The following is a 55,688-nucleotide window of genomic DNA, read 5'->3' on the forward strand; positions in this document are numbered from 1 at the left end:
TGTTCATGACGCTCTGGTCGCTGATCGTCTATGTGCCGATCGCGCACATGGTGTGGGAGCCGACCGGCTGGCTGTCGGCCGACGGCGTGCTCGACTTCGCGGGCGGCACGGTGGTGCACATCAACGCCGGTATCGCGGGCCTCGTGTCGTGCCTCGTGCTCGGCAAGCGCGTCGGCTACGGCCGCGAATCGATGGCGCCGCACAACCTGGTGCTGACGATGATCGGCGGCTCGATGCTGTGGGTCGGCTGGTTCGGCTTCAACGCGGGCTCCGCGGTCGCGGCCGACGGCCGTGCCGGCTTCGCGATGCTGACCACGCAAGTGGCGACCGCCTGCGCGGCGCTCGGCTGGATGTTTGCGGAATGGGTCGCGAAGGGCAAGCCGTCGGTGCTCGGCATCGTGTCGGGCGCGGTCGCGGGTCTCGTGGCGATCACGCCGGCTGCCGGCTTCGTCGGCGTCGCCGGTGCGCTCGTGATCGGCATCGCGGCGGGCGTGATCTGCTTCTGGTCGGCCACGTGGCTCAAGTCGAAGCTCGGCTACGACGATTCGCTCGACGCGTTCGGCGTGCACGGCATTGGCGGGATTCTCGGCGCGCTGCTGACGGGCGTGTTCGCGGTCAAGGACATCGGCGGCGCCGACGGCAGCCTGCTGCTGCAGGCGAAGGGCGTGCTGATCACGCTGGTCTACAGCGGCGTGCTGAGCTTCGTGCTGCTGAAGCTGATCGACCTGACGATTGGCCTGCGCGTGTCCGAAGAGGAAGAGCGCGAGGGCCTCGACGTGATCCTGCACGGCGAACATGTCGAATAAGTCACAAGGATGACGGCGGGCCGCCGCGCAGACGGCGCCCGCCACGAATGAGCGCAGCGACTTCGGCCCGCCACCCGGCGGGCTTTTTTTCTCCTGCCGCGTGCTGCCGTAGCGCATAACCCTTCAGGCTATCGGGTCAATAGCCGAAAACTTCCTCCATATCCTTGTGAAGCCGGGAACAATCCCCAAATGGGCAAGGCAATTGCTCTACAATCTTCATTCTCCCGCTCGCGAGTGATTCATGGTTCCCCACCTCGTTACCGCGTTGAACGGTCCGCTGCTCGAGCTCGAGCAGAAGATCCTCGACGCGACGCCTGCGATCGAACGCTGGTTCAGGCTCGAATGGCAGGAACACACCCCGCCGTTCTATTGTTCGGTGGACCTGCGCAACGCCGGTTTCAAGCTGGCGCCCGTCGACGCGAACCTGTTCCCCGGCGCGTTCAATAATCTGCCGTCCGAAGTGCTGCCGCTCGCCGTCCAGGCCGCGATGGCCGCGATCGAGAAGATCTGCCCGGACGCGAAGAATCTGCTCGTGATTCCGGAGCTGCCGACCCGCAACGCGTTCTACCTGGAAAACGTCGCGCGGCTCGCGACGATCATGCGCCAGGCCGGCCTGAACGTGCGCTTCGGCTCGCTCGACCCGAGCATCACCGACATGACGCCGATCACGCTGGCCGACGGCCAGAAGATCGTGCTCGAACCGCTCGAGCGTTCGCAGCGCCGCCTCGGCCTGAAGAATTTCGATCCGTGCTCGATCCTGCTGAACAACGACCTGTCGGCCGGGATTCCCGCCGTGCTGGAGAACCTGCACGAGCAGTACCTGCTGCCGCCGTTGCACGCGGGCTGGGCCGTGCGCCGCAAGTCGACGCACTTCTCGTGCTACGACGACGTCGCGAAGAAGTTCGCGAAGATGGTCGGCGTCGATCCGTGGATGGTGAATCCGTATTTCGCGCACGTCGAAGGCGTCGACTGGCAGGCGCATGAAGGCGAGCAGGCGCTCGCCGACGCGATCGACGGCGTGCTGAAGAAGATCGCGCGCAAGTATCGCGAATACGGCATCAGCGAAAAGCCGTACGTCGTCGTGAAGGCCGACGCGGGCACCGCCGGGCGCGGCGTGATGACCGTGCACGACGCGGCCGAGATCGGCCGCATGTCGAAGGCCGAGCGCGCGCAGATGGCCGAGTCGAAGGCCGGCCTCGCGGTGCGCGACGTGATCGTCCAGGAAGGCGTGTACACGTTCGAGCGCGTCGGCGACGAAGTGGCCGAGCCGGTCGTGTACATGATCGACCGCTACGTGGTCGGCGGTTTCTACCGCACGCACGGCGGCCGCGAGCGCGACCAGAACCTGAACGCGCCCGGCATGCACTACGTGCCGCTCGGCTTCGAGCACACCGCGCTGCCGGATGCCGGCGCGAAGCCGGGCGCCGCGCCGCCGAACCGTTTCTACATGTACGGCGTCGTCGCGCGCCTGTCGCTGATCGCGTCGTCGATCGAACTGGAAAAGACCGATCCCGAAGCCATCCAGGTGTAACGGCTTCGCTACGTACAGGACCCGCATGGACATTCTCTTTATCGCCGACCCGCTCGAGCGCTTCAAGATCTACAAGGATTCGACCTACGCGATGATGGCGGAGGCCGCGCGGCGCGGGCATGCGGTGTACGCGTGCCAGCCGCACCAGCTCGCATGGACGGGCTCGGGCGTCGAGGCTGACGTGCAGCGCGTGACGATCGTCGGCGACACGGCCGACCTGCATCGCCAGCCGTGGTTCGAGGCGGCCGCGCACGAATCGCGTCAGCTGACGTCGTTCGGCGCGGTGCTGATGCGCAAGGATCCGCCGTTCGACATGGAATACGTGACGGCCACCTGGATGCTCGAGCTTGCCGAACGGGCGGGCGCGCGCGTGTTCAACAAGCCCCAGTCGATCCGCGATCACTCGGAGAAGCTCGCGATCGGCGAGTTTCCGCAGTTCGTCGCGCCGACGCTCGTCACGCGCGACGCCGCGCGCCTGCGAGCGTTCCATGCCGAGCATGGCGACGTGATCGTGAAGCCGCTCGACGGCATGGGCGGGATGGGCGTGTTCCGCGTGAAGGCCGACGGGATGAATCTCGGCGCGATCATCGAGATGCTCGGCCACGACGGCACGCGCTCGCTGATGATCCAGAAGTTCATTCCCGAGATCAAGGCGGGCGACAAGCGCATTCTGCTGATCGCCGGCGAGCCGGTGCCGTATTCGCTCGCGCGGATTCCGCAGGGCAGCGAGGTGCGCGGCAATCTCGCCGCGGGCGGGCTCGGCGTCGCGCAGCCGCTGACGCCGCGCGACCGCGAGATCGCCGCGACGCTCGGGCCGGTGCTCGCCGCGCGCGGGCTGCTGCTGGTCGGGCTCGACGCGATCGGCGACTGGCTGACCGAGGTGAACGTGACGAGCCCGACGTGCTTCCGCGAAATCATGGAGCAGACGGGTTTCGACGTCGCCGCGATGTTCATCGACGCGCTGGAGCGGGCGGCCGCGTAGCCCGCTTTCCGCGCAAGCCCGGCGGCGGCCGCGCAGGCCCCCCGTCGCCGGAGCGGTTCGACCGGCCTGCTACAATGCCCGCTTGCCCGGTGCCGCGACCAGCGCGCCGAAGGCCCGGCGGTCGGGCCGAAACCGTTGCAAGGCTGAACATGAAACGTTTCCCATACTCGCTATGCTCGTTGCCCCGCTGCGGGGCGTCGGCCCGCCAAGGGCGGCCGGGGGCAGTCTGACATGGCCGGGATTCTGATCATCGCGCACGCGCCGCTCGCCACCGCGCTGCGGGACTGCATCGCGCACATCTACGGCGGCGTGCCCGCGCGCATCGGCTGCATCGACGTGCTGGCGGACAGCGACCCGACCCAGGTGATGGCGTTCGCACACGCGGAGCTCGCGCGGCTCAGGGAAGAGAACGGCGTCGTCGTGCTGACCGACATGTACGGCGCGACGCCCGCGAACATCGCGGGCCAGCTCGCGAAGCTCGACAACGTGCGCGTGCTGGCGGGCGTGAACCTGCCGATGCTGGTGCGCGCCGTCTGCTACCGTACCGTGCCGCTCGACAAGCTCGTCGACAAGGCGCTGTCCGGCGGCGCGAAGGGCGTCCACGAGGTGTCTGCCGGCACGCCGCCGCCGCCTTCGGAAACCGGCTGCGGCCAGTGCGCGCCGATTCCGCCCGAGCCGCAACCGCGCACCGAATCGCACTGACCGTCCCGTTTTCCGTTTTAGACCGACCCGCCGACGCACGTCGCCGGCGGCCTCGACCGACCCGACCGAGAACCATGCTTCAACAAGAAACCACCATCGTCAACAAATTGGGGCTCCATGCGCGCGCATCGGCCAAGCTTACGCAACTGGCCGGCAACTTCCAGTCGGAAGTCTGGATGACGCGCAACGGACGCAAGATCAACGCGAAAAGCATCATGGGCGTGATGATGCTCGCGGCGGGCATCGGCAGCAGCGTGACGATCGAGACCGAAGGTCCGGACGAGCGCGAGGCGATGGACGCGTTGCTCAAGCTGATCGCGGACAAGTTCGGCGAAGGTCAGTGATCCGGGGCCTGCCCCGCGATCGTTGCCGTTTCGAAGCAGAATGCCGCGTATGTCGCGGCATTTTTTTTGTCCGTAGCATTGATGCGGAAATCGCAATGCTGCGCTGCATGCAGCCAGCACGGAGGTGCGGAATTTATAATCGCTAACCGGGGTCATAAGCGCATCGCAGCAGTGTGCCGCGGCTTTACATGTACAGAGGAGGTGCGCGTGTCCTTCACGCTGCATGGCATTCCCGTCTCACGTGGTATCGCGATCGGGCGAGCGTATCTGATCGCGCCGGCGGCGCTCGACGTCGCCCATTACCTGGTCGAGGCGAACCAGATCGACGCCGAGGTCGAGCGTTTCAGCACGGCGCGCGAGGTCGTGCATCGCGAACTCGAGGCGCTGCGCGCCGACCTGACCGACGACACCCCGACCGAAGTGGGTGCGTTCATCGACGTCCACGCGATGATCCTGAGCGATGCGATGCTCGTGCAGGAAACCATCGACCTGGTCCGCACGCGACGCTACAACGTCGAATGGGCGCTGACGGAGCAGCTCGAGCTGCTCACGCGCCACTTCGACGATATCGAGGATGAATACCTGCGCGAGCGCAAGGCCGACATCGAGCAGGTGGTCGAGCGCGTGCTGAAGGCGCTCGCCGGTGCGCCGTCGGCGTCGCAGGCGCTCGATCGCGCGGCCAAGAACGGTACGAACGAGATGATCGTCGTCGCGCACGACATCGCGCCGGCCGACATGATGCAGTTCAAGACGCAGTCGTTCCAGGCGTTCGTCACCGACCTCGGCGGCCGCACGTCGCACACGGCGATCGTCGCGCGCAGCCTCGGCATTCCGGCCGCGGTCGGCGTCCAGCATGCGAGTTCGCTGATCCGCCAGGACGACCTGATCATCGTCGACGGCGACCAGGGGATCGTGATCGTCGATCCCGCGCCGATCGTCCTCGAGGAATATTCGTACCGCCAGTCCGAGAAGCTGCTCGAACAGCGCAAGCTGCAGCGCCTGAAGTTCTCGCCGACGCAAACCCTGTGCGGCACGAAGATCGACCTCTACGCGAACATCGAGCTGCCCGACGACGCGAAGGCGGCGGTCGAGGCCGGCGCGGTCGGCGTCGGGCTGTTCCGCTCCGAGTTCCTGTTCATGCATCAGAAGGAGATGCCCGAGGAGGAGGAGCAGTTCGCCGCGTACAAGCGCGCGGTCGAGTGGATGAAGGGCATGCCGGTGACGATCCGCACGATCGACGTCGGCGCGGACAAGCCGCTCGAGGCGCTCGACGAAGGCTACGAGACGGCGCCGAACCCGGCGCTCGGCCTGCGTGCGATCCGCTGGAGCCTGTCCGAGCCGCAGATGTTCCTCACGCAGCTGCGCGCGATCCTGCGCGCGTCCGCGTTCGGGCAGGTGAAGATACTGATCCCGATGCTCGCGCACGCGCAGGAGATCGACCAGACGCTCGACCTGATCCGCGAGGCGAAGCGCCAGCTCGACGACGCGGGGCTCGCATACGATCCGAACGTGCGCGTCGGCGCGATGATCGAGATCCCGGCCGCGGCGATCGCGCTGCCGCTGTTCCTGAAGCGCTTCGATTTCCTGTCGATCGGCACGAACGACCTGATCCAGTACACGCTCGCGATCGACCGCGCGGACAACGCGGTCGCCCACCTGTACGACCCGCTGCATCCGGCGGTGCTGCACCTGATCGCCTATACGCTGCGCGAAGCGAAGCGTGCAGGCGTGTCGGTGTCGGTGTGCGGGGAGATGGCGGGCGATCCGGCGCTCACGCGCCTGCTGCTCGGGATGGGGCTCACCGAGTTCTCGATGCACCCGAGCCAGTTGCTGGTCGTGAAGCAGGAGATCCTGCGCGCGCACCTGAAGGCGCTCGAGAAGCCGACGGCCGACGTGCTGGCCGCGTTCGAGCCGGAGGAAGTGCAGGCGGCGCTCAAGCGCCTGTCGGTCGCGGAACCGCGCGCGGACGCGGCCGCCTAGGCGGCGCGGACTGCGCGGCGAAACCGTCGCGCGCGTCGCGAAGGTAGCGAAACGTCGCGCATGCGCCGCCCGGCGCATGCGTTCATGCATCCCGCGCGCGTCAGTGCCGGCCCTGGCACACGGGGCAGTCGGCCTGGCGCGCGATCTTCATCGTCGTCCATTCCATCCGCAGCGAATCGAGCATCATCAGCCGCCCGTTGAGCGTCGTGCCGATCGCGCCGATCACGCGCAGCGCTTCGGCGGCCTGCATCGCGCCGATGATCCCGACCGTCGGCGCGAACACGCCCATCGTCGCGCACGCGACTTCCTCGAACGGCTGGTCCTCCGGAAACACGCACGCGTAACAGGGCGCGGCCGGGTCGCGGAAGTCGAAGGTGCTGATCTGGCCGTCGAAGCGCAGCGCGGCGCCCGACACGAGCGGCACGCCGTGCGCGACGCACGCGCGGTTGATCGCATGCCGCGTCGCGAAGTTGTCGGTGCAGTCGAGCACGACGGTCGCCTGCGGCACGTGCGCGTCGAGCCATGCATCGTCGACGCGCGCCGCGACCGCATGCACGGTCACTTCCGGGTTCAGCTGCGCGAGCGCGTCGCGCCCCGATTCGACCTTGCTGCGGCCGACCGAGGCCGTCACGTGCAGGATCTGTCGCTGCAGGTTCGTGAGGTCGACCGTGTCGGCGTCGACGAGCGTGATCGTGCCGACCCCGGACGCCGCGAGATACATCGCGGCCGGCGAGCCGAGACCGCCGGCACCGACGACGATCGCATGCGCGTCGAGGAAGCGCTGCTGCGCCTCGATGCCGATTTCGTCGACGAGGATGTGGCGGGAGTAGCGGAGGAGTTGATCGTCGTTCATGGGAGAGGTCGGGTGAGGCATGCCGCCGGCGGCGGCGCGGACGCCTCTGCGTCCATCTGCGTATTCTAGGCGCACATGAAAAACGGGCCATCGCGGTCTTCCCGCGATGGCCCGTCGGATGCCGGCCGGCGCTTACTGCGGCGCCGACGCGGGCTTCGGTGCGGCGGCCTTCGTGCCCGACGCCTTCGCGGGGGACGCGGCCTTGGTCGCAGGGCTCTTCGTCGTGCTCTCGGCGAGCAGCGACTTCGATTCCTGCACCGCCTTGCCCTCGAGCTTGTTGAGCGCCTGCTGCATCATGAAGTCGTCGGCGCTGCCGAACTCGATCGGCTTGCGATCGCGGTCCTTCTGGCGTTGCTCCGGCGTCTTCTTGTCGTTCTGCTCCTCGAGGACGCGCAGCTGATCCATCCGGCGCTGCTCGCGCTCTTCCTGTTCCTTCTTCTCGTTCGGATCCTGCGTGTTCGCGAGGTGGTTCGTGTAGTCGACCTCGCGCGTCACGAGCACGTCGTCCGGATCGCCGTCCGCATACTGATCGACCGGCACGTCGGGCGTGATGCCCTTGTTCTGGATCGAACGGCCGCTCGGCGTGTAGTAGTAGGCGGTCGTCAGGCGCAGCGCGGTGTCGGCCGTCATCGGACGGACCGTCTGCACCGAGCCCTTGCCGAACGTCGTCTTGCCCATGATCTGCGCGCGCTTCGAATCCTGCAGCGCGCCGGCGACGATCTCCGACGCGGACGCCGAGTAAGCGTTCGTCAGCACGACCATCGGCACGGTCTTGAAGATCGGCGGCAGGCTCTTCAGCGGATCGCCGTCGAAGGACGGCAGGCGGTAGTTGTCGTAGGTGTCGCGGTAGACCTGCTTCGAATCCGGGATCTGGCCGTTGGTCGACACGACGACGGAGTCGGGCGGCAGGAACGCGCCGGCGACGCCGACCGCGCTCTGCAGCAGGCCGCCGCCGTTGTTGCGCAGGTCGACGATCAGGCCCTTCAGGTTCGGCTGCTGGCGCGCGATGTCCTGCAGCTTCGCGGCGAGATCGGGCGTCGTGCGCTCCTGGAAGCTCGTGATCCGGATATACGCGTAGCCCGGGTCGAGCAGCTTCATCTTCACGCTCTGGACCCTGATGATCGCGCGCGTGACCGTGATCGGGAACGTGCGGTCGTCGCTCTTGCGGAAGATCGTCAGCGTGACCTTGGTGCCCGGCTCGCCGCGCATCTGCTTGACGGCCTTGTCGAGCGTCATGCCGCGCACCGGCTTGTCGTTGATGCGCGTGATCAGGTCGCCCGGACGGATGCCGGCGCGGAACGCGGGCGTATCTTCGATCGGCGAGATCACCTTGACGAGGCCGTCTTCCTGCGAGATCTCGATGCCGAGACCCGCGAAGCGGCCCTTGGTCTGCTCCTGCAGCTCGTCGTAGTCGGTCTTGTCGAGGAACGACGAGTGCGGGTCGAGGCTCGACACCATGCCCTTGATCGCCGCCGTCAGCAGCTTCTTGTCGTCGACCGGCTCGACGTACTCGCGCTTGATCTGGCCGAACACTTCCGCGAACAGGCGGAGCTGGTCGAGGGGAAGCGGTGCCGTGGCGGTCTGCTCGGCCGATGCCGAAACCTGCAGCGTGGCGAATACGCCCGTGGCGAGGCCCGCGGCAATCAGGCCGATGTTCTTCAATTTCATTCGCATAGAGAGTCTGGTGCGGTCGGGAAGCGCGTGGCGGTAGCGGGGATGTAGCGGACAAGTATAACTGTTCGCCCGATTGCTCAGTGGACCGGTGCGAAATGGTCCGGGAGCCCGGTCCCGGCGGGGGCGCCGGATGCGCAGCGGATTCGAAAGCGGGTTCGACAGCACCGGGGCCGCGAAGGTTCGCGCCCGCGCGCCGGAGCAGCCGGGCAGGCCGCGCGCGAGGCGGCCCGCCCGGCACGACGGGTATCAGCCCGCCTTGCCCTGCTTCGCGACGGCGGCCTGCGCCTTCGCGATCGCGTCCTGGTCGCCCAGGTAGTAGTGCGTGATCGGCTTCAGGGTCTCGTCGAGTTCATACACGAGCGGCACGCCGTTCGGGATGTTCAGGCCGACGATGTCGCTGTCCGAGATGCCGTCGAGGTACTTGATCAGCGCGCGCAGCGAGTTGCCGTGCGCGGCGATCAGCACCTGCTTGCCCGCACGGACGGCCGGCGCGATCGACTCGTTCCACAGCGGCAGCACGCGCGCGACCGTGTCCTTCAGGCATTCGGTGAGCGGCAGCTGCTCGCGCGGCACCTTCGCGTAGCGCGGGTCGTCGAACGGCGCGCGCGCGTCGGTCGGCTCGAGCGCCGGCGGCGGCGTGTCGTAGCTGCGGCGCCACACGAGCACCTGCTCGTCGCCGAACTTGGCGGCCGTTTCCGCCTTGTTCAGGCCCGACAGCGCGCCGTAGTGGCGCTCGTTCAGGCGCCACGAGTGGACGACCGGCAGGTACATCAGGTCCATCTTGTCCTGCACGTGCCACAGCGTGCGGATCGCGCGCTTGAGCACCGACGTGTAGGCGATGTCGAACGTGTAGCCGGCCTCCTTGAGCAATTCGCCGGCCTGGTAGGCCTCGTTGCGACCCTGTTCGGTCAGGTCGACGTCGACCCAGCCGGTGAAGCGGTTTTCCTTGTTCCACGTCGATTCGCCGTGGCGGATGAGAACGAGTTTGTACATGGATCTTGCGGTCGGTAGTGATAGGGAAGCGGGGCGCGTCGCGCGGTACCCGGCCCGGGTCCGCCATCGCGCAAGGCGGTTATTTTATAATGGCGCGATTGTCCTCATCCGATTTCTCTTTTTCCGGCGGCATTCCGTGACGTTCTTTACCAATTACACGAACCTGGCCCTTATCGCGATCCTTCTGGTTTCCGGCGGCCTGCTCGCATGGCCGGCCCTGCGCCGCGGCCGCGGCGGCCTGTCGGCCGCGGAGGCGACGCAGCTCATCAATCGCCGCAACGCGGTCGTGATCGACCTGCGTACCGCGTCCGACTTCGCCGCCGGCCACCTGCCGTCGGCGCGCCAGGTCGCCGCCGGCGAGATCGGCGCGAAAATTGCGCAGGTCGCGAAAAACAAGAGCACCCCCGTGCTGCTCGTCTGCCAGAACGGCCAGCAGTCGCAGAAGGCGGCGCGCGAGGTCGAGGCGGCAGGCTATGCCGAGGTACACGTGCTCGAGGGCGGCGTCGCCGCCTGGCAGCAGGCCGGGATGCCGGTCGTCAAACAAGGAGTGGCGAAGTGAGCAAGGTTTTGATGTACAGCACGCAGGTGTGTCCGTATTGCATTCAGGCCGAGCGCCTGCTGAAGCTGCGCGGCGTGGAGCAGATCGAAAAGGTGCTGATCGACCGCGATCCGGCCCGCCGTGAGGAAATGATGACGCGCACCGGCCGTCGCACGGTCCCGCAAATCTACATAGGCGACACGCACGTCGGCGGCTACGACGATCTGTCGAAGCTCGACCGCGAAGGCGGGCTCGTGCCGCTTCTGCAAGCGGCCTGATTAGGGCAGAATGGCCGCCGGCCGCGCCGCGGCATGAGCGCGCAGGATTCAACCGAGGCGGCCGGCGTGAAGCCGGGCCGCCGCGTCACCACTTTTAGGGAAACACCATGTCCGACGTCGAAAACCAACCGTTCTTCAACATCCAGCGCGTCTACCTGAAGGATATGTCGCTCGAGCAGCCGAATTCGCCGGCGATCTTCCTCGAGCAGGACATGCCGTCGGTTGAAGTCGAAGTCGACGTCAAGGCCGAACGTCTCGCGGAAAGCGTCTTCGAAGTCGTCGTGTCGGGCACCGTCACCGCGAAGGTGAAGGACAAGGTCGCATTCCTGATCGAAGCGAAGCAGGCCGGCATTTTCGACATTCGCAACATTCCCGACGAACAGCTCGACCCGCTCGTCGGCATCGCCTGCCCGACGATCCTGTTCCCGTACCTGCGCTCGAACATCGCCGACGCGATCACGCGTGCGGGCTTCCCGCCGATCCACCTGGCGGAAATCAACTTCCAGGCGCTGTACGAGCAGCGTCTCGCGCAGCTTCAGCAGCAGCAGGCCGGTGCGGCAGGCGCGCCGAACGGCACGACGCTGAACTGACGTTTCACTCCGGACCGGTGCTGGGTATGAAAGTAGCCGTTCTCGGCGCCGGTGCCTGGGGCACCGCGCTCGCGGGCCATCTGGCCGCGCGGCACGATACGCTTCTCTGGGCGCGCGACGCCGCGCTGATCGCCGGGCTGCAGGCCCGGCACGAAAATTCCCGCTATCTGGACGGCATCGCGCTGCCCGATGCGCTGCGCTACGACGCCGATCTCGGCGCGGCGCTCGCGCACGGCGCCGCGGACGACGCACTGTGCGTGATCGCAGCACCCGTGGCCGGGCTGCGCACGCTGTTCGGCGCGATGCGCGACGCGGGCTGCGTGCCCGCGCATGTCGTGTGGGTCTGCAAGGGCTTCGAGGCCGACACGCATCTGCTGCCGCACCAGGTGATCGCGGCCGAGCTGCCGGGGCAGCACAGCAACGGCGTGCTGTCGGGGCCGAGCTTCGCCCGCGAGGTCGGGCTCGCGCTGCCCGTCGCGCTGACGGTCGCGAGCACGTCCGCCGAATGCCGCGAGCGCACGCTGGCCGCGTTCCATCACGGCGCGATGCGGATCTATACGGGTGACGACGTGGTCGGCGTCGAGGTCGGCGGCGCGGTGAAGAACGTGCTGGCGATCGCGACCGGCATCGCCGACGGCCTCGGCCTCGGGCTGAACGCGCGCGCCGCGCTGGTCACGCGCGGTCTCGCCGAAATGTCGCGGCTCGGCGTCGCGCTCGGCGGCCGCGCGGAGACCTTCACGGGCCTCACGGGCCTCGGCGACCTGATCCTCACCGCGACGGGCGACCTGTCGCGCAATCGCACGGTCGGCCTGCAGCTGGCGGCCGGCCGCTCGCTGAACGACATCCTCGGCGCGCTCGGCCATGTGGCCGAAGGCGTGCGCTGCGCACAGGCCGTGCTCGCGCTCGCGCGCGCGCAGGCGATCGAAATGCCGATCACCGAAGCCGTGTGCGGTGTGCTGTTCGACGGCGTCGCACCGCGCGATGCGGTCAGCGGCCTGCTGCGGCGCGACGCGCGCGCCGAATAACGCCGACGAATCACACCGATTTTTTGCGGCCGGGCCCGCTCGCGCAAAGCGGGCGGCGCCAAAGCGCACTACGCTTGAACCGTCTCCGGCGTTTCGGGAGGGTGTCATGCTGCAGATCGGTTCCACCACGCTCGACGCGCAACGCGTCGACATCACGACGCTCGACGTCGACGTGATCGTCAATGCTGCGAACGGTTCACTGCTCGGCGGCGGCGGGGTCGACGGCGCGATCCATCGCGCGGCCGGCCCGGGCCTGCTCGCCGAGTGCCGCACGCTCGGCGGCTGCGAGACCGGCGACGCGAAGCTCACGCGCGGCCACGGGCTGCCGGCCCGGTACGTGATTCACGCGGTCGGCCCGGTGTGGCACGGCGGCGGGCGCGGCGAGCCCGAGCTGCTCGCGGCATGCTACCGGCGTGCGATCGAGCTGGCCGAGGAGGTTGCGGCGACCTCGATCGCATTCCCGGCGATCAGCTGCGGCGTGTACCGCTATCCGGCCGAGGAGGCCGTCGACATCGCGGTCGGCACGGTCGCCGAAATGCTGCCGCAGGCGCCGAACCTCGCACGCGTGGTGTTCGCGTGCTTTTCATCCGACATCTACGACCTGTATCGCGCGCGGCTCGCGCGTATCTAGCGCGTGAGCGGATCCGGCCGCGCGGCGTGGCCCGCGGGCGCGTCAGGCGCCGCCTTCGAAGCCGGCCTGGCGCCACGCCTCGAACACGACCACCGCCACCGTGTTCGACAGGTTCAGGCTGCGGTTGCCCGGCCGCATCGGCAGGCGTACGCGCTGTTCGTTCGCGAAGCGTTCGAGCACCTCGGTCGGCAGGCCGCGTGTTTCCGAGCCGAACACGAACCAGTCGCCCGGCACGAATGCATGGTCATGGAAGCGGCCCGAGCCACGGGTCGTGAACGCGAACATCCGCGCGGGATCGGGTGCTTCGGTCGCGACGAACGCGTCCCAGTCGCGATGCACGCGCATTTCCGCGTACTCGTGATAGTCGAGGCCCGCGCGGCGCATCTTCGCGTCGTCGAGCGGAAAGCCGAGCGGCTCGATCAAATGCAGGCGCGCGCCGGTATTGGCACACAGGCGGATCACGTTGCCGGTGTTCGGCGGAATTTCGGGGGCGACGAGGACGACGTTGAACATGGTTGGGTCTGGCTGGGCCGGCCGGGACGGAGCGACGTGCACTCGTCCCGGCCGGCCGGTTCGTGACGGCCGGCGCCGCGCGCGGGCGGCCGGCCTCTCTATCTAATTAATCCCTGGCGGTGCGCAGCGCAACCAGATTCGTCACGCGTGCGGCGCCCGCCGCCTTCAATGCCTGCGCGGCCGCCGCGAGCGTCGCGCCGGACGTCATCACGTCGTCGACGAGTGCCACGTGGCGGCCGGTGAGGTCGCCCGCCACCGCGAACGCCGCGCGCACGTTGTCGCGCCGCGCGCGCCGGTCGAGCCGCGACTGCGGCGCGGTTTCGGCCACGCGTGCCAGCAGCGCCGCGTCGGCGCGCACGCCGAGCCGGCGCGCGAGCGGCCGCGCGATCGCCCACGCCTGGTTGTAGCCGCGCGCGACGAGCCGACCGTGCGACAACGGCACCGGTGCGATCACGTCGAAGCCGCCGGTGGCGCGCAGCGCGTCCGTGTCGTCGATCCGCTGTGCGAGCCGGGCCGCGAATTCCGCGCCGAGCGCGAGCCGCGCATGAAACTTCAGGCCGCGCGCGAGCCCGTCGAGCGGGGCGCGGTAATCGGCGAGCGCGAGCGTCGCATCGAACGGCGGCGGCGTCGCGCGGCATGCTTCGCACCGGTACGCGGACGCGGAACCGGCGCCGCCGTGCCCGCCGCGGGCTGCGCGCGGCCGCGGCCGCCCGACGCCCAGCGGCACCGCGCAGACGTCGCAGCGCAGCCGCGCTTCGTTCCAGTACGCGGCGTCGCAGGCGCTGCAAATCACCGGATGTGACAAATTGCCGCACAGCGCGCACCGATTCGGCAAGGCGAGTGCGACGACGCGCACGGCCAGCGCGCGAACCTGCGACAAAACGACGCGCATCGGGCGCGGGGCGGAACTGCGATCCATCGCGAACACTCCTGGCGGCCCCGCCTCGATGAAGGCTGCGAGGCGAGCGAGTATACTTCGGGCTCTTCGCCAGTGTGCCCGACATGTCCCCAGCTTCGACTTCAACCGGCCGTCCGGCCAATGACGCCCGGCGTCTGCGGCGGATCTTCGATCGCCGCGCCGCCACGTTCGACGCGGTCGCGTTCCTGCCGCGCGAGATCGCGCAGCGGATGAACGAGCGCCTCGAATACATCAAGGTGAGCCCCGCGGCCGTGCTCGACGCAGGCTGCGGCCCGGGCGACGACCTGCCGGCGCTGCGCGCGCGCTTTCCCGAAGCCCCGGTGTTCGGCGTCGACCTGTCCGGCGCGATGCTCGCACGGGCGGGCCAGCGCGAGGTCGAGCAGGCGAGCTGGCGCCGCTGGCTGCCTGCGTCGCTCGGCCGGGCGCTGGGCCAGCGCGGCCCGCGCGTCGCGCAGGCCGACTTCTCGGTGCTGCCGTTCGCGGCCGGCGCGTTCGACCTGATCTGGTCGAATCTCGCGCTGCACTGGCATTCGCGTCCCGATACGGTGTTCCCTGAATGGCAGCGCGTGCTGCGCGTGAACGGCCTGCTGATGTTCAGCACGCTCGGCCCCGACACGCTGCGCGAGCTGCGCGCGGCCTGCGCGGACGCCGAAGCGGCGCTCGCCATCGCGCCGCCGGCCGCGCGCGTCGTCGATTTCGTCGACATGCACGACCTCGGCGACATGCTCGTCGAGAGCGGCTTCGAGATTCCGGTGATGGACCAGGAAGTGCTGACCGTCACGTACAAGACCCCCGATTCCCTGCTGGCCGACGTGCGCCGCTGGGGCGCCTATCCGTTCGACCGCGCGGTGCCGCAGCATGCGGCGCGGCGCTTTCGCGCGGCGCTCGGCGACGCGCTGGAAGCGCGCCGGCGCGCGGACGGCACGATTGCCCTGACGTTCGAGGTGATCTACGGCCACGCATGGAAGGCCGTGCCGCGCACGACCCCCGAGGGGCACGGCATCGTGCGCATCGAAGATATCGGCAAGGGGCGTCCGAAGAATCGGTAAAGCGGTAAAGAGGGGTTTTGTTATGTCTGAAATTAGCGGCGCAAAGCGGGGTCGAATAGACGCCAAAAACGGCCGGGAAGCTTGTGGCGCTTGGCTCGCGGGCCGATAGCCGCTTGCTTGTGGATGCCATTGAACCCGCCTATAATGCGTCAGCTTGTCGTCCCGGGGTCCCCGCAATACGGGCCGACGAGTCCGATGCAGGCATGCATCGCATGCCATTCGCGTGAGGCGGCGATGGAAGCAGCAAGGGTGTCGGCGGAGACGAACGATGAACCGGTCCTCGAAGACTGGCTCATGAAACGCAACTGTTCGGTGTCGCCGCGCCAGTTCGTGCTGTTTTACGCGTCGCTCGCGGGCTTCTCGCTGGTGATCGCGGCAGTGCTGATGTGGCGGGGGGCCTGGCTCGTCATGCCCTTCACGGGAATCGAATTGCTGGCGGTCGGCGTCGCGTTTGCGATCCATGCCCGTCATGCGGTCGATTACGAGCGCATCAGGCTGTTTCCGCACCGGCTCGTGATCGAGCGGATGGATGCGGAGCGGCTCACGCAGATCGAATTCAATCCGCGCTGGGTGCGGGTCGAGCCGGGTGCGACGCCACGCGATCCGATTCGACTGGTATCGCGCGGGCAGACCGTCGTAATCGGGCAGCATCTCGCGCAGCACAAGCGTGCGCAGTTCGCCGACGAACTGCGCGTGTCGCTCAGGCGCTGCGGCTGACGAGGCGCGGGCACCGGCCGGAACAGGCCGGCGCCTTGCGACGGGGGAGGGTTTGAATGGAAATTTTGGGTAAGGATGCTATGAAAACAATCAAGCGAGCCCTCACGGGCGTGCTGGCATGCAGCGGATTGCTCTTTGCCGGCGCGGCTCTGGCGGTCGGTGATAGCCCGGGCGGCCCCCGCGTCAACGAGATCAACTTTCAGCCGCCTGTCACGAAGATCGCCGAGGAGCTCTACGATCTCCACACGATGATGCTGATCCTGTGTACGGTGATCTTCGTCGGCGTGTTCGGCGTGATGTTCTATTCGATCTTCGCGCACCGCAAATCCAAAGGCCACAAGGCCGCCAATTTCCATGAAAGCACGACCGTCGAAATCATCTGGACGATCGTGCCGTTCATCATCGTCGTGCTGATGGCGCTGCCGGCCACGAAGGCCGTCGTCGCGATGAAGGACACGACCAACGCCGATCTCACGATCAAGGTCACCGGCTACCAGTGGAAGTGGGGCTACGACTACGTGAAGGGTCCGGGCGAGGGCATCAGCTTCCTGTCGACGCTCAGCACCCCGCGTGACGAAGTGATGGGCAAGAAGCCGATCACCGAGACCTACCTGCAGGAAGTCGACAACCCGCTCGTCGTGCCGGTCAACAAGAAGATCCGCATCATCACGACCGCGAACGACGTCGTTCACTCGTGGTACGTGCCGGCGTTCGGCGTGAAGCAGGATGCGATCCCCGGCTTCGTGCGCGATACGTGGTTCAAGGCCGACAAGGTCGGCACGTTCCGCGGCTTCTGTACCGAACTGTGCGGCAAGGAACACGCGTTCATGCCGGTCGTGGTCGTGGTGCTGTCGGACGACGACTACGCGAAGTGGGTGAGCGCGCAGAAGGCCAAGCTGGCCAGCGCGTCGGTCGATCCGAACAAGGTTTACACGATGGCCGAACTCGTCGCGCACGGCGAGGAAGTCTACAAGGCGAACTGCGCGGCCTGCCACCAGGTGAACGGCAAGGGCCTCGGCGCCTTCCCGGCGATGGACGGCAGCCCGATCGTGAACGGCCCGATCGCCGGCCACGTCGAGCGCGTGCTGCACGGCAAGGGTGCGATGCCGTCGTGGGCGTCGCTGTCGGACCTCGACATCGCATCGGTCATCACGTACGAGCGCAACTCGTGGGGCAACCACAAGAACGACCTGCTGCAGCCGAAGCAAGTGACCGACGCGCGCAACGGCAAGATGCCGGAAGACGTGGCGGGCGCCGCGGCGCCGGCCGAAGCGGCCTCGGCACCGGCGCAAGCCGCGTCGGGTGCGGCCGAGCAACCGGCGGCAGCGTCGGCATCGGCGGCTGTGTCGACGATCTACTTCGAAACGGGCAAGAGCGTGCTGCCGGCCGACGCGAAGGCGGCGATCGCCGCAGCGGCCGACTATGCGAAGGCACATCCGGACGCGAAGCTCGCGCTGTCGGGTTTCACCGACAAGACGGGCTCGGCCGACGCGAACGCCGAACTGGCCAAGCATCGTGCACAGGCCGTGCGCGACGCGCTGAAGGCAGCAGGCGTGGCGGAAGACCACATTATTCTCAAAAAGCCGGAAACGATCACGGGCGGGGCTGACGCGAAGGAAGCCCGGCGGGTCGAGATCGGGCCGGCGGCTTGACGTGTCGCTGAGTTAGTCGACGTATTCGCATTAGGAGATTCTCATGTCTAGCATCGGGCACGACGTAGCCGCGGACCACGCGCACGACGACCACGCGCACGAAATGCCGCACGGCTGGCGGCGCTGGCTGTTCGCCACCAACCACAAGGACATCGGTACGCTGTACCTGCTGTTCTCGTTCATCATGTTCCTGTCGGGCGGCGTGATGGCACTCGGCATCCGTGCCGAGCTGTTCGAGCCGGGCCTGCAGATCATGCGTCCGGAGTTCTTCAACGAACTCACGACGATGCACGGCCTGATCATGGTGTTCGGCGCGATCATGCCGGCGTTCGTCGGCTTCGCGAACTGGATGATTCCGCTGCAGATCGGCGCGTCCGACATGGCGTTCGCGCGGATGAACAACTTCAGCTTCTGGCTGCTGCCGGTCGCGGCCGTGCTGCTGGTCGGTTCGTTCTTCGCGCCGGGCGGCGCGACGGCCGCCGGCTGGACGCTGTACGCACCGCTGTCGACGCAGATGGGCCCGGGCATGGACTTCGCGATCTTCGCGGTCCACATCATGGGCGCGTCGTCGATCATGGGCGGGATCAACATCGTCGTGACGATCCTGAACATGCGCGCACCGGGCATGACGCTGATGAAGATGCCGATGTTCGCATGGACCTGGCTGATCACCGCGTACCTGCTGATCGCCGTGATGCCGGTTCTGGCAGGCGCGATCACGATGGTGCTGTTCGACCGCCACTTCGGCACGTCGTTCTTCAACGCGGCAGGCGGCGGCGACCCGGTGATGTACCAGCACATCTTCTGGTTCTTCGGCCACCCCGAGGTGTACATCATGATTCTGCCGGCGTTCGGGATCGTGTCGCAGGTGATCCCGGCGTTCGCACGCAAGACGCTGTTCGGCTATAGCTCGATGGTGTATGCGACGGCGTCGATCGCGATCCTGTCGTTCATGGTCTGGGCGCACCACATGTTCGCGACGGGCATGCCGGTCACCGGTCAGCTGTTCTTCATGTACGCGACGATGCTGATCGCGGTGCCGACGGGCGTGAAGGTGTTCAACTGGCTCGCGACGATGTGGCGCGGCTCGATGACGTTCGAGACCCCGATGCTGTTCGCGATCGGCTTCCTGTTCGTGTTCACGTTCGGCGGCCTGACGGGCCTGATGCTGGCGATGGCGCCGCTCGACATCCAGTACCACGGCACCTACTTCGTGGTGGCGCACTTCCACTACGTGCTGGTGGCAGGCTCCCTGTTCGCGCTGTTCTCGGGCTGGTACTACTGGGCGCCGAAGTGGACGGGCTGGATGTACAACGAGACGCGCGGCAAGATCCACTTCTGGTCGTCGATGATCTTCTTCAACCTGACGTTCTTCCCGATGCACTTCGTCGGTCTCGCGGGCATGCCGCGTCGTTATGCGGACTACCCGGCGCAGTTCACGGACTTCAACCAGGTGGCGACGATCGGCGCATTCGGCTTCGGCCTCGCGCAGGTGTACTTCCTGTTCGCGGTCGCGCTGCCGGCCTACCGTGGCGGCGGCGACCTGGAAAAGGCGTCGGACAAGCCGTGGGATGGCGCGACGGGCCTCGAGTGGACGGTGCCGAGCCCGGCTCCCTTCCACACGTTCGAGCAACCGCCGCACGTCGAATAAGTTTCACCCGGCGTTCCGCCGCTGCCTGCCGCGCAGGCAGGCGCGGCGGGCGCCGAATCGATGTTTCAGCGAAGTTTCAGCGAAGTTTCAGATGAACCGGAATCCACAACAAAGACGAACGCCCGAGCAGATTCGCGCGGGCAACAAGCGGCTCGGCCTCATCCTGCTCGTCATCGCCGCCGTTTTTTTTGTGGGTGTCGTGATCAAGCAGTGGTGGCTGTCCACTCACTGATATGCAGTAACTGACGCAGTAGCGAGGAAGTCGTCGTATGTCGAAGCCGGAAGAGGGCGCCGTCGATCGCGCATTCAATCGTTCGATGCTGGTGAAGCTCTTCGTCGTGGCCGGACTGATGTTCGGCTTCGGCTTCGCGCTGATTCCGATGTATCGCGCGATCTGCCAGATCACCGGCATCAACAACCTGGTGCAGCGCGATGTCAGTGAACGCGAGGTGAAGAACTCGCAGGTCGACATGAGCCGCACGGTGTCGGTCGAGTTCGATGCGAATGCGCGCGGCCCGCTCGGTTTCAAGCCGGAGCGCAACAGCCTCGACGTGCATCCGGGCGAGCTGACGACGATCGTGTACGACGTGACCAACGGGCAGGGCCGGCCGGTGGTGGCGCAGGCGATTCCGAGCTACGCGCCGAAGCAGGCGACGGAGTTCTTCAAGAAGATCGAGTGTTTTTGCTTCACGCAGCAGACGCTGGCTGCGAACGAGTCGCGCAAGATGCAGGTGGTGTTCGTGATCGATCCGAAGCTGCCGAAGGACGTGAAGACGATCACGCTGTCGTACACGTTCTTCGAGCTGAACACGCCGGCCGCGCCGGCGCCGGCACCGCGCAAGACGGCGGCGCAGGGCGACGCGAAGCCGGACGCATGACGACGGAGACGGGGCAGTGACAGAGACCAAGCGGAGCGGGTCGTTCGGCCAGGCGTTGCGAGCGGTGTTGTGGTCGTTCTTCGGGGTGCGCAAGCGGCGCGACCTGGAGGCCGACGCGACGCAGCTCAATCCGCTGCACGTGCTGATCGTCGCGTTGATCGCGGCCGGTGTGTTCATCGGCGTGCTGATCCTGATCGTGCGGGCGGTCGTGGGCTGAGGCTCGCGGCCACGAAAGAATGCAGTGCGTAGCGCCCGGGCGCTGCGTGCGGGAAAGAGCGGCGGCGGTCGTGCCGTGCAAGAAATAAAGCCGGAGCGGTTTCCGGTACACAAATTGGACTGAAGTGGAGAATCAAGCATGAGCGGTCAAAACCAGACCCCGTACTATTTCGTGCCGCATCCGTCGCAGCATCCGATCAGCGCGGCCTGCGGCCTGCTGGTCATGCTCGCGTCGGTGGCGCTGTGGATCAACGGTCACGACTGGGCTCCGTACACGGCGCTGCTTGGCCTGCTGTGGTTGCTCTTCACGCTGTACCACTGGTTCGGCGATTCGATCGCCGAGTCGGAAGGCGGTCATTACGGCAAGAACGTCGACAAGTCGTACCGCTGGAGCATGAGCTGGTTCATCTTCTCCGAAGTCATGTTCTTCGGCGCATTCTTCGGCGCGCTGTTCTACGCGCGCGAAATCGCGCTGCACCAGCTCGGCAGCCTCGACTACAAGCTGATCTGGCCGGATTTCTCCGCCGTGTGGCCGAACGAAGGCCCGGCCGCGCTCGCCGGTCACTTCAAGACGATGGGCCCGTGGCCGATCCCGACGCTGAACACGGCGCTGCTGCTGTCGTCGGGCGCGACGCTGACGGTGTCGCACCACGCGCTGCGCGACAATCATCGCAACAAGGCGATCGCGTGGCTGGCCGCGACGCTCGTGCTCGGCGTCTGCTTCCTGTTCACGCAGGGCTTCGAGTACTACCACGCGTACAACGAACTGAACCTGACGCTGAACTCGGGCGTGTACGGCTCGACGTTCTTCCTGCTGACGGGCTTCCACGGCTTCCACGTGTTCCTCGGCGGCACGATGCTCGCGGTGGTGCTGGTGCGGATGATCCGCGGCCACTTCAAGCCTGATCACCACTTCGCATTCGAAGGCGCCGCGTGGTACTGGCACTTCGTCGACGTCGTCTGGCTCGGCCTGTACGTCGTCGTCTACTGGCTGTAAATGCAACAACGGCCCGCGCAGCGATGCGCGGGCCGTTTTCATTGGCGGGGACGGGGCAGCGGCCGGCTGCTTGCGCTCAACGCCAATCCGGCGCCGCCGCGACTCAGTCAGGCGGCGCTTTTGCTTGGTAGCGCCGCTGTGCGGCGAAATGTCACAGCGATTACAGAGGCCGGCGCGGTGAAGGCATCAACGCCCGATCGGCAGGCCGGTCGAATGGATCCAGCCCATCCAGTTCGCGAACAGGATGAACAGGAACAGCGAGATCGACAGCCCGACACGGGTGGCAAGCGACCACACCATGCGTTTCGTATGGCCGCGGTCTTGCATCATGAAGTAGAGCGCCGAGCCCATGCTGGCGACGATGAGGGCGAAGGCGATGGGAACGAGGATGTGCATGACACGAACCGGACGACGGCAATTCGAAAGGAAGAGGATAATTATCGCACTTCGCTTTCGCGAATGCGCCTCGCGGGTGGCCCGATGAAGATCCGCTGGCTGCCTGCGCTGCTGATTCTCGTCGTCGTCGCGGTCACGATTCGCCTCGGGTTCTGGCAGCGCGACCGCGCGCACCAGAAGGAAGCGCTGCAGGCGAACGTCGTGCGTTACGAGCACGCGGTGCCCGTCGACGTCGGTGCGCAGCCGATTCCGCTCGCGTCGATCGAGTTCCACCGCGTGCGGGCGAAGGGCCGCTTCCTGCCGGAGCAGGCGGTGTTCCTCGACAATCGGCCGTATAACGACCAGCCGGGTTTTTACGTCGTGATGCCGTTTAAACTCACGGGCGGCGGCGTCGTGCTGGTGAACCGCGGCTGGCTGCCGCGCAACATCGCCGATCGCACGGCGATCGAGCCGTTCCCGACGCCCGGCGGCGAGATCGAGATCGAAGGCATCGCGCGCGCCGACGCGTCGCGCGCGTTCGAACTCGGCGAAGGCGGCTCGGCCGCGCACCAGAAGATCCGGCAGAACCTGGACGTCGCCGCGTATGCGAAGGAAACGGGGCTGCCGCTGCAGCCGTTCGTGATCCAGCAGACGAGCGACGACGGCGACAAGCTCGTGCGCGACTGGCCGGCGGCGACGACCGGCGTCGAGCGCAATTACGGTTACATGTTTCAGTGGTGGGCTATGGCGGCGGTCGCGCTCGGCTTTGGCCTGTACGCCGCGCGGCGTGCGGCGAAGAAGTCGGCCGGCGCGTGAGCGCCATGGCAGGACGCGGCGCACGCGCGCCGCGGGTTCGTTTCGAGAGGTCTGATTTGTCCATGCAATCTTCCCGTCAGGGTCCGGCCGCCGCGCCGATCTCGCCCGCGGCCCGCAAGCGCGGCCGCTGGATGCTCGTGCTGCTGGGTCTCGTGTGCGCGGCGCCGATCATCGCGTCGTACTTCACCTATTACGTGATCAAGCCGAAGGGTGGCTCGACCAACTACGGCACGCTGATCGAGCCGCAGCGGCCGATCCCGGCCGACCTGCAGGTCACCGACGAAACCGGCAAGACGGTGCCGCTGTCGTCGCTGCGCGGCGTGTGGCTGTTCGTGATGACCGACCGCAGCGCGTGCGACGATGCATGCGCGCAAAAGCTCTACTTCATGCGCCAGATCCGCGTCACGCAGGCGGGCGAGCGGCACCGGATCACGATGGTGTGGCTGCGCAGCGATGCGGGCGCGATTCCGCAGAAGGTTCTGGAAGCCTATCCGGACACGCGCCGGCTGGTCGCCGATCCGGCCGCGGTGGCTGCATGGCTGCCGGCCGACGCCGGCACGAAGGACAGCGACCACCTCTACATGGTCGATCCGAACGGCAACCTGATGATGCGTTTCCCGAAGGACCCGAATCCCAGCAAGATCAAGTCGGACGTGACCAAGCTGCTGAAGTGGTCGAGCATCGGCTAAGGCGAGACGACGAGGCAACCATTCGATGTTGTATCTACTGCAACTCGGCCTGATCGGCCTCTGCATCGCGCTGCTGCCGCTGTCGTACGTGTGGGTGAAGGCCGACGACGACAAGTTCCGCAAGCTGGTGTGGATCACCACGTTCCTGACCCTCGACCTGGTGATGTTCGGCGGCTTCACGCGGCTGACCGATTCGGGCCTCGGCTGCCCCGACTGGCCCGGCTGCTACGGCACGTCGTCGCCGTTCATCGCGCACGCCGCGATCACGGCCGCGCACCAGGCAATGCCGACCGGCCCCGTCAGCATGACGAAGGCGTGGATCGAGATGATCCACCGCTATTTCGCGATGGCAATCGGCGTGCTGATCATCGCGCAGGTCGTGATCGCCTGGTCCGCGCGGCTGCGCCGCCGCCCGCTGCACGTGTCGCCGTGGTGGCCGACGAGCCTCTTGCTGCTGATCATCGTGCAGGGCGTGTTCGGCGCGTGGACGGTCACGATGAAGCTGCAGCCGGTGATCGTCACGACCCACCTGCTGCTCGGCCTCATGCTGCTCGGCACGCTCGGCTGGCTCGCGGCGCGGCAGACGCCGCTGCCGTCGCATGACCCGGAGGCCGGCCGCTACCGCGCGGCCGCGCTCGCGGCGCTGGTGCTGCTGGTCGTGCAGATCGCGCTCGGCGGCTGGGTGAGCACCAACTACGCGGTGCTCGCGTGTACCGACTTCCCGACCTGCAACGGTCAGTGGATGCCGCCGATGAACTTCGGCCAGGGCTTCCATCTGTGGCGCGCGCTCGGCATGACGAAGGACGGCGACGCGATCACGCAGGACGCGCTGGTCGCGATCCACTGGACCCACCGCACGTTCGCGTTCGTCGTCGTCGCATACCTGGTCGCGTTCGCGCTGAAGATGCGCCGCTTCGAGTCGCTGCGCCGGCCCGCGAACGGCGTGCTGCTGGTGGTTCTGCTGCAGTTCCTGACGGGCCTGACCAACATCGTGCTGCAGTGGCCGCTGCCGGTCGCCGTCGCGCACAACGGCGGTGCCGCGATCCTGCTGCTGCTCGTCGTCATGTTAAACTTTCGCATCCTTTCAAGCCGCCCCGGCCGTGTCGTGCAGCCCGCGCGCGACGCCGCCCCGGCGTGACCGTCCCCATGCAAAGCACCCTTTCCCAATCGCCCGGTAGCCGGTTCTCGCAGTACATGGCGCTGACGAAGCCGCGTGTCACGCAGCTCGCGGTGTTCTGCGCGGTGATCGGCATGTTTCTCGCGACGCCGGGCATGGTGCCGTGGCATGTGCTGATCGGCGGCACGGTCGGCATCTGGCTGCTGGCCGGCGCCGCGTTCGCGATCAACTGCCTCGTCGAGCAGAAGATCGACGCGATGATGCGCCGTACCGCGTGGCGTCCGTCCGCGCGCGGCGAGATCACGACTCCGCAGATCCTGCTGTTCTCGGCCGTGCTGGGCAGCGTCGGCGCATGGACGCTCTATACCTTCACGAACCCGCTGACGATGTGGCTGACGATCGCGACGTTCGTCGGCTACGCGGTGATCTACACGCTGCTGCTCAAGCCGATGACGCCGCAGAACATCGTGATCGGCGGCGCATCGGGCGCGATGCCGCCGGCGCTCGGCTGGGCCGCGGTCACCGGCGCGGTGCCCGGCGACGCGTGGATCCTCGTGCTGATCATCTTCGTGTGGACGCCGCCGCATTTCTGGGTGCTGGCGCTCTATCGCCGCAAGGACTACGAAAACGCGGGCCTGCCGATGCTGCCCGTCACGCACGGCGAGAAGTTCACGCGGCTGCACATCCTGCTGTACACGGTGATCCTGTTCGCGGTCACGCTGATGCCGTTCATCTCCGGGATGAGCGGCGCCGTCTACCTGACGAGCGCGGTGCTGCTCGGCGCGGTGTTCCTCGCGTATGCGTGGAAGATCCATCGCGACTATTCGGACGAACTCGCCCGCAAGGCTTTCCGTTACTCGATCGTCTACCTGTCGCTGCTGTTCGCCGCGCTGCTCGTCGATCACTATGCGCGCCCGCTGCTCGGCGTGTAACCGCACGGTTTGAACGTAATGCTCCATTCATGGTTCGGGCGCCGCGCGCGCCAAGGCTGGATGCTCGCGTGCGCATTCGCGGCAGCCACGCTGCTCGCCGGCTGCGACAACGCGCCGAAATTCCAGAATCTCGACATCACCGGCAACACGCAGTTCGGCAGCGATTTCTCGCTGCCGGATACGGCGGGCAAGGTGCGTACGCTCGGCGACTTCAAGGGCCGGGCGGTTGTGGTGTTCTTCGGCTATACGCACTGCCCGGACGTATGCCCGACGACGATGGCCGAACTGTCCGAAGCGCTGAAGCAGCTCGGCCCCGATGCCGCGAAGCGTGTGCAGGTGCTGTTCGTCACCATCGATCCGGAGCGTGACACGCCCGCGCTGCTCGGCCAGTACGTGCCCGCGTTCGATCCGTCGTTCATCGGGCTGCGGCCGGCCGACGAGGCGGCGCTCAAGAAGGTTACAAAGGATTTTCGCGTGTACTACGCGAAGGTGCCCGGCAAGACGCCCGGCAGCTACACGATGGATCACACCGCCGCGAGCTACGTGTTCGATCGCGACGGCAAGCTGCGCCTGTTCGTGCGCGACGGCCAGGGCCCCGGCCCGTGGGTCCACGACCTGAAGCTGCTGGTCGACTGAACGGCGTACGCCGCAGGTTCGCCCGGGCGCTCGCCTGGCGCTACGCGTGACGGCCGCGACGCGCCGTCACGCATTCCTCCTTCTTCCCCTCGATCTGCATGCGCCGCCTCGCGGGGCGGCTGCGTATGAACTTCGTGCGCTGATGCGCTTGCGCGCGTTACGGCAGCGCCGGCACGTTGAAGCCTTGCGCGGCACGCGTGATCCGGAATTCCGTCACGCGATACGTCGCGAGCCCTTCGGTCACGAACGGATCGGTCTCGAGGATCGCGTCCAGTTCGTCGCGGTCGATGCGGGCAGCGAGGATCACGCCGCCTTCGCGCGGTACCTTCGGCCCCGCCGCGATGAAGATGCCGCGCTCGAACAGCGGCTGCAGATACGCGCGGTGGCGTTCGAGTGCATCGTCGATGCGCTCGAGCGATGCGTTGTAGTGGATGTCGATGACGTACATGGATGGCCCTGGAATTGTCGCCGGCGCGTGGTGTGCCGGTCGGCCGGTCTTTTTAGCACAGCGGCCGTTCCCTGTCGTGCCGGCCGTCGTCGCGCATCGTCCACCAGCACCGCCGCGGTGCATACCCATATGAGCGGGATGTATTTCACTTCCGGCCGATCCTGTGACACCATTTGCCCCTTCCTGCGAGTCCGGGGATACCCGTATCGCGCCCCATTTCAGTTAGCAAGAAAGCGAGAAACAGATGAAGCGTCGCAGTCTCCTGAAGGTATTTTCCGTGCTGGCCACCGGTGCCGCGCTGACGCTGTCGGCGGGCGCGCACGCCGAGGACAAGGTCATCAAGGTCGGCACGGTGGCCGGCCCGGATGCGGAAGTTTGGCAGGTCGTGCAGAAGGTCGCGAAGGAGAAGGAAGGCCTGAACGTGAAGGTCATCGAGTTCAACGACTACGTGCAGCCGAACGCGGCGCTCGACTCGGGCGATCTCGACGCGAACAGCTTCCAGCACCAGCCCTACCTCGACAGCCAGGTGAAGCAGCGCGGCTACAAGATCGTCAGCGCGGGCCTGACCTACATCTCGCCGATCGGCGTGTACTCGAAGAAGTTCAAGGCGCTGAAGGACCTGCCGCAAGGCGCGAAGCTCGCGGTGCCGAACGATCCGTCGAACGAGAACCGCGCGCTGCTGCTGCTGCAGACGCAAGGCGTGATCAAGCTGAAGACGGGCGCCGGCACGGGCGGCAACAACGCGACGGTGCTCGACATCGCCGAGAACCCGAAGAAGCTGAAGATTTCCGAGCTCGACGCCGCGCAACTGCCGCGCGTGCTGTCGGACGTCGACGCCGCCGTGATCAACACGAACTACGCGCTCGCCGCGAACCTGCAGCCGACCAAGGACGCGATCGCGCTCGAATCGCTGACGAGCCCGTATGCGAACCTGATCGCCGTGCGCGCGAAGGACAAGGATCAGCCGTGGGTGAAGAAGCTGGTCAAGGCGTACCAGTCGGCGGAAGTGCGGGAGTTCATCAAGAAGCAGTTCAAGGGCTCGATGGTCGCGTCGTTCTGAACGCGATCGATTGACCGAACGAAGGCCTGCATGTGCGCAGGCCTTTTTTGTTTGTGCGGTGAGGGATGTTCTATTGACGCTGCGCAGGCGCCGCCTCGCTGGCTTTAACATGCCCGAGATTCGCCAGCGCAGGGAAGATCACACAACGCAATTGCTGCGTACTCGCTGGTAAGCGCCGTCTGGTAACGGTCTGTTACGTTGCCATCGAGCCGGTGCGTCGTTGCTCGAGTGCGGAACCGGTATGCCTTTTCTCGAGCCGGTATCCCGCTGTGCCCCGTCATTGCTCACGTCGAGCCGCATGACAAAAGTTTCGCGGGATATTCCACCGTCGTTGCATAGAGAGCGGCCGGAAGATCGGCAGGAATTTGTCCGCTCGGTAGCCATATGTCTTCGTTAGACTGAAAAACAGTTCTGGAAATTACACGCGAGGATATTGAATGGGGGCGGCCGAAAAGTTGGGCGGCGTTTACTATTATTATGGAATGGATAATCTGACTGCCGGGGAATTGTTCTTCTGGATAATGGTCGACGAATCCATGAATCAGTTGGGTGTCGACGATGCGGTGTCGGTTGGCATGATTCTGCTTGGTAAAAACAATTTATCGACCCGTGTGAAACCCGGCGGAGCAATAAAAGGGACCTCGCGTGCAAGCCAGTTTTCGAGAAGGGTTTTTCAGAAGGCGCAGTTTCCGTTTGGTCTTAAGTTGCCCACCCTGGTGGGCGGGCCGGTGAAGGATCTGAAAGTCAGGATGGTGAGGAACATCGGCACTTTTGTGGGGAGAACGATACCCGTCGCAGGCTGGGGAATTCTCGCGAGTGACATTTGTATTATCGCTCATAAGGCAGCTAATCATTACAATAGGGTCGCGAGGGAGGGTGACAGGTTATGGTAGACATTGAGGATGAAGTAGTTGACTTCGTGAAGAAGAGGATTGGCTTCTCCATGTTGTCGAGGAATGTGGATATAACCGAAAATACCGATCTGGATGTTGACCTGGGCTTTGATGCTGCTGAAGTCGGAGAAATGATGAAGGAGTATTCGGAGGAGTTTGGTGTCGATATGAGTAGATTCGACATTAAAAAATATTACCCCGAAGAGGATTCTTCATTTCTTGACTTGATCAATCCGTTCAAGAAAAGAGTCGTTCATCATGTTCCGGACCTGAACGTCCGAATGTTGATTGCATCGGCCAAGGCTGGGCACTGGCTCTACAGCTGACTGCTCACCGCTTTGCATTTGTCTGTGTCCGGGCGGCGGCATCGTGCCGACTCCTTTAGAGGCGCGGCAGGTCCAGCGTCGGCTGACACGCGCTACCCCCTCACATCTCGCCGCGCCGCGAGCAGATCGCCATGATCTGCTGGATCGCGTAGTTGTCGCGTACGCCCGGCAGCGACTGCACGACGCACTCGTGGAAGCGCCGCTCGCGCGGCAGCAGCATCGCGTTGTTGCGGTACAGCGCGTCGCACGAGCGCTGGATCAGCTGCGCGGCCACGCCGTTGCGACTCTCGCGCAGCGCGCCCAGCATGCAGTCGTCGTATTGCGCGTAGCCGTCGGTCAGCGCGAATGCCGCACCCGGCAGCGCCAGCGCGACGGCCGCGCATGCGATCGCACGGATCCCCCGTTTCATAGGCCCTCCGATGGTGTGGATCGGGTCGGCGGACAGCATAACGTAAAGCGGCAAGAGCGGCTGACGCGTTGCGCCGGGGCGGTGCGCCGGCGTCGCTTCGGAGCCGGAGGATTGCGGCGGCGGTCGTTCCGCCGACACGAGCCAGCCGCGCCCGGGACGGCGCGCCGTCACATGACGGGGGCGCCGGCTTTTCCCGCGCTTTTCTCGGACGAAAAGGCCGGTTTCGTACCAGTACTGTGCGACGCGAGCGCATTGCCATATACTGTATATCCATACAGTTGTGGGTGGCGTCATGCTCGCATCCTCCATTTCTCCCGAATCCCTTCATCCATCGCTCTGGCGCGGCTCGCAGCTCGCGCGCGGCGGTGCGCGCACGATCGACACGGGTTTCGCGTCGCTGTCCGCCGAGCTGCCGGGCGGCGGCTGGCCGGTCGGCGGGCTCGTCGAACTGCTGGCCGCCCAGCCGGGCTGCGGCGAGATGCGGCTGCTCGCGCCGGCGCTCGCGCGCACCGTCAGCGCGCGGCGGCCGCTCGCGCTCGTCGCGCCGCCGCAGTCGCCGCATGCGACCGCGCTGGCCGCGCTCGGCGTGCCGGCCGACGCGCTGCTGTGGCTGCGCGCCGGCAGCCGTACCGATGCGTTGTGGGCCGCCGAGCAGGCGCTCAGGACCGGCTGCTGCGGTGCGCTGCTGCTCTGGCAGGACGCGCGGCCCGATGCGCTGCGCCGCCTGCATCTCGCGGCCGCGCGCACCGGCGACACGCTGTTCGTGATGCTGCGCCCGCTGTCGGCGGCCAAACAGCCGTCGCCGGCCGTGCTGCGCGTCGCGCTGCATCCGGTGCCGGGCGGCGTGTCGCTCGACATCGTCAAGCGTCGCGGGCCCGCGCGCGGCGAGCCGCTCGCGCTCGATTTGCCGTCGCCCATCGTGGAGAGCCGCTATGCGCGCCTTGCTCGGCATCCATCTGCCGCGCCTGCCGCTCGACGTGTGCGCCCCGCCGCCGTCTGACGGCGCGGCGGACGACGCAAACGACGCAGGCTGCGCGGTGCTCGAGCAGGGTGTCGTGCTGATTGCCGACCCGCCCGCGCGCCGGCAGGGCGTGCGCGCGGGCATGAAGCGCGGCGGCGTGCTGACGCTTTCGCCCGACACGCGGCTCGTCGAACGCGATCCCGCCCGCGAGGCCGATGCGCTGCGCGCGGTCGCGCTCGCGTTGCTGCGCTTCTCGCCGTGCGTCGCGCTCGACGACGAAGCGACGCTGATCGTCGACGTCGGCCCGAGCCTGCGCCTGTTCGGCGGCCTGCCGTCGCTGTGCCGCCAGGTGCGCGCGACGCTCGCGGCGCTCGGCTATGCGGCGCGCCTGTCCGCCGCGCCGACCGGGCGCGGCGCGTGGCTGCTCGCGCGCACGTCGGCGCGTGCGCGCAGCCGGCGCCGCGTGGCCGGGCCGGCTTCGCTCGTTCGTACGCTCGATCGCTTGCCGTGCGTGCTGCTGCCCGACGCGCGCCCGTATGCGGGCTGGTTCGACGGCCTCGGCTGCCGCACGCTCGCCGATCTGCGCCGCCTGCCGCGCGCGGGGCTGCAGCGGCGCTGCGGTCCCGCGCTGCTGGCCGCGCTCGATCGTGCGTACGGCGATGCGGTCGAGCCGCTCGCGTGGATGGCGGTGCCGCCCGTGTTCGACGTGCGGCTCGAATTGCCGGAGCGCGTCGAATACGCGGAAGCCGTGCTGTTCGCCGCGCGGCGGCTCGTCGTGCAGCTCTGCGGGTGGCTGGCCGCGCGGCAGCTGTCGCTGGCCGCGATGACGCTCGATCTCGAGCACGAGCGCGGCCGCCAGGCGGTGCCGCCGACGCCGCTCGAACTCGCGTTCGCCGCGCCCGTGCGCGACGAGACGCACTTCATGCGGCTGCTCGGCGAGCGGCTCGCACGCGTCGAGTTGCCGGCCGCGGTGATCGCGGTGCGGCTGAAGGCCACGCGCGTCGAATCGGTCGCACCGCCGGCCGACGATCTCTTCCCCGAGCCGGGCGGCACGCGCGAGACGCGCGCGCGGCTGTTCGAACTGCTGGTCGCGCGGCTCGGCGCGGATAACGTGCTGCGCGCGGCGCCGGTGGCCGACTATCGGCCCGAGGCCGCGAACCGCTGGCTGCCGCTCGATGCACCGGCGGGCAAGCCGGCTGACGGACTGCCGGCTGCGCCGCCGCGTCCCGCGTGGTTGCTGGCCGAGCCGCTGCCGCTGCTGATGCGCGGGGAACGGCCGGTATTTCATACGCCGCTGAGAATGATGTCGTCACCCGAACGGATCGAGGCAGGGTGGTTCGACGGTCAGCACGTGGCGCGCGATTATTGCGTCGCGCAGGACGAAGAGGGCGCGTGCTATTGGGTGTTCAGGGAGCGGGCGGGGAGCGAGGCCGAACCGCACTGGTTCCTGCACGGCCTGTTCGGGTGAGCGGCGATGGTTGCGGAATTCGGTTTGCTGCCCGATTACGCGGAGTTGTTCTGCCGCTCGAACTTCTCGTTTCTGCATGGCGCGTCGCATGCGGAGGAACTGGTCGAGCGCGCGGTGGAACTCGGCTATCGAGGGATCGCGATCACCGACGAATGCTCGCTCGCCGGCGCGCCGCGCATGCATGTCGCGGCAAAAGCGCAAGGGCTGCCGCTCGTCATCGGTTCGTATTTCGACGTCACGCCGGATGAAGTCGCCCCGGGTCACGATCCGGGCCCCGGTGCGTTCGGACTCGTGTTGCTGGCGCAGAACCGCGAGGGCTACGGCAACCTGTCCGAGCTGATTTCATGGCGGCGGATGGAGGCGCCGAAGGGAACCTACCGGCTGACGTCGAGGATGTTGTCGAGGCCGCCGGAGGCTTTCGCTCATCTGCGCGGCATGCCCGACTGTTTCGCGATTCTCGTGCCCGCGTATCCGGTGCGTGCGGAGGTACTCGATGCGCAGGTCGCATGGTTTCGCGCGACCTTCGGCGAGCGTGCGCGGCTCGGGCTCGTGCAGTTGCAGCGCGCGCTGGACGGCCCGCAGCGCGACGAGATTCGGGACGCAGGCGAGCGGCGCGGCGTACCTGTCGTCGCGCTCGGCGACGTGACGATGCATCGGCGCTCATGCAAGCCGCTGCAGGACGTGATGACGGCGATCCGCGTCGGGATGCCGGTGTCGGAATGCGGCTATGCGCTCGCGCCGAATGCGGAGCAGCATCTGCGTGCGCGCGGGCGGATTGCGAAACTGTTTGCACCGGACGAGATCGCGGAGACCTGCGCGATTCTCGATGCGTGCGATTTCGAACTCGACTCGCTGCGCTACGAGTATCCGGACGAGATCGTGCCTGAAGGTCATACGCCGACGAGCTATCTGGAACAGGAAACCCTGGCGGGCGCGCGCCGTCGCTATGCCGGGGAGCCGCCGGCTCATGTCATGGAGCGGATCGGCTACGAGTTGACGCTGATCGCGAAGCTGAGCTACGAACCGTTCTTCCTGACGGTGTACGACATCGTCAAGTTCGCACGTAGCCAGAACATCCTGTGCCAGGGGCGCGGCTCTGCGGCGAACTCGGTCGTCTGCTATTGCCTCGGCATCACCGAAGTCGATCCCGACCAGAGCACGATGCTGTTCGAGCGCTTCATCAGCGAGAAACGTGGCGAGCCGCCCGATATCGACGTCGACTTCGAGCATCAGCGCCGGGAGGAAGTCATTCAGCATATCTACGAAAAATACGGCAAGCATCGCGCCGCGCTCGCGGCGGCCGTTTCGACGTATCGCCCGCGCGGCGTGCTGCGGGAAATCGGCAAGGCGCTCGGCGTCGATCCGATGCTGGTCGATCGCGTCGCGAAGGGGCATCGCTGGTTCGACGGCAGCCGCGACCTGCTGCAGCAATTCGCGTCGACCGGGCTCGATCCGGCCACGCCGATCATTCGCGCATGGGCCGAACTCGCGGGGCGCTTGCTCAACTTTCCGCGCCACCTGTCGCAGCATTCGGGCGGCTTCGTGATCAGCCGCGGCAAGCTCACGCGGCTCGTGCCGGTAGAAAACGCGGCGATGGACGGGCGGCGCGTCATTCAGTGGGACAAGGATGATCTCGAATCGCTCAAGCTGATGAAGGTCGACGTGCTCGCGCTCGGCATGCTGTCGGCGCTGCATCGCGCGTTCGACATGCGCACCGCATGGCGCGGGCCAGAGCAGGACGGTGAGCCATTCACGCTGAAGCATATTCCGCAGGATGACGAAGCAACCTACGACATGATCTGCCGCGCCGATACGGTCGGCGTGTTCCAGATCGAATCGCGTGCGCAGATGTCGATGCTGCCGCGGCTGAAGCCGCGCAACTACTACGACCTCGTCGTGCAGGTGTCGATCGTGCGGCCCGGGCCGATCCAGGGCGGCGCCGTGCATCCGTATCTGAAGCGGCGCAGGATCGTGGCCGGCGAAGAGGAGGGGGAAGTCACGTATCCGAGCGAGGCGCTCAAGGAAGTGCTCGTTCGCACGCTCGGCGTGCCGATCTTCCAGGAGCAGGTGATGCAGATCGCGATGGTCGCGGCCGGATTCACGCCAGGCGAGGCCGACCAGTTGCGTCGCGCGATGGCGGCGTGGAAGCGCAGGGGCGATCTCGGCCCGTATCACGACAAGATCGTCGACGGAATGCTCGAACGCGGCTACACGCGCGAATTCGCCGAGCAGATCTTCGAGCAGATCAAGGGCTTCGGCGAATACGGCTTCCCCGAGAGCCACGCGGCCAGCTTCGCGAAACTCGCGTACGCGAGCAGCTGGCTCAAATGCCATGAACCCGCGATCTTCGTCGCGTCGCTGCTGAACAGCCAGCCGATGGGGTTCTACGCGCCCGCGCAGCTCGTGCAGGACGCGAAGCGCCACGGCGTGAAGGTGTTTCCGGCCGACGTCACGCGCAGCAGCTGGGAAGCGTCGCTCGAAGCGCTGCCCGGCCAGCCGCCGCCGCACGGCCAGCCCGCGGTGCGGCTCGGCCTGTCGCTGGTGCGCGGTCTCGGCGAGGCCGCCGCGCGGCGCATCGAGGCCGCGCGCGCGGCCGGCCCGTTCGAGAACGTCGACGCGCTCGCGCGCCGCGCGCAGCTCGAACGGCGCGATCTCGAAGCGCTCGCCGCCGCGAACGCGCTCGCGACGCTCGCCGGCCATCGCCGCGATGCATTATGGCAAGCCGTCGCCGCCGCCCCCGAACGCGACCTGCTCGCCGCCGCGCCGATCGACGAAACGGAGCAGCCCGTTCTCGGCGCGCCGTCGGAAGCCGACGACATCCTCGCCGACTATCACACCACCGGCCTCACGCTGAACCGCCACCCGGTCGCGCTGCTGCGGCCCGCGTTGCGCGCGCAGCGGCTGTCGTCCGCGGCCGAGTTGCGCGACCGTCCCGACGGCCGGCTCGCGCGCGCGTGCGGGCTCGTGATCGCGCGGCAGATGCCGGGCACCGCGAAGGGCGTGATGTTCATGACGCTCGAGGACGAGACGGGCTGCGTGAACGTGATCGTGCGGCCCGAACTGCTCGCGCGGCAGCGCCGCGAAACGCTCGATTCGCGGCTGCTCGCGGCGTCGGGCGTGTGGCAGGTCGTCAGCGACGTGCGGCACCTCGTCGCGCAGCATTTCGAGGACCTGACGCCGCTGCTCGGCGGCCTGCGCACGTCGAGCCGCGAGTTCCACTGACGCGGCGCGCCGGCACGCCGCCGGATGCATACCAGTCGACCGAACTGGTTCTATTCAGGTATCGACTTCAGCGCCCAAAACCCGTCAAATCCGGCACCGGAACTGTCCCCTTGCATACCAATCCGGGTAAATCCCTATCCTGCATCATGTTGTAAACAAAGGCTTTCCCGCTACTAAACCGCTTGCCTGGCAAGGCTTCCGGCGATTTTCACCTCTCTAATACCAGTTCGTTGACTGGTATTATGGTGGTTATATAATGCGTTCACTTTCGACGGTCCGAGATCGTCGTCCGACACCCGGAGGCACATGGAAACCGGCTGGTCCGAACTGGCGCCCGATCCCCTCGACGACACGCCGCTGTATCTGCAGCTCGCCCGCAACCTGGCGCGCGCGATTCACGCCGGCGCGTGGCGCGCCGGCGAGGCGCTGCCGTCGGAGCGGCTGCTGTCGGGGTCGGTCGGCGTGTCGCGGATCACGGCCCGCCGTGCGCTCGCGCTGCTGGTGGAGCAGGGGCTGATCAAGCGGGTGCGCGGGGCGGGCAGCTTCATCACGCCGCGCGTCGCCGATCCGCTGTCGCGTCTCGTCGGCTTCACCGCGAAGATGCAGCAGCGCGGTTTCGTGCCCGATTCGGTGTGGCTGTCGCGCACGTTGCGCGCCGCGCGCCGCGACGAGATCACGCGTCTCGGCCTCGCGCCGGGCGCGACGGTCGCGCGGCTGGAGCGGTTGCGCCGCGCGGACGGCATCGTGATGGCCGTCGAGCATTCGACGCTGCCGGCCGCGGCGGTGCCGGATCCGCAGGCGCTCGGCGCGTCGCTGTACGAATACCTCGACGCCCGCGGGATGACCGTCGTGCGCGCGCTGCAGCACTTTCGCGCGTCGAACGCGACGCACGACATCGCGAAGTGGATGGCGGTGAAGCCGGGCTCGGCCCTGCTCGTGATCACGCGCATCGGCTACGGCGTCGACCAGCGCGCGATCGAAGTGACCGAAACGTATTGCCGCGACGACTATTACGACTTCGTCGCCGAACTGAAACGCTGACGCGCGAGACTGCCCGCGCGCCACGTGCAACGAAGCACAACGCATTTGCAAATCGCGACGCGGATGTCCGCGTCACCAGATCATCAAGAGAAACGTCATGCTGACTGGAAACATCCTCACCCCCGACGGCTGGATTAACGGCTCGCTCGACAGCGAGAACGGCCGCATCACCACGCTCGACGGCACGCCCGCCGATCCCGCGAAGAACGACGCGCCGTACATCCTGCCCGGCTTCATCGACCTGCACGTGCACGGCGGCGGCGGCGCCGACGTGATGGAAGGCGGCGACGCGATCGAGACGATCGCGCGCACGCACGCGCAGTTCGGCACGACGAGCCTGCTCGCGACGACGATGACCGCGCCGCGCGACGAACTGATGCAGGTCGTCGCGAACCTCGGCACCGTCGCCCGCACCCGCACGCAGGGTGGCGCGCGCGTGCTCGGCGTGCACCTCGAAGGGCCGTACATCAACCCCGGCAAGCTCGGCGCGCAGCCGGACGCGGCCGTGTCGGCCGTGCTCGACGAAGTGCTGAAGTACCTGTCGATCGCGCCGATCCGCGTCGTCACGCTCGCGCCGGAAATCGCCGGCCACATCGAGATCATCGGCGAGATGGCCGCGCGCGGCGTGCGCGTGCAGCTCGGCCACTCGCTCGCGACCTACGACGACGCCGTCGCCGCGCTCAAGCACGGCGCGTGTGGTTTCACGCACCTGTTCAACGCGATGTCGCCGCTGCATCACCGCAACCCGGGCCTCGTCGGCGCCGCGCTCGCGCATGCCGAGTACGCGGAAATCATCCCCGACCTGCTGCACGTGCATCCGGGCGCGATTCGTGCCGCGCTGCGCGCGATTCCGCGCCTGTACGTCGTGACCGACAGCACGTCCGCCACCGGCATGCCCGACGGCGAATACCGGCTCGGCAGCCAGCACGTAACCAAGTGCCTCGGCGGCGTGCGGCTCGCCGACGGCACGCTCGCCGGTTCCACGCTGACGATGGACCAGGCGCTGCGCAACCTCGTGTCGCTCGGCCTGCCGATCGCCGACGTGTCGAACCGGATGTCGCGCTATGCGGCCGACTACCTCGGCGTCACCGATCGCGGCCGCCTCGAGCGCGGCGCATGGGCCGACCTCGTCGTGTTCGATCGCGACCTGAACCTCACCGCGACCTACGTCGAAGGAGAATCGATTGTCGAATATGCTTAAGGAAGCGCGCGAGTCCGCCCAGGTCGTCGCCGCGCAACTCGCCGATACCACGCGCGTCGAAACGCTCGCCGCGCAACTGCTCGATCACCCGCCGGCCGTCGCGCTGACGGTCGCGCGCGGCAGCTCGGATCACGCCGCCAGCTATTTCGCGAGCCTGACGATGAGCCGCCTCGGCGTGCCCGTCGCGTCGCTGCCGATGTCGGTCGCGACGCTGCAGCAGGCGCCGCTGAAGGTGCAGGACCAGCTCGCGCTCGCGTTCTCCCAGTCGGGCAAGAGCCCCGATCTCGTCAACACGATGGCCGCGCTGCGCGAAGCCGGCGCGCGCACCGTCGCCGCCGTCAACGTGCTGCCGTCGCCGCTCGCCGACGCGTGCGAGCACCAGCTGCCGCTCCTGGCCGGCCCCGAGCTGTCGGTCGCCGCGACCAAGAGCTACATCGCGATGCTGTCGCTGTCCGCGCAGATCGTCGCGTACTGGCAGCGCGACGCCGCGCTGATGACGGCATTGCGCGGCCTGCCCGACGTGCTCGCGCAGGCCGGCCGCCTCGACTGGTCGCCGGCCGTCGCCGCGCTCGCGGGCGTCGAGCGGATGATCGTGATCGGCCGCGGCCTCGGGCTTGCGATCGCGCAGGAAGCCGCGCTGAAGCTGAAGGAAACCTCCGGCATCCAGGCCGAGGCATTCTCGAGCGCCGAAGTCCGTCACGGCCCGATGGAGCTGATCGACCGCGACTATCCGCTGCTCGTGTTCGCGCCGCCGGGGCCCGAGCAGGCCGGGCTGCTGCAGCTCGCGCAGGACATGCGCGCACGCGGCGCGGCCGTGCTGCTCGCGGCGCCCGCCGGCACGCCCGGCGCGACCTTGCCGCTCGCGCAGTCCGCCCATTCGGCGCTCGACCCGATCGCCGCCATTCTTTCGTTCTACGTGATGGCGGCGGATCTCGCCGTCGCGCGCGGCCGCAATCCCGACACGCCGCGCCACCTGAACAAAGTCACCGAAACGCACTGATAGCCGAGACAGCCGATGAGACGCGCCGAGGAGTCCCAGTTGAAGAGTTCCACCCATGATCAGATCGTCCTGCTCAGCCCCCTGACCGGGCCGATCGTCGCGCTGGCCGATGTGCCCGATCCGGTGTTCTCCGGCGGGATGTTCGGCGACGGCATCGGCATCGACCCGCTCGCGGGCCAGCTCGTCGCCCCGTGCGCCGGCGTCGTGTCGCATCTCGCGCGCACCGGCCATGCGGTGACGATCACGACGCCGCAAGGCGCGGAAGTGCTGCTGCATATCGGCATCGACACCGTCGAGCTGAACGGGCAGGGCTTCACCGCCCACGTCGAAGCCGGCGCACGCGTCGACGCGGGCGACCTGCTGATCGAGTTCGACCAGGACGCGGTCGCGCGCAGCGCGCATTCGCTGGTTTCGGTGATCGCGATCGCGAACTCCGACGCGTTCGACGTCGTCGAGCGCGCGAGCGGTTTCGCGACGGCCGGCGAGACGCCAATCCTGACGCTGCGCGGCAAGGGCGAAGCGGCCGAGCAGGCGGCGCAGGCCGGCGCCGCGGCGATGATCGAAGTGCGTCGCGAACTCGTGCTGACGCAGCCGGGCGGCCTGCATGCCCGCCCGGCCGCACGCGCACGCGAATCCGTGCGCGGCTTCGACGCGACGGTCGACGTGCAGTTCGACGGCCGCAAGGCGTCGATCGCGAGCGTCGTGGGCCTGCTCGCCCTTGGTGCCGGCGAAGGCGCGACGATCGAGCTGATCGGCCGCGGCGCGCACGCGCAGCAGGCCGTCGACGCGGTCGAGCACGAGCTGCTGCGCGAAGCGCACGGCGAAGTCGAGGAGAAGCCGGCGCGGCTGCGTTCGCCCGCACCGCAGCCGATCGTGCACGACACCGGCGCGACACTCGATCCGAACACGCTCGCGGGCGTGTGCGCGGCGCCCGGCATCGCGGTCGGCACGCTGGTGCGTCTCGACGATGTGGAGATCGTGCCGCCCGAACAGGCGAGCGGCACGCCCGCATCGGAAAGCCGCCGGCTCGACCAGGCGCTGACGGCGGTCGACGCCGAACTCGACGAAACGGTGCGCAACGCATCGGCGCGCGGCGCGGTCGGCGAGGCGGGGATCTTCGCGGTGCATCGCGTGCTGCTCGAAGACCCGACGCTGGTCGACGCGGCGCGCGACCAGATCAGCCTCGGCAAGAGCGCGGGCTTCGCGTGGCGCGCGACGATCCGCGCGCAGATCGACACGCTGTCGAAGCTCGACGATGCGCTGCTTGCCGAGCGCGCGGCCGACCTGCGCGACATCGAGAAGCGCGTGCTGCGCGCGCTCGGCCACACGAGCGGCGCGACCCGCACGCTGCCCGCCGAGGCCGTGCTCGCCGCCGAGGAATTCACGCCGTCGGACCTGTCGTCGCTCGATCGCCAGCGCGTGACCGCGCTCGTGATGGCGCGCGGCGGCGCGACGTCGCATGCGGCGATCATCGCGCGCCAGCTCGGCATTCCGGCGCTCGTCGCGGTCGGCGACGCGCTGTATGCGATTCCCGACGGCACGCAGGTCGTCGTCGATGCGAGCGCGGGCCGTTTCGAACATGCACCGACCGCACTCGACGTCGAACGCGCGCGCCACGAGCGCCAGCGCCTGGACGGCGTGCGCGAGGCGAACCGGAAGCTGGCCGGCGCCGCCGCCGCGACGGTCGACGGCCGCGCCATCGAGGTCGCCGCGAACATCGCGACGCTCGACGACGCGAACACCGCGGTCGACAACGGCGCGGACGCGGTCGGCCTGCTGCGCACCGAGCTGATGTTCATCCATCGCCAGGCCGCGCCGAGCGTCGTCGAGCACCAGCAGAGCTACCAGTCGATCGTCGATGCGCTGCAGGGCCGCACGGCGATCATCCGCACGCTCGACGTCGGCGCCGACAAGGAAGTCGACTACCTGACGCTGCCGCCCGAGCCGAACCCGGCGCTTGGCCTGCGCGGCATCCGCCTCGCGCAGGTGCGCCCCGATCTGCTCGACGATCAGCTGCAGGGCCTGCTCGCGGTGAAGCCGTTCGGCGCGGTGCGCATCCTGCTGCCGATGGTGACGGATGCCGGGGAACTCGTGCGGCTGCGACAGCGCATCGACGAATTCGCGCGGGCGCAGGGCCGCACCGAGCCGATCGAGGTCGGCGTGATGATCGAGGTGCCGTCGGCGGCGCTGCTCGCCGACCAGCTCGCGCAGCACGCGGATTTCCTGTCGATCGGCACCAACGACCTGACGCAGTACACGCTCGCGATGGACCGCTGCCAGGCCGATCTGGCCGCGCAGTCCGACGGCCTGCATCCGGCCGTGCTGCGCCTGATCGACATCGCGGTGCGCGGCGCCGCGAAGCACGGCAAATGGGTCGGCGTGTGCGGCGCGCTGGGCGGCGATCCGCTCGCGGTGCCGATTCTCGTCGGCCTCGGCGTGACCGAACTGTCGGTCGACCCGGTGTCGGTGCCGGGCATCAAGGCGCGCGTGCGCCGTCTCGATTACCAGCTGTGTCGCCAGCGTGCGCAGGATCTGCTCGCACTCGACTCGGCACAGGCGGTAAGGGCAGCAAGCCGCGAGGTCTGGCCGCTCGACTGAACGTCGACGGCGGGCGCGCGACCCGTTTCACTACGCAAGCAATTAGGTCAACGACGCTTAATGACGAGACATGGATTGGAGGATTGAATGGACGGGAATCCGTTTCTGAAGATACAGGGCCTGGGCCGGGCGCTGATGCTGCCGATCGCGGTGTTGCCGGTCGCCGGCATCCTGCTGCGGCTCGGGCAGCCGGACGTGTTCAACATCAAGATGATCGCCGACGCCGGCGGCGCGATCTTCGACAACCTGCCGCTCCTGTTCGCGATCGGCGTGGCGGTCGGTTTCGCGAAGGACAACAACGGCGTGGCGGCACTCGCGGGCGCGATCGGCTACCTGATCGAAACCGCGATCATGAAGGACATCGATCCCAAGCTGAACATGGGCGTGCTGTCCGGGATCATCGCGGGTGTCGTTGCGGGCCTGCTGTACAACCGCTACAAGGACATCAAGCTGCCCGACTACCTCGCGTTCTTCGGCGGCAAGCGGTTCGTGCCGATCATCACCGGGCTCGTGTGCGTGGTACTCGGCATCGTGTTCGGATACGTGTGGCAGCCGGTCCAGCATCTGATCGACGCGGCCGGCCAGTGGCTGACGACGGCGGGCGCGATCGGTGCGTTCGTGTTCGGCTTCCTGAACCGCCTGCTGCTCGTCACGGGCCTGCACCACATCATCAACTCGCTCGCATGGTTCGTGTTCGGCAACTTCACGCCGCCGGCCGGCGGCGAGCTCGTGCACGGCGACCTGCACCGCTTCTTCGCGGGCGATCCGACCGCGGGCACCTTCATGGCCGGCTTCTTCCCGATCATGATGTTCGGCCTGCCGGCCGCGTGTCTCGCGATGCTGCACGAAGCGCCGAAGGAGCGCCGCGCGATGGTCGGCGGCCTGCTGTTCTCGATGGCGCTCACGTCGTTCCTGACCGGCGTGACCGAGCCGATCGAATTCAGCTTCATGTTCCTCGCGCCGGTGCTGTACGTGATCCACGCGGTACTCACCGGGCTGTCGCTCGCGATCTGCCAGATCCTCGGCGTGAAGCTCGGCTTCACGTTCTCGGCCGGCGCGATCGACTACGTGCTGAACTACGGGCTGTCGACGAAGGGCTGGATCGCGGTGCCGCTCGGCATTGCGTACGGCGTCGCGTACTACGGGCTGTTCCGTTTCTTCATCCGCAAGTTCAACATGGCGACGCCCGGTCGCGAGCCGGCCTCGGCCGACTCGGCAACCGAGTCGTTCGCGTCGGGCGGTTTCGTCGCACCGGCGGCCGGTGCCGCGGCGGCAGCGCCGCGTGCGCAGCGCTACATCGCCGCGCTCGGCGGCGCGGGCAACCTGACGGTCGTCGACGCCTGCACGACGCGCCTGCGCCTGAGCGTCGTCGATCCGGAGAAGGTGTCGGAGCCGGAACTGAAGTCGATCGGCGCGCGCGGCGTGCTCAAGCGCGGCGGCAACAGCGTGCAGGTGATCATCGGGCCGGAGGCGGACATCATCGCCGACGAGATGCGTTCGGCGATCGGCAGCGGTGCGGCCGGTGCCGCGGCGGCGGCCGCGGTCGCGCCCGCGCAGCCGGTCACGGGCGCTGCGGCCGGTCCGCTCGATCCCGATCCGCTGCGTTGGCTTGCGGTGTTCGGCGGCGCGACCAACGTCGCATCGCTCGACGCGATCGCGACCACGCGCCTGCGCGTCGTCGTGCGCGACGCAGCGGCGGTCGATCGCGATCGGCTCGGCGCGCTCGATGTCGCATGGGTGGCGCCGGACACGTTCCACATCGTCTGCGGCAACGCGGCGGCGCGCTATGCGGAACAGCTCGGCGCGCGCCTGCCGTCGACGGGCGGTGGTGCGGCCGTGCAACCGGCATGATCTGACGAGACCGGCCCGATCCGCCTCGCGGATGCGGGCCGCCGGTCGGTAAAACGAAAACGGCTTGCGACGCGTGTGTCGCAAGCCGTTTTTCTTTGTCGGCGCGCGGGCGCGATGCGTGCATCGGCATCGCGCTAAATTGGCCTCGACGTGCCGCGCGTGCCGAACGAATGACCCGGACGAAAAAAACCTCGCACGTAGCGAGGTTCGTTCCCGATGGCGCGCGGCGGGGCGATCAACCGCCGCCGCGTATGAGCGGTCAGTCGCGGCGTGCGCGCACCGGCGCTTCCTGCGGCTTCTGCCGCGCTTCGAGCCACATCGCGTTGACGATGCCGAACGACAGCGCGACGCCGATACCGAGAATCCAGCTGAAGTACCACATGATCCGACTCCTTGCGAAACGGTGGGCGAGGGCGCGTGCGCGCCCCGGCCGGGTTCAATACATCGAGTGCTTGTTCTCTTCGAGCGACTGGTGCGTGACCTTGCCGCGCATCACGCGGTACACCCAGCTCGTATAGAGCAGGACGATCGGCAGGAACACGATCACCGCGAACAGCATCACCTGCAGCGTCATGTGGCTCGACGTCGAATCCCACACGGTCAGGCTGCTGCGCGGGTCGAGCGACGACGGCATGATGAACGGGAACATCGAGAAACCCGCGGTCAGGATCACGCCGGCGATCATCAGGCCGGTGCAGAAGAACGCCGTCTTTTCCTGCTTCGAGCCGGCGAGCAGCAGCGCGAGCAGGCCGCCCGCGATCCCGACGACCGGCGCCGCGATCATCCACGGATACTCGCCGTAATTCGCGAGCCACAGGCCCGAGCCGGCCGCCACGTCCTTCAGCAGCGGGTTCGCGACCGTGTCGGTCGGCGCGGCGTGCGTGATGTGGAAGCCGCCGATGGTCGACGCGATCAGCACGCCGGCCAGCACGAACAGCACGACCGCGACGAGCGCCGACACCCGCAGCGCGATCGACGCGCGGCGTGCGATCACGCCGTCGGTCTTCATCTTGATGAATGCCGCGCCGTGCGCGACCAGCATCGTGAGGCTGACGAGCCCGCAGAGCAGCGCGAACGGGTTCAGCAGCGCCCAGAAGCCGCCGTAGTAGGTGACGCGCAGGTCGCTGTCGAACTTGAACGGCACGCCCTGCAGCAGGTTGCCGAACGCGACGCCGAACACCAGCGCCGGCACGAAACCGCCGACGAACAGGCCCCAGTCCCAGCCCGCGCGCCAGCGCGGGTCGGGCCGCTTGCTGCGATAGTCGAAGCCGACCGGCCGGAAGAACAGCGCGAACAGCACGAGCAGCATCGCGAAGTAGAAGCCGGAGAACGACGCGGCATAGACGAGCGGCCAGGCGGCGAACATCGCGCCGCCGGCCGTGATCAGCCACACCTGGTTGCCTTCCCACGTCGCACCGACCGTGTTGACGATGATGCGGCGCTCCTCGTCGGTCTTGCCGAGGAACGGCAGCAGCGCGGTCGCGCCCATGTCGAAGCCGTCGGTGACGGCGAAGCCGATCAGCAGCACGCCGACGAGCAGCCACCAGATCAGCTTGAGAGTTGCATAGTCCATAGCGATTCCTTGTTCCGTTGCGGGGGCGTGCTCAAACCGCGGCACGCTCGCCGGCTGCGGCGAGTTCGTGGTGATAGCGGCCGGTATGCAGCGACGACGGGCCGAGGCGCGCGTACTTGAACATCAGCTTGATCTCGATGACGAACAGTGCCGTGTAGAACGCGATGAAACCGGCGAGGCTCAGGTACAGGTCCGTCGACGTCAGGCTGGACGCGGACAGATGCGTCGGCAGGATGCCCGCGATCGTCCACGGCTGGCGACCGAGCTCGGCGACGACCCAGCCGAATTCCGCGGCGAGCCACGGCAGCGGGATCGCCCACACCGCATAGCGCAGGAACCAGCGGCGGTTGTCCTGCAGCAGCTCGCGGCGCGCGCAGAACCAGAACGCGGCGACGAAGGTCGCGAGGAACAGGAAGCCGAGGAACACCATGATCCGGAACGAGAAGAACACGGGCGCGACCGGCGGAATGGTCTTCTTCGCGGCGGCCTTGATCTGATCCGGCGTCGCATCGGTCACGTTCGGCGTGAACTGCTTGAGCATCAGCCCGTAGCCGAGATACTGCTTGTGCTGGTCGAACAATGCGCGGGTCGCGTCGCTCGTGTCGCCCTGCTTGATCTTCTGCAATGCGCCGTACGCGACCATCCCGCTCTGGATGTGCTCCTCGCTGCGCTTCGCGAGCTCGCGCAGGCCGATCACCGGCTCGTCGATCGAGCGCGTCGCGATCAGGCCGAGCGCGTACGGGATCTTGATCGCATAGTCGGTGCGCTCTTCCTTCTGGTTCGGAATGCCGATCAGCGTGAACGACGCCGGCGCCGGCTGGGTTTCCCATTCCGATTCGATCGCGGCGAGCTTCATCTTCTGCACTTCCCCGGTCGTATAGCCCGACTCGTCGCCGAGCACGATCACGCAAAGCGTCGACGCGAGACCGAAGCCGGCCGCGACCGCGAACGAGCGCAGCGCGAAGTCGGTGTCGCGCTTCTTCAGCAGGTACCACGACGAGATACCGAGCACGAACATCGCGGCCGTCACGTAGCCGGCCGACACGGTGTGCACGAACTTCACCTGCGCGACCGGGTTGAACAGCACGTCGAACAGGTTCGTCAACTCCATGCGCATCGTCTGATAGTTGAACTCGGCGCCGACCGGGTTGTTCATCCAGCCGTTCGCGACGAGGATCCACAGCGCGGACAGGTTCGAGCCCAGCGCGACGAGGAACGTGACCATCAGGTGCTTGACCTTCGACAGACGGTTCCAGCCGAAGAAGAACAGGCCGACGAACGTCGATTCGAGGAAGAACGCCATCAGGCCCTCGACCGCGAGCGGCACGCCGAAGATGTCGCCGACATAGTGCGAGTAGTACGACCAGTTCGTGCCGAACTGGAATTCGAGCGTGATGCCGGTCGTCACGCCCATCGCGAAGTTGATCCCGAACAACTTGCCCCAGAACTGCGTCATGTCCTTGTAGACCTGTTTGCCGGTCATCACGTAGACGGCTTCCATGATGACGAGCAGCCAGGACAGGCCGAGCGTCAGCGGCACGAACAGGAAGTGGTAGAGCGCCGTGATGCCGAACTGCAGACGCGACAGATCGACGACTTCGCTACTTATCATGGTGGTCTCCCTCGGTAGATGCAGGCGCCGGCACCGAGAGCAGCTTCTCGGCGACGACGGCAGGCGGCAGCGACATGTGCTCGGCCTGCGGATGATTGAAGAATGCGTATTTGAGCGACATCAGGAGGATCAGCTTGACGATCAGCACCAGCGTGATGTCGCGCATGAGGGTCGGCCCGCGCGCCCACGCGGCGATGCGTGCGCGCCAGCCGCTGCCTGTGGCCTGCGGGGGACGCGGCGCAGGCGCTTTATTGATCGAGATCAAGGTGATTATCCTGAATCGATTTACATCGGTTTTGGGGCGACTTTACGTCGGATTTATGACGGCAGTTAAGCTGTTTTAATCCTTTTGAGCCGACATGCCAATTTTAAAATGCCGGCTTTCCGATGCCGAGTGCGGCGATGCGGCAGACCGTCGCGAAGCGCGTGCCGAAACTTGAGGCAGATCAAGGTTATGCGGAAGGGGCCGGAATTCGCCCGATACCCGATCAACAAGGTCGATTAATCAGACACGATCGAGGCTAAAAACGACAGACGAAAAAAAACCGCTGCCGGGCGGGCAGCGGTTTTGGGTGAAGCGCTCTAAATTGCGGATTCAGGCGTATTCGGCAAGTGCGGTGCGCATCTTCTTCATGGCGCTCGCTTCGATCTGGCGGATGCGTTCCGCCGATACGCCGAACTCGGCCGCGAGATCGTGCAGCGTCGAGCCGCCCGAGCCGTCGTCGTCGACGTTCAGCCAGCGCGCCTCGATGATCCGGCGGCTGCGGGCGTCGAGCGCCTCGAGCGCCTGCGCGATGCCGTCCGTCTGCAGCATGTCGCGCTGACGCGCGGCGAGCACGGCGGTTGGCTCGTTGTGCGAATCGGCCAGGTAGGCGATCGGCGCGTACGACTCCTCGCCGTCTTCCACTTGGCCCTCGAGTGCGATGTCGCCGCCCGACAGGCGCGTTTCCATTTCGGTCACGTCTTCGCGCTTGACGTTGAGCTCCTGCGCGAGGCCGTCGATTTCCTCGGGCGTCATCGCCTGCATGCTCTTCTTGTGGCTGCGCAGGTTGAAGAACAGCTTGCGCTGCGCCTTCGTCGTCGCGACCTTCACCATCCGCCAGTTGCGCAGGATGTACTCGTGGATCTCGGCCTTGATCCAGTGGATCGCGTACGACACCAGACGCACGTTTTGCGCCGGGTCGAAACGCTTCACCGCCTTCATCAGGCCGATGTTGCCTTCCTGGATCAGGTCGCCGTGCGGCAGGCCGTAGCCGAGATAGTTGCGCGCGATCGACACGACGAGCCGCAGGTGCGACAGCACGAGGCGGCGTGCCGAGTCGAGGTTGTTGTCTTCGCGGAATTCGGTCGCGTACTGGCGTTCCTCTTCGGCGCTCAGCAGCGGGATCCGGTTGACGGCCTGGATATACGCGTCGATGTTGCCAAGCTGGCCCGGCAACATCGATTGAGTCGCGAGCGCCAGCGAGCCTGCCGATTCGGCCTTGGCCGGCGTCGGGCTCAGGGTATTCGGAAGGGTCAGGGCGTGGCTCACTAAAAAACTCCTTTGGAATCAGGGACAAACCCCTGGTCTCGGATGAGATTCCGGGGCCCATCTTAGCACTCCCGTAATCCGAGTGCTAATTCCTTAGAGGGCACGGGGGCATCCAAGTTCCCAGTTTTCTATCGAACTTGTCGAGTCGATAGTCTAATTTGCGACCGGGCTGGCGGAGGGAAGTTCCGTAAGCCATTGTTTCTGATGGTAATCAGTAGACGATTTCGATTTTTGTAGTTTTGGAAGCAAACAATTTCGCTTCGCGATGCCGATCCGAAAAGTCCTTTACCATACCATTCAGTTCGCTCGGGCCCGGCCGCTGCGGCAAGGCTCCATTCAACCCACAAAGTTGGAGTGTCAGATGAACAATAAGAAGAATCGCCGGCCCCATAGTCGGCTTGCGCTGCACGCGTTGCTGGCGGCGTCGCTGCTGGGCGGATCGGGTGCCGCGTTCGCGGATCGATGGGGAATCCAGGCCGGCGGCGGGTTTTCCGATCGCCACGGGATCGACAAGGGCGATCTCGGCGTCGTGTGGGATCCGGGCTGGAACTGGTGGGAAATCGGCGGCTGGCACTTCGCGTTCGTGGTGGAAGGGCACGCCGGCTACTGGCATACGGGCGGCAATGTTCATGGCAGCATCGGCGAATTCGGCGCGCAGCCGATGTTCCGCTTCATCAAGAGCGCGGGCCAGGTGCGTCCGTTCATCGAGGCCGGTGCCGGCATCCGCTTCCTGACTTCCCCGACGATCTCCAACAATCTGTCGCTGGCGACGTCGTTCCAGTTCGTGGACGTCGCCGGCGTTGGCGCCCAGTTCGGAGAACGGCAACAGTATCAGGTCGGTTACCGTTTTCAACATGTGTCTAACGCGGGTATCAAAGAGCCGAATCCTGGTATAAATTTCCACCAGTTCTACGTGCAGTACAACTTCTGATCCGCACGCCGGCGCACGGCGGGCGCGTTGCCGAGGAGTCAGGCGATGGCGAAGGTGGTCGATGCGATTCGCGCGCTCGAGCGCGATCGGTTCCGGGCGATGGTCGACGGAGACGGCGAGGCGCTCGACGCGCAATTGTCGGACAAGGTGTTCTTCGTGCACACCAACGGCAAACGCGAAACCAAGCAGCAGTTCATCGACGCCATCGTCGCCGGCCGCCGCCGCTATCGCCAGATCGAAATCCAGTCGCAGGACCTGCTGCCCGTCGGCGACGCGACCTGCGTCGTCACCGGGCGCGCGTTGATCGAGATGGAAACGAACAACGGCGGGCTGGTGTTTCCGATCGCCTATACGGCCGTCCACACGCATGAGCAGGGCCACTGGCGCCTGCTCGCGTGGCAGGCGACGCGGTGCGCGACCGAGACATGAGCGCGCCTGGCGCTCCTTTTCATGTCTCGACCGAAGCGGCCTTCTGGGCCGCTTTTCATTGGCCCGTGCGGCGCGGATCGCGCGGCGCACGGGCGGTCACGCACCGCTCGCTGACGTTCGAACCCTGAAGCGAAGCCTGCCGTCAGGCCGCCGCACGGCGGTCGGCGCAATGCCAGGCCGAGCGGTTGATCGCGCTGACGACCGCATCGAGCGCGGCGCTCGCCGCGTCGTCGTGCACCCCGACACCATGCCGCAGCGGCGCGTCGCCGACCCGGCAGCCGACCGATACCGCGATCCGGCCGTCCGTCGTGCGCGCGTGTTCGCACGAGGCGACGTCGATCGTCGCGCCGGCTGCCGTCGCGAAGGCAGCGGCCACGCGTTGCACGGCGTCTTCGGGCGTCGCGTCGGCCGGCGGCGCGCTCGCGATGTCGCGGTTCTGCCAGCGCGCGCCGTTGCCGTGCCGCGCGGCCGGGCCGTCGGTCTCGAAGAATTCGCGCGCGAACAGCGCACAGATCGCGTCGCCGGTCACTTCCTCGCCGGATGCGTCGGCGAGCGTCTGCACCGCGTGGCTGAATTCGATCTGCACGCGGCGCGTCGGCGTGAAGCCCATCCCGCGTTCGAGCAGGAACGTCGCGCCACCCTTGCCGGACTGGCTGTTCACGCGGATCACCGCGTCATAGCTGCGGCCGAGGTCGGCCGGGTCGATCGGCAGGTACGGCACTTCCCACACCGCGTCGGGGCGCTGCTGCGCGAAGCCCTTGCGGATCGCGTCCTGGTGCGAGCCGGAGAACGCGGTGAACACGAGGTCGCCCGCGTACGGATGGCGCGGATGCACCGGAATCTGGTTGCAGCGCTCGACCACGCGGCGCACCGCGTCGATGTCGGAGAAATCGAGGCCCGGGTCGATGCCCTGCGTATAGAGGTTCAGCGCGAGCGTGACGAGGTCGACGTTGCCGGTGCGCTCGCCGTTGCCGAACAGGCAGCCCTCGATGCGGTCGGCGCCCGCGAGCAGCGCGAGTTCGGCGGCGGCGACCGCGGTGCCGCGATCGTTGTGCGGATGCACGGACAGCACGATGCTGTCGCGATACGCGAGGTTGCGGTCCATCCACTCGATCTGGTCGGCGAACACGTTCGGGCTCGCGGCTTCGACGGTCGCCGGCAGGTTGACGATCATCTTGTGATCGCGGGTCGGACGCCACGCCTGCGCGACCGCGTCGCATACTTCGCGCGCGAACGTCAGCTCGGTCATGCTGAAGGTTTCAGGAGAGTACTGATAGGTCCAGTGCGTGTCCGGGCGGGCCGCCGCGTGTTCCTTGATGAGTCGCGTGCCCTCGACTGCGAGCGCCTTCACGTCGTCCTTCGACATCCCGAACACGATGCGCCGGAACGACGGGCAGATCGCGTTGTACAGGTGCACGATCGCGCGCGGCACGCCGTCGAGCGCGTCGAAGGTGCGCGCGATCAGGTCTTCGCGCGACTGCACGAGCACTTCGATCGTCACGTCGTCGGGGATCCGCTTCTCGTCGATCAGCTTGCGGACGAAATCGAAGTCGGTCTGCGACGCCGACGGAAACCCGACTTCGATCTCCTTGAAACCGATCGCGACCAGCATGTCGAAGAACTCCAGCTTCTGTTCGATGCTCATCGGCTCGATCAGCGACTGGTTGCCGTCGCGCAGGTCGGTGCTCATCCAGACCGGCGCACGCTCGATGGTGCGGGTCGGCCAGCGGCGGCCATTGATGCGGACGGGTTCGAACGGACGATACTTGTCTTGCGGGTTGCGCTTCATCTTCTGGACCTCGGGTCTCAAGTCGCGAGCGAAGACGGGCGGCATGGGCGACGGTAGGCGCTGCCTCGCACCGTGGCGCCGGAAACGCGCTGCGGATGCGGATGATCTTCGCGAATCGACCGACGGATAGACGGACGAATGCTGACGACTTCGGGTTGTAAAAACTGCGAGAAGGGTGCTGCGAGGAACTGCAGGGAGGGACCGTGCGGACAGCACACGGCGCTAAGACAGCCTTAGGCTAGTCGTAGCGATAGCGACCGCGCTAGGCGGCCGGAGGTAATTCGGAGGGTGTTCGGAAAGGAACGCATGGCGACAACTCTATGCCAGGATGCGGGTGCGTGTCAAATGGTCGGTTGAAAAGGCCGGCGCGACAGCACGCCGGCCCGGGATGCCGGTCACGGTGCGATCCGGGCGATCCGCACGATCGTGTCGACCTGCCGCGCAAGCGCGTCCGGCACCGGAACTTCGCCGCGCAGCACGGCGTCCGTCCACGCGGCCGTGGTCGCCGCGTCGCGCGATTCGGGCAGCGCGACGGGCGGTGCGTCGCTCGACGAGCGCTCGGGCTCGATCAGCGTGTCGCACATGCCGTCGTGCAGCCAGTCGACCTGCACCTGGCGCCGCGTGTCGGCCACCGCTTCGCCTTCGGTGCCGCGCGCGAGCAGCGCACCGCCGCGCGCGGCGTCCGGATGATCGCGGAACAGTTGCGCGAGGCTGTCGCGGTACGGCGGATGCGTGTAGTTGACGAGCCGCAGCCCGGCCGGCGCGAACGGCTGCAGGATCTTCACGAGCGTGTGCGTGGAGTTGCGCACGCCGAGCACGCCGCGCAGCGCCAGCAGACGCGCGATGCGCGGCGCCAGCGCGTCGATCGGCGCGAACGCGACGCGGCGCTCCGCGAGCATGTCCTCGATCGCGTCGTGCGACTTCGACGGCGCGATCGACAGCGCCGAGAAGATCTCCCCGCTCGTCACGCGGCCCGGATCGCGTTCGACGCCGTGCACGAGCACCGGCACGCCTTCGCGCGCGAGCAGCAGCGCGAGCAGCGGCACCAGGTTCGGCTGCTTGCGCGCGCCGTTGTAGCTCGGGATCGACACCGGGCGGAAGGCGGCGTCCTGCACGTGCACCGGTTCGAACGACGCCTGCGCGGCGGCGAGCATCGCGGACAGTTCGTCGGCGCTTTCGCCCTTCAGGCGATACGCGATCAGGATCGCGCCGAGTTCGACGTCCGACACGCGCGCGTCGAGCATCGCGCGATAGAGCTCGAACGTGTCTTCGGCGGACAGCGCGCGTGCGCCGTTCGGGCCGCGGCCGATTTCCTTGATGAAGCGGGCGCAGGGGAACGGCGAGGCGGCGGAGTCGTGGGGAGCGGTCATCGGGGCGTGGGGCGGGCGGCCGGCATCGGGCCGCGCGGTGAGCGGTAAGGAATGCCCCGAGTATCGCATGGGCGCGGCTCGCCCAAGCGCGACTGCGCGCCACCGCCGCGCGGCGCGCTAAACTCGGGTTCCCGGCGGTGCCGTGCGTGCGCTGCAGGCGCCGTTACCGGCCGAATACGACCAACAGAGAGACACCCATGAAGCTTTACAGCTATTTCCGCAGTTCCGCGTCGTACCGCGTGCGGATCGCCCTGAACCTGAAGCAGCTGCCGTTCGACACGGTCCCCGTGCACATGCTGCGCGACGGCGGCGAGCAACTGAAGGACGCGTATCGCGCGGTGAATCCGGATGCCGTCGTGCCGACGCTGATCGACGGCGATGCCACGCTGCAGCAATCGCTCGCGATCATCGAATATCTCGAGGAAACGCATCCCGAACCCGCGCTGCTGCCGAAGGCGCCGGTCGACCGCGCGTATGTGCGGGCGATCGCGCTGCAGGTCGCGTGCGAGATCCATCCGCTGAACAACCTGCGCGTGCTGAAATACCTGAAGCACACGCTGAAGGTGCCGGAGGAAGCGAAGAACGAATGGTACCGGCACTGGATCGAGGCGGGTTTCGCGTCGCTCGAGACGCGCCTCGCGAGCGATCCGCGCACCGGCAAGCTGTGCTTCGGCGACACGCCGACGCTCGCCGATATCTGCATCGTGCCGCAGGTGTTCAACGCGAACCGTTTCTCGATCGACACGACGCGCTTTCCGACGATCCAGCGGATCGCCGATCATGCGTCGACGCTCGATGCGTTCAAGGCCGCCGAGCCTGGCGTGCAGCCCGACGCCGAATGACATCGAATGACGTCGCGGGGCCGCCGGCTTCCGGCTTCCGGCTTCCGGCTGACGGCTTCCGGCCGCGCATGTAAAAAGGGCGCCCGAAGGCGCCCCGTGCGATGCGGGCCGGCGGCGTTCAGCCGAGCAGCGCGTCCGCGAATTCCACTGCGTTGAACGGCTGCAGGTCCTCGACCTTCTCGCCGACGCCGATGAAGTAGACGGGCACCGGGCGCTGCCGCGCGATCGCGGCGAGGATCCCGCCCTTGGCGGTGCCGTCGAGCTTCGTGACGATCAGGCCCGTGAGGCCGAGCGCATCGTCGAAGGCCTTCACCTGCGTGAGCGCGTTCTGGCCCGTGTTCGCGTCGATCACGAGCAGTACCTCGTGCGGCGCGCCGTCGTGCGCCTTCGAGATCACGCGCTTCACCTTCTTCAGCTCTTCCATCAGGTGCAGCTGCGTCGGCAGGCGGCCGGCCGTGTCGGCCATCATTACGTCGATCTTGCGGGCGCGCGCGGCGCTGACCGCGTCGAAGATCACCGCGGCCGGATCGCCGCTTTCCTGCTGGACGACCGTCACGTTGTTGCGCTCGCCCCAGACCGCCAGCTGTTCGCGCGCGGCCGCGCGGAACGTGTCGCCCGCGGCCAGCAGCACCGACTGGTCGAAGCTCTGCAGGTGCTTCGCGAGCTTGCCGATGCTGGTGGTCTTGCCCGCGCCGTTCACGCCCGTGATCATCATCACGAGCGGTTGCGCGCGACCGAGCATCAGCGACTTCTCGAGCGGCGTCAGCAGTTCGACGAGCAGGTCGTGCAGCGCGCCCTTCACCTGCTGCGGATCGGTGAGCCGGCCCGCGCGCACCTTCTCGCGCAGCGCGCCGAGCAGGTACTCGGTCGCGTCGACGCCGGCGTCGGACATCAGCAGCGCGGCTTCGAGCTCCTCGTACAGATCCTCGTCGATCTTCGTGTTGACGAACACGCCGGTGATGCTCGAGCCCGTCTTCGCGAGCCCCGACTTCAGGCGCGCGAGCCACGACTTCTTCGCGGACGCGTCCTGCGTCGGCGGCGGCACGATCTCGACCGCCTCGACGACTTCGTCGCTGCCGTCGTTGGTCGGCGTGACCGTCATCACGACGGCCGGCGCGGCCTGTCGCGGTTGCGCGGGCGCTTGCGGTGCTTCGACCGCCCGGCGGGGCTCGGGGGCGGGCGCGGGCGTGTCGGACGGCTCGTCCGGTTGCGGCGCGTCGGCTGATTGCGATTCCGCGGAGTCGGGCTCCTGCGTTTTCTTGAATCGTTTGAAGAAGCTGAACATGGTCTGACGTCGGGAAGAGGGCGGGGCGCCGCCAGGGCGGAGCGCCGGAGAGGCCGGCGCGCGTGCGCACGACGGCCGAAACCGTGCATTTTATCAGTGCGGCGAGGCACTCGCGTCAGTCGGTGCCGCCGCTGTGGTAACGTGCGCCTGTTTGGCGGTGCGCCCGCGTGCGCACCCGTTCCCTCCGTTGTCGATATTCCGTATGTCCCGTTCCTCTTCCGGCCGCCCGGCGGCCCCCGCCGGCCGCGGCAAGCCGCACACGATCCGCATCATCGGCGGTGACTGGAAACGCACGCCGCTCGCCGTGCTCGATCTCGACGGCCTGCGGCCGACGCCCGATCGCGTGCGCGAGACCCTGTTCAACTGGCTCGGCCAGGATCTCGAAGGCCGGCGCTGCCTCGACCTGTTCGCGGGCACCGGCGCGCTCGGCTTCGAGGCCGCGTCGCGCGGCGCGACGAGCGTCGTGATGGTCGAGCGCCACCCGCGCGCGGCGCAGCAGCTGCGCACGATCAAGGACAAGCTCGGCGCACGCTCGGTCGAGGTCGCGGAAGCCGACGCGCTGCGGCTTGCGGCCGGGCTGACCCCGGGCGCGTTCGACGTCGTGTTCCTCGATCCGCCGTTCGGCGAGCCGGCCGTGCTCGATCGCGCGATCGCGCTGGCGGCGCCGCTCGTCTCGCCGGATGGTGCGCTGTACGTCGAAACGGGGGCGGAGCTCGACCCGGCCGCGCACGACGCACTGGCCGGCTGGCAGGTGGTGAAGCACGGCAAGGCCGGTGCGGTTCACTATCATTTGCTGCGGCGCGAAAATGATGAATAATGCGCGTTCCATACGAGGCGGCGCGCGGCAAAGGCGACGCATGCCCATCTCGGCAGTGGCGTGCGCGTCGCACGGCTGCCACCCCGTTTGCGTGATGACAGGAGGAGCGACATGGTAGTCGCCGTGTATCCCGGTACGTTCGATCCGCTGACGCGCGGGCACGAAGACCTCGTGCGGCGTGCGTCGAGCATTTTTGATACGCTGGTGGTGGGTGTCGCCGACAGCCGCGCGAAGAAGCCGTTCTTCTCGCTGGAAGAACGTCTGACGATTGCGAACGAGGTGCTCGGTCATTATCCGAACGTGAAGGTCATGAGTTTCACGGGCCTCCTGAAGGATTTCGTCCGCATCAACAACGCGCGCGTGATCGTGCGCGGCCTGCGTGCCGTGTCCGATTTCGAATACGAGTTCCAGATGGCGGGGATGAACCGTTATCTGTTGCCCGACGTCGAGACGATGTTCATGACGCCGTCCGATCAGTACCAGTTCATCTCGGGGACGATCGTGCGCGAAATCGCGCAGTTGGGCGGCGATGTCAGCAAGTTCGTGTTCCCGTCCGTCGAGAAGTGGCTGACCGAGAAAGTCACTGCGATGGGAGGCCCGGCCGCGTGACGCGGCGCCGGCCGGTTTCGTCGTGAAGCCGGCCGCCGGCCTGAAGAAGTGAGATCAGTATGTCTTTGATGATTACCGACGAGTGCATCAATTGGCTGTCCTGATTAATTTTGGCGTGCACCGTCCCCACAGGCTCTCCAGCTTTTTCAATTGCCCGAAATCATGTTTTTGCAACTCAATTGCAACTCAGAGACAAAAACATGGCCACATTCAGTCAACGCAACGGCCGTTGGCAGGTAAAAGTAGTTCGTAAGGGGTTTCTGTAGTGGTCTAATGAATCCGGACACTGATTTAGGCGAGAATGGTCGCCATGAAGAGGTGTCTGATGAGCAAGCAAC

Annotated in this window: 56 protein-coding genes (1 of these 56 cut by a window edge); 40 read left to right on the plus strand and 16 right to left on the minus strand. The window is 67.1% G+C overall.

The genetic code is table 11. The features are described 5' to 3' along the window. From DIE16_RS20995 to ptsP (DIE16_RS21020), 6 genes are all read left to right on the plus strand, one after another. Positions 1-806, plus strand: the 3' portion of a protein-coding gene (locus DIE16_RS20995; protein ID WP_124486541.1) for an ammonium transporter. Its footprint begins 712 nt before the window's first position; 806 of the gene's 1,518 nt are visible here — the last part of the coding sequence; the start codon falls outside the window, past its left edge; the stop codon is at positions 804-806. 241 nt (positions 807-1,047) lie between these two features. After that, entirely contained in the window at positions 1,048-2,337 is a 1,290-nt protein-coding gene (gene gshA / locus DIE16_RS21000) for a glutamate--cysteine ligase (RefSeq protein WP_044848231.1), read from the plus strand. Between the two features lie 25 nt (positions 2,338-2,362). Then, positions 2,363-3,319 (plus strand): glutathione synthase, encoded by a 957-nt coding sequence (gene gshB, locus DIE16_RS21005; protein WP_124571335.1) that lies wholly within the window; start codon positions 2,363-2,365, stop codon positions 3,317-3,319. Between the two features lie 231 nt (positions 3,320-3,550). After that, positions 3,551-4,021, plus strand: a complete 471-nt coding sequence (locus DIE16_RS21010; protein ID WP_044848229.1) for a PTS sugar transporter subunit IIA — start codon at positions 3,551-3,553, stop codon at positions 4,019-4,021. Positions 4,022-4,095: 74 nt separating this feature from the next. Continuing rightward, positions 4,096-4,365, plus strand: coding sequence for an HPr family phosphocarrier protein (locus tag DIE16_RS21015; RefSeq protein WP_006752075.1), 270 nt, complete (start codon positions 4,096-4,098; stop codon positions 4,363-4,365). Between the two features lie 207 nt (positions 4,366-4,572). Next, entirely contained in the window at positions 4,573-6,345 is a 1,773-nt protein-coding gene (gene ptsP, locus DIE16_RS21020) for a phosphoenolpyruvate--protein phosphotransferase (RefSeq protein ID WP_044848237.1), read from the plus strand. A 100-nt stretch (positions 6,346-6,445) separates the two neighbouring features. On the opposite strand, the gene DIE16_RS21025 is transcribed toward ptsP (DIE16_RS21020), so the two are convergent. The 3 genes from DIE16_RS21025 to gpmA form a co-directional block, all read right to left on the minus strand. Continuing rightward, positions 6,446-7,198 (minus strand): molybdopterin-synthase adenylyltransferase MoeB, encoded by a 753-nt coding sequence (locus tag DIE16_RS21025; RefSeq protein WP_044848228.1) that lies wholly within the window; start codon positions 7,196-7,198, stop codon positions 6,446-6,448. Between the two features lie 132 nt (positions 7,199-7,330). Then, positions 7,331-8,872: a S41 family peptidase gene (locus tag DIE16_RS21030; RefSeq protein WP_124486538.1), complete on the minus strand. Its 1,542-nt coding sequence runs from the start codon at positions 8,870-8,872 to the stop codon at positions 7,331-7,333. A 246-nt stretch (positions 8,873-9,118) separates the two neighbouring features. Beyond that, complete coding sequence (gpmA, locus tag DIE16_RS21035) at positions 9,119-9,865, minus strand: 2,3-diphosphoglycerate-dependent phosphoglycerate mutase (RefSeq protein WP_124893337.1); 747 nt, start codon at positions 9,863-9,865, stop codon at positions 9,119-9,121. 136 nt (positions 9,866-10,001) lie between these two features. On the opposite strand from gpmA, the gene DIE16_RS21040 reads away from it, so the two are divergent. The 5 genes from DIE16_RS21040 to DIE16_RS21060 all read left to right on the plus strand — a co-directional run bounded on the left by DIE16_RS21040 (position 10,002) and on the right by DIE16_RS21060 (position 12,927). Beyond that, positions 10,002-10,424 (plus strand): rhodanese-like domain-containing protein, encoded by a 423-nt coding sequence (locus DIE16_RS21040; RefSeq protein WP_050014781.1) that lies wholly within the window; start codon positions 10,002-10,004, stop codon positions 10,422-10,424. Further along, the gene (gene grxC, locus DIE16_RS21045; protein ID WP_044848224.1) at positions 10,421-10,681 is read left to right on the plus strand and encodes a glutaredoxin 3; all 261 of its coding nucleotides are present in this window, start codon (positions 10,421-10,423) and stop codon (positions 10,679-10,681) included. The genes DIE16_RS21040 and grxC overlap by 4 nt, the downstream gene beginning before the upstream one ends. A 107-nt stretch (positions 10,682-10,788) precedes the next feature. Next, a complete protein-coding gene (secB, locus tag DIE16_RS21050; RefSeq protein WP_014895954.1) occupies positions 10,789-11,271 on the plus strand; it encodes a protein-export chaperone SecB in 483 nt (160 codons plus the stop codon). A 26-nt stretch (positions 11,272-11,297) separates the two neighbouring features. Beyond that, positions 11,298-12,296 (plus strand): NAD(P)H-dependent glycerol-3-phosphate dehydrogenase, encoded by a 999-nt coding sequence (locus DIE16_RS21055; protein WP_044848223.1) that lies wholly within the window; start codon positions 11,298-11,300, stop codon positions 12,294-12,296. A gap of 106 nt (positions 12,297-12,402) precedes the next feature. Further along, positions 12,403-12,927: an O-acetyl-ADP-ribose deacetylase gene (locus tag DIE16_RS21060; protein WP_124486536.1), complete on the plus strand. Its 525-nt coding sequence runs from the start codon at positions 12,403-12,405 to the stop codon at positions 12,925-12,927. A gap of 42 nt (positions 12,928-12,969) precedes the next feature. Here DIE16_RS21060 and trmL read toward each other — a convergent pair whose 3' ends face one another. Then, positions 12,970-13,440 carry a tRNA (uridine(34)/cytosine(34)/5-carboxymethylaminomethyluridine(34)-2'-O)-methyltransferase TrmL gene (trmL, locus tag DIE16_RS21065; protein ID WP_124486535.1) on the minus strand — a complete coding sequence of 157 codons (471 nt, stop codon included), beginning with the start codon at positions 13,438-13,440 and terminating at the stop codon, positions 12,970-12,972. Between the two features lie 106 nt (positions 13,441-13,546). Further along, a complete protein-coding gene (locus tag DIE16_RS21070; protein WP_124486534.1) occupies positions 13,547-14,359 on the minus strand; it encodes a ComF family protein in 813 nt (270 codons plus the stop codon). Positions 14,360-14,442: 83 nt separating this feature from the next. On the opposite strand from DIE16_RS21070, the gene DIE16_RS21075 reads away from it, so the two are divergent. From DIE16_RS21075 to DIE16_RS21105, 8 genes are all read left to right on the plus strand, one after another. Next, positions 14,443-15,408, plus strand: coding sequence for a methyltransferase domain-containing protein (locus DIE16_RS21075; protein WP_124486533.1), 966 nt, complete (start codon positions 14,443-14,445; stop codon positions 15,406-15,408). Positions 15,409-15,603: 195 nt separating this feature from the next. Continuing rightward, positions 15,604-16,125, plus strand: a complete 522-nt coding sequence (locus tag DIE16_RS21080; protein ID WP_044848219.1) for a DUF2244 domain-containing protein — start codon at positions 15,604-15,606, stop codon at positions 16,123-16,125. Positions 16,126-16,181: 56 nt separating this feature from the next. Continuing rightward, the gene (gene coxB / locus DIE16_RS21085; protein ID WP_124486532.1) at positions 16,182-17,777 is read left to right on the plus strand and encodes a cytochrome c oxidase subunit II; all 1,596 of its coding nucleotides are present in this window, start codon (positions 16,182-16,184) and stop codon (positions 17,775-17,777) included. 43 nt (positions 17,778-17,820) lie between these two features. Next, entirely contained in the window at positions 17,821-19,428 is a 1,608-nt protein-coding gene (gene ctaD, locus DIE16_RS21090; protein WP_044848217.1) for a cytochrome c oxidase subunit I, read from the plus strand. A gap of 91 nt (positions 19,429-19,519) precedes the next feature. Further along, on the plus strand, positions 19,520-19,660 hold the full coding sequence (locus DIE16_RS36665) for a cytochrome oxidase small assembly protein (RefSeq protein ID WP_027789063.1): 141 nt from the start codon (positions 19,520-19,522) through the stop codon (positions 19,658-19,660). Between the two features lie 37 nt (positions 19,661-19,697). Further along, positions 19,698-20,306 (plus strand): cytochrome c oxidase assembly protein, encoded by a 609-nt coding sequence (locus DIE16_RS21095; protein ID WP_044848216.1) that lies wholly within the window; start codon positions 19,698-19,700, stop codon positions 20,304-20,306. A 16-nt stretch (positions 20,307-20,322) separates the two neighbouring features. Further along, complete coding sequence (locus DIE16_RS21100; protein ID WP_006760730.1) at positions 20,323-20,523, plus strand: DUF2970 domain-containing protein; 201 nt, start codon at positions 20,323-20,325, stop codon at positions 20,521-20,523. 138 nt (positions 20,524-20,661) lie between these two features. Then, the gene (locus DIE16_RS21105; RefSeq protein ID WP_044848214.1) at positions 20,662-21,519 is read left to right on the plus strand and encodes a cytochrome c oxidase subunit 3; all 858 of its coding nucleotides are present in this window, start codon (positions 20,662-20,664) and stop codon (positions 21,517-21,519) included. Between the two features lie 186 nt (positions 21,520-21,705). On the opposite strand, the gene DIE16_RS21110 is transcribed toward DIE16_RS21105, so the two are convergent. Then, positions 21,706-21,915 (minus strand): twin transmembrane helix small protein, encoded by a 210-nt coding sequence (locus tag DIE16_RS21110; protein WP_124893338.1) that lies wholly within the window; start codon positions 21,913-21,915, stop codon positions 21,706-21,708. A gap of 84 nt (positions 21,916-21,999) precedes the next feature. On the opposite strand from DIE16_RS21110, the gene DIE16_RS21115 reads away from it, so the two are divergent. The 5 genes from DIE16_RS21115 to DIE16_RS21135 all read left to right on the plus strand — a co-directional run bounded on the left by DIE16_RS21115 (position 22,000) and on the right by DIE16_RS21135 (position 26,084). Then, positions 22,000-22,710, plus strand: coding sequence for an SURF1 family protein (locus DIE16_RS21115; RefSeq protein ID WP_260426278.1), 711 nt, complete (start codon positions 22,000-22,002; stop codon positions 22,708-22,710). A 62-nt stretch (positions 22,711-22,772) separates the two neighbouring features. Next, complete coding sequence (locus DIE16_RS21120; protein ID WP_124486530.1) at positions 22,773-23,399, plus strand: cytochrome C oxidase subunit I; 627 nt, start codon at positions 22,773-22,775, stop codon at positions 23,397-23,399. 28 nt (positions 23,400-23,427) lie between these two features. Then, entirely contained in the window at positions 23,428-24,537 is a 1,110-nt protein-coding gene (locus tag DIE16_RS21125) for a heme A synthase (RefSeq protein WP_124893347.1), read from the plus strand. Between the two features lie 8 nt (positions 24,538-24,545). Continuing rightward, positions 24,546-25,448, plus strand: coding sequence for a heme o synthase (gene cyoE / locus DIE16_RS21130; protein WP_006477738.1), 903 nt, complete (start codon positions 24,546-24,548; stop codon positions 25,446-25,448). Between the two features lie 18 nt (positions 25,449-25,466). Then, the gene (locus tag DIE16_RS21135; RefSeq protein ID WP_044848210.1) at positions 25,467-26,084 is read left to right on the plus strand and encodes an SCO family protein; all 618 of its coding nucleotides are present in this window, start codon (positions 25,467-25,469) and stop codon (positions 26,082-26,084) included. A 157-nt stretch (positions 26,085-26,241) separates the two neighbouring features. On the opposite strand, the gene DIE16_RS21140 is transcribed toward DIE16_RS21135, so the two are convergent. Next, the gene (locus tag DIE16_RS21140) at positions 26,242-26,532 is read right to left on the minus strand and encodes a YciI family protein (protein WP_044848209.1); all 291 of its coding nucleotides are present in this window, start codon (positions 26,530-26,532) and stop codon (positions 26,242-26,244) included. A gap of 244 nt (positions 26,533-26,776) precedes the next feature. Between DIE16_RS21140 and DIE16_RS21145 the strand changes: the two genes are divergently transcribed. The 3 genes from DIE16_RS21145 (at position 26,777) to DIE16_RS21155 (ending at position 28,811) form a co-directional block, all read left to right on the plus strand. Further along, a complete protein-coding gene (locus DIE16_RS21145; protein WP_044848208.1) occupies positions 26,777-27,592 on the plus strand; it encodes a MetQ/NlpA family ABC transporter substrate-binding protein in 816 nt (271 codons plus the stop codon). A gap of 437 nt (positions 27,593-28,029) precedes the next feature. Further along, positions 28,030-28,485, plus strand: a complete 456-nt coding sequence (locus DIE16_RS21150; protein WP_124893339.1) for an STM2901 family protein — start codon at positions 28,030-28,032, stop codon at positions 28,483-28,485. Then, positions 28,479-28,811, plus strand: coding sequence for a DUF1493 family protein (locus DIE16_RS21155; RefSeq protein ID WP_124571327.1), 333 nt, complete (start codon positions 28,479-28,481; stop codon positions 28,809-28,811). Before DIE16_RS21150 ends, DIE16_RS21155 begins: the two co-directional genes overlap by 7 nt. A 100-nt stretch (positions 28,812-28,911) precedes the next feature. Here the strand turns inward: DIE16_RS21155 and DIE16_RS21160 are convergent, their stop codons facing one another. Continuing rightward, positions 28,912-29,220, minus strand: coding sequence for a VF_A0006 family four-cysteine protein (locus tag DIE16_RS21160; RefSeq protein ID WP_044848207.1), 309 nt, complete (start codon positions 29,218-29,220; stop codon positions 28,912-28,914). A 292-nt stretch (positions 29,221-29,512) separates the two neighbouring features. Between DIE16_RS21160 and imuA the strand changes: the two genes are divergently transcribed. From imuA to nagE, 8 genes are all read left to right on the plus strand, one after another. After that, positions 29,513-30,220, plus strand: a complete 708-nt coding sequence (gene imuA / locus DIE16_RS21165) for a translesion DNA synthesis-associated protein ImuA (RefSeq protein WP_124486526.1) — start codon at positions 29,513-29,515, stop codon at positions 30,218-30,220. Next, positions 30,153-31,649, plus strand: a complete 1,497-nt coding sequence (locus DIE16_RS21170) for a DNA polymerase Y family protein (RefSeq protein ID WP_124893340.1) — start codon at positions 30,153-30,155, stop codon at positions 31,647-31,649. The genes imuA and DIE16_RS21170 overlap by 68 nt, the downstream gene beginning before the upstream one ends. A 6-nt stretch (positions 31,650-31,655) precedes the next feature. Next, on the plus strand, positions 31,656-34,871 hold the full coding sequence (locus DIE16_RS21175) for an error-prone DNA polymerase (protein ID WP_124571324.1): 3,216 nt from the start codon (positions 31,656-31,658) through the stop codon (positions 34,869-34,871). Positions 34,872-35,177: 306 nt separating this feature from the next. Next, entirely contained in the window at positions 35,178-35,912 is a 735-nt protein-coding gene (locus tag DIE16_RS21180) for a GntR family transcriptional regulator (RefSeq protein WP_124486523.1), read from the plus strand. A gap of 97 nt (positions 35,913-36,009) precedes the next feature. Further along, a complete protein-coding gene (gene nagA / locus DIE16_RS21185; protein ID WP_124893341.1) occupies positions 36,010-37,113 on the plus strand; it encodes an N-acetylglucosamine-6-phosphate deacetylase in 1,104 nt (367 codons plus the stop codon). Continuing rightward, positions 37,106-38,113, plus strand: a complete 1,008-nt coding sequence (locus tag DIE16_RS21190) for an SIS domain-containing protein (protein WP_124486632.1) — start codon at positions 37,106-37,108, stop codon at positions 38,111-38,113. The genes nagA and DIE16_RS21190 overlap by 8 nt, the downstream gene beginning before the upstream one ends. Positions 38,114-38,128: 15 nt before the next feature. Further along, positions 38,129-40,711, plus strand: coding sequence for a phosphoenolpyruvate--protein phosphotransferase (gene ptsP / locus DIE16_RS21195; protein WP_124893342.1), 2,583 nt, complete (start codon positions 38,129-38,131; stop codon positions 40,709-40,711). Positions 40,712-40,798: 87 nt separating this feature from the next. After that, the gene (gene nagE / locus DIE16_RS21200) at positions 40,799-42,562 is read left to right on the plus strand and encodes an N-acetylglucosamine-specific PTS transporter subunit IIBC (protein ID WP_124486520.1); all 1,764 of its coding nucleotides are present in this window, start codon (positions 40,799-40,801) and stop codon (positions 42,560-42,562) included. Positions 42,563-42,821: 259 nt separating this feature from the next. Here the strand turns inward: nagE and cydX are convergent, their stop codons facing one another. The 5 genes from cydX to rpoH form a co-directional block, all read right to left on the minus strand. Next, entirely contained in the window at positions 42,822-42,944 is a 123-nt protein-coding gene (cydX, locus tag DIE16_RS21205) for a cytochrome bd-I oxidase subunit CydX (protein WP_006483737.1), read from the minus strand. 54 nt (positions 42,945-42,998) lie between these two features. After that, on the minus strand, positions 42,999-44,135 hold the full coding sequence (gene cydB, locus DIE16_RS21210; protein ID WP_044847487.1) for a cytochrome d ubiquinol oxidase subunit II: 1,137 nt from the start codon (positions 44,133-44,135) through the stop codon (positions 42,999-43,001). Positions 44,136-44,166: 31 nt separating this feature from the next. Next, positions 44,167-45,747: a cytochrome ubiquinol oxidase subunit I gene (locus DIE16_RS21215; protein ID WP_044847486.1), complete on the minus strand. Its 1,581-nt coding sequence runs from the start codon at positions 45,745-45,747 to the stop codon at positions 44,167-44,169. Then, a complete protein-coding gene (gene cydP, locus DIE16_RS21220; protein ID WP_124486518.1) occupies positions 45,737-46,012 on the minus strand; it encodes a cytochrome oxidase putative small subunit CydP in 276 nt (91 codons plus the stop codon). Before cydP ends, DIE16_RS21215 begins: the two co-directional genes overlap by 11 nt. 330 nt (positions 46,013-46,342) lie before the next feature. Further along, positions 46,343-47,278 (minus strand): RNA polymerase sigma factor RpoH, encoded by a 936-nt coding sequence (gene rpoH, locus DIE16_RS21225; RefSeq protein WP_044847484.1) that lies wholly within the window; start codon positions 47,276-47,278, stop codon positions 46,343-46,345. A gap of 361 nt (positions 47,279-47,639) precedes the next feature. Here rpoH and DIE16_RS21230 point away from each other — a divergent pair, with 361 nt between their 5' ends. Further along, on the plus strand, positions 47,640-48,209 hold the full coding sequence (locus DIE16_RS21230) for an acyloxyacyl hydrolase (protein ID WP_124520732.1): 570 nt from the start codon (positions 47,640-47,642) through the stop codon (positions 48,207-48,209). 45 nt (positions 48,210-48,254) lie between these two features. Then, a complete protein-coding gene (locus tag DIE16_RS21235) occupies positions 48,255-48,638 on the plus strand; it encodes a nuclear transport factor 2 family protein (protein WP_057926513.1) in 384 nt (127 codons plus the stop codon). A 142-nt stretch (positions 48,639-48,780) separates the two neighbouring features. Here the strand turns inward: DIE16_RS21235 and leuA are convergent, their stop codons facing one another. Both leuA and ybiB read right to left on the minus strand, forming a co-directional pair. After that, positions 48,781-50,427, minus strand: a complete 1,647-nt coding sequence (gene leuA / locus DIE16_RS21240) for a 2-isopropylmalate synthase (protein ID WP_124893343.1) — start codon at positions 50,425-50,427, stop codon at positions 48,781-48,783. A gap of 395 nt (positions 50,428-50,822) precedes the next feature. After that, positions 50,823-51,797, minus strand: a complete 975-nt coding sequence (gene ybiB / locus DIE16_RS21245; protein ID WP_124520736.1) for a DNA-binding protein YbiB — start codon at positions 51,795-51,797, stop codon at positions 50,823-50,825. 197 nt (positions 51,798-51,994) lie between these two features. On the opposite strand from ybiB, the gene maiA reads away from it, so the two are divergent. Then, on the plus strand, positions 51,995-52,639 hold the full coding sequence (gene maiA, locus DIE16_RS21250) for a maleylacetoacetate isomerase (protein ID WP_044847479.1): 645 nt from the start codon (positions 51,995-51,997) through the stop codon (positions 52,637-52,639). A gap of 118 nt (positions 52,640-52,757) precedes the next feature. Here maiA and ftsY read toward each other — a convergent pair whose 3' ends face one another. Then, positions 52,758-53,924 carry a signal recognition particle-docking protein FtsY gene (gene ftsY, locus DIE16_RS21255; protein WP_124893344.1) on the minus strand — a complete coding sequence of 389 codons (1,167 nt, stop codon included), beginning with the start codon at positions 53,922-53,924 and terminating at the stop codon, positions 52,758-52,760. 202 nt (positions 53,925-54,126) lie between these two features. On the opposite strand from ftsY, the gene rsmD reads away from it, so the two are divergent. Both rsmD and coaD read left to right on the plus strand, forming a co-directional pair. Further along, on the plus strand, positions 54,127-54,741 hold the full coding sequence (gene rsmD / locus DIE16_RS21260; RefSeq protein ID WP_044847477.1) for a 16S rRNA (guanine(966)-N(2))-methyltransferase RsmD: 615 nt from the start codon (positions 54,127-54,129) through the stop codon (positions 54,739-54,741). Positions 54,742-54,852: 111 nt separating this feature from the next. Beyond that, positions 54,853-55,350 carry a pantetheine-phosphate adenylyltransferase gene (gene coaD / locus DIE16_RS21265; protein WP_044847476.1) on the plus strand — a complete coding sequence of 166 codons (498 nt, stop codon included), beginning with the start codon at positions 54,853-54,855 and terminating at the stop codon, positions 55,348-55,350. The last annotated feature ends 338 nt before the right edge of the window (positions 55,351-55,688 follow it).

The organism is Burkholderia sp. Bp9090 (assembly GCF_003857985.1).
In the GTDB taxonomy this organism is placed as follows: Bacteria; Pseudomonadota; Gammaproteobacteria; order Burkholderiales; family Burkholderiaceae; genus Burkholderia.

What these genes read in the sequence shown, in the direction of transcription:
- DIE16_RS21180 (WP_124486523.1), top strand. Translation starts at nt 35,178, where the DNA reads ATGGAAACCGGCTGGTCCGAACTGGCGCCCGATCCCCTCGACGACACG.
- leuA (WP_124893343.1), bottom strand. Translation starts at nt 50,427, where the DNA reads ATGAAGCGCAACCCGCAAGACAAGTATCGTCCGTTCGAACCCGTCCGC.
- imuA (WP_124486526.1), top strand. Translation starts at nt 29,513, where the DNA reads ATGCTCGCATCCTCCATTTCTCCCGAATCCCTTCATCCATCGCTCTGG.
- gshA (WP_044848231.1), top strand. Translation starts at nt 1,048, where the DNA reads ATGGTTCCCCACCTCGTTACCGCGTTGAACGGTCCGCTGCTCGAGCTC.
- gshB (WP_124571335.1), top strand. Translation starts at nt 2,363, where the DNA reads ATGGACATTCTCTTTATCGCCGACCCGCTCGAGCGCTTCAAGATCTAC.
- DIE16_RS21215 (WP_044847486.1), bottom strand. Translation starts at nt 45,747, where the DNA reads ATGATAAGTAGCGAAGTCGTCGATCTGTCGCGTCTGCAGTTCGGCATC.
- DIE16_RS21070 (WP_124486534.1), bottom strand. Translation starts at nt 14,359, where the DNA reads ATGGATCGCAGTTCCGCCCCGCGCCCGATGCGCGTCGTTTTGTCGCAG.
- ftsY (WP_124893344.1), bottom strand. Translation starts at nt 53,924, where the DNA reads ATGTTCAGCTTCTTCAAACGATTCAAGAAAACGCAGGAGCCCGACTCC.
- DIE16_RS21025 (WP_044848228.1), bottom strand. Translation starts at nt 7,198, where the DNA reads ATGAACGACGATCAACTCCTCCGCTACTCCCGCCACATCCTCGTCGAC.
- nagE (WP_124486520.1), top strand. Translation starts at nt 40,799, where the DNA reads ATGGACGGGAATCCGTTTCTGAAGATACAGGGCCTGGGCCGGGCGCTG.
- DIE16_RS21015 (WP_006752075.1), top strand. Translation starts at nt 4,096, where the DNA reads ATGCTTCAACAAGAAACCACCATCGTCAACAAATTGGGGCTCCATGCG.
- DIE16_RS21120 (WP_124486530.1), top strand. Translation starts at nt 22,773, where the DNA reads ATGCAATCTTCCCGTCAGGGTCCGGCCGCCGCGCCGATCTCGCCCGCG.
- DIE16_RS21190 (WP_124486632.1), top strand. Translation starts at nt 37,106, where the DNA reads ATGCTTAAGGAAGCGCGCGAGTCCGCCCAGGTCGTCGCCGCGCAACTC.
- DIE16_RS21235 (WP_057926513.1), top strand. Translation starts at nt 48,255, where the DNA reads ATGGCGAAGGTGGTCGATGCGATTCGCGCGCTCGAGCGCGATCGGTTC.
- DIE16_RS21140 (WP_044848209.1), bottom strand. Translation starts at nt 26,532, where the DNA reads ATGTACGTCATCGACATCCACTACAACGCATCGCTCGAGCGCATCGAC.
- DIE16_RS21110 (WP_124893338.1), bottom strand. Translation starts at nt 21,915, where the DNA reads ATGCACATCCTCGTTCCCATCGCCTTCGCCCTCATCGTCGCCAGCATG.
- gpmA (WP_124893337.1), bottom strand. Translation starts at nt 9,865, where the DNA reads ATGTACAAACTCGTTCTCATCCGCCACGGCGAATCGACGTGGAACAAG.
- DIE16_RS21175 (WP_124571324.1), top strand. Translation starts at nt 31,656, where the DNA reads ATGGTTGCGGAATTCGGTTTGCTGCCCGATTACGCGGAGTTGTTCTGC.
- DIE16_RS21170 (WP_124893340.1), top strand. Translation starts at nt 30,153, where the DNA reads ATGCGCGCCTTGCTCGGCATCCATCTGCCGCGCCTGCCGCTCGACGTG.
- ptsP (WP_124893342.1), top strand. Translation starts at nt 38,129, where the DNA reads ATGAGACGCGCCGAGGAGTCCCAGTTGAAGAGTTCCACCCATGATCAG.
- DIE16_RS21155 (WP_124571327.1), top strand. Translation starts at nt 28,479, where the DNA reads ATGGTAGACATTGAGGATGAAGTAGTTGACTTCGTGAAGAAGAGGATT.
- DIE16_RS21095 (WP_044848216.1), top strand. Translation starts at nt 19,698, where the DNA reads ATGTCGAAGCCGGAAGAGGGCGCCGTCGATCGCGCATTCAATCGTTCG.
- DIE16_RS21075 (WP_124486533.1), top strand. Translation starts at nt 14,443, where the DNA reads ATGTCCCCAGCTTCGACTTCAACCGGCCGTCCGGCCAATGACGCCCGG.
- cydX (WP_006483737.1), bottom strand. Translation starts at nt 42,944, where the DNA reads ATGTGGTACTTCAGCTGGATTCTCGGTATCGGCGTCGCGCTGTCGTTC.
- DIE16_RS21115 (WP_260426278.1), top strand. Translation starts at nt 22,000, where the DNA reads ATGAAGATCCGCTGGCTGCCTGCGCTGCTGATTCTCGTCGTCGTCGCG.
- ybiB (WP_124520736.1), bottom strand. Translation starts at nt 51,797, where the DNA reads ATGACCGCTCCCCACGACTCCGCCGCCTCGCCGTTCCCCTGCGCCCGC.
- DIE16_RS21135 (WP_044848210.1), top strand. Translation starts at nt 25,467, where the DNA reads ATGCTCCATTCATGGTTCGGGCGCCGCGCGCGCCAAGGCTGGATGCTC.
- nagA (WP_124893341.1), top strand. Translation starts at nt 36,010, where the DNA reads ATGCTGACTGGAAACATCCTCACCCCCGACGGCTGGATTAACGGCTCG.
- DIE16_RS21145 (WP_044848208.1), top strand. Translation starts at nt 26,777, where the DNA reads ATGAAGCGTCGCAGTCTCCTGAAGGTATTTTCCGTGCTGGCCACCGGT.
- coaD (WP_044847476.1), top strand. Translation starts at nt 54,853, where the DNA reads ATGGTAGTCGCCGTGTATCCCGGTACGTTCGATCCGCTGACGCGCGGG.
- DIE16_RS21060 (WP_124486536.1), top strand. Translation starts at nt 12,403, where the DNA reads ATGCTGCAGATCGGTTCCACCACGCTCGACGCGCAACGCGTCGACATC.
- DIE16_RS21055 (WP_044848223.1), top strand. Translation starts at nt 11,298, where the DNA reads ATGAAAGTAGCCGTTCTCGGCGCCGGTGCCTGGGGCACCGCGCTCGCG.
- cydB (WP_044847487.1), bottom strand. Translation starts at nt 44,135, where the DNA reads ATGGACTATGCAACTCTCAAGCTGATCTGGTGGCTGCTCGTCGGCGTG.
- DIE16_RS21010 (WP_044848229.1), top strand. Translation starts at nt 3,551, where the DNA reads ATGGCCGGGATTCTGATCATCGCGCACGCGCCGCTCGCCACCGCGCTG.
- trmL (WP_124486535.1), bottom strand. Translation starts at nt 13,440, where the DNA reads ATGTTCAACGTCGTCCTCGTCGCCCCCGAAATTCCGCCGAACACCGGC.
- secB (WP_014895954.1), top strand. Translation starts at nt 10,789, where the DNA reads ATGTCCGACGTCGAAAACCAACCGTTCTTCAACATCCAGCGCGTCTAC.
- cyoE (WP_006477738.1), top strand. Translation starts at nt 24,546, where the DNA reads ATGCAAAGCACCCTTTCCCAATCGCCCGGTAGCCGGTTCTCGCAGTAC.
- coxB (WP_124486532.1), top strand. Translation starts at nt 16,182, where the DNA reads ATGGAAATTTTGGGTAAGGATGCTATGAAAACAATCAAGCGAGCCCTC.
- DIE16_RS36665 (WP_027789063.1), top strand. Translation starts at nt 19,520, where the DNA reads ATGAACCGGAATCCACAACAAAGACGAACGCCCGAGCAGATTCGCGCG.
- DIE16_RS21150 (WP_124893339.1), top strand. Translation starts at nt 28,030, where the DNA reads ATGGGGGCGGCCGAAAAGTTGGGCGGCGTTTACTATTATTATGGAATG.
- DIE16_RS21080 (WP_044848219.1), top strand. Translation starts at nt 15,604, where the DNA reads ATGCAGGCATGCATCGCATGCCATTCGCGTGAGGCGGCGATGGAAGCA.
- DIE16_RS21160 (WP_044848207.1), bottom strand. Translation starts at nt 29,220, where the DNA reads ATGAAACGGGGGATCCGTGCGATCGCATGCGCGGCCGTCGCGCTGGCG.
- DIE16_RS21105 (WP_044848214.1), top strand. Translation starts at nt 20,662, where the DNA reads ATGAGCGGTCAAAACCAGACCCCGTACTATTTCGTGCCGCATCCGTCG.
- maiA (WP_044847479.1), top strand. Translation starts at nt 51,995, where the DNA reads ATGAAGCTTTACAGCTATTTCCGCAGTTCCGCGTCGTACCGCGTGCGG.
- rsmD (WP_044847477.1), top strand. Translation starts at nt 54,127, where the DNA reads ATGTCCCGTTCCTCTTCCGGCCGCCCGGCGGCCCCCGCCGGCCGCGGC.
- DIE16_RS21030 (WP_124486538.1), bottom strand. Translation starts at nt 8,872, where the DNA reads ATGCGAATGAAATTGAAGAACATCGGCCTGATTGCCGCGGGCCTCGCC.
- DIE16_RS21230 (WP_124520732.1), top strand. Translation starts at nt 47,640, where the DNA reads ATGAACAATAAGAAGAATCGCCGGCCCCATAGTCGGCTTGCGCTGCAC.
- ctaD (WP_044848217.1), top strand. Translation starts at nt 17,821, where the DNA reads ATGTCTAGCATCGGGCACGACGTAGCCGCGGACCACGCGCACGACGAC.